This window comes from Rugamonas rubra, assembly GCF_900114705.1.
GTDB lineage: Bacteria > Pseudomonadota > Gammaproteobacteria > Burkholderiales > Burkholderiaceae_D > Rugamonas > Rugamonas rubra.
In genome coordinates, this window is sequence record NZ_FOTW01000014.1 from 156,267 (window position 1) to 205,522 (window position 49,256).

Below are 49,256 nucleotides of genomic sequence, written 5' to 3' on the forward strand. Positions count from 1 at the left end.
AGTGGTGCCCACGGAGGGACTCGAACCCCCACACCTTGCGGCACATGGACCTGAACCATGCGCGTCTACCAATTCCGCCACGTGGGCACTGATGCTGCTCAACAACTTCTGCTATTATAGCGTTTTGGAGAGTTTTGCGCCAGATGAGCTTTCGCTCCTTACTGCACATCAACCCTGTCTTACGCTTCCCGTGTTGACGCTGTTTTTCAACGTTGTCGCTGCGAGAGACCAGAATTATAGAGGAATCGCCGACGTTGTCAAAGCCGTTTTGCATTAATTTTTCAAAACCCCGTCGAGCGACGCGCCGCGTTAGGTAAAGAGCCCCGAATCCAAGTACACTACGGCCTATCACCGTGTCAATATATTGACGGTGGCAGTTTTCAGGCCGGAACTTCCATTTGATCACTGTCAATAATAACTATAGAAATACTTTTGAACCAATCTACCCACACCATTCCCAGCCGGGAGGAAATTCTCGGTATCTTCCGCAGCGCCAAGGCGCCGCTCGACTTGCGCGCCCTCGCCAAGTCCCTCAAAGTAGGCACCGAAGCGCAGACTGTGCTGTCGCGCCGGCTCAACGCGATGGAACGCGACGGCCAGCTGAAATCGGATGACACGGGGCACTTCGTGCTGGCCGAGCAGACCGGTTTCGTGGCCGGCCGCGTCAGCAGCCACCGCGACGGCTTCGGCTTCGTCATTCCCGACGAGCCGGGCGACGACCTGTTCCTGCCGGAAAAAGAGATGCAGAAAGTGCTGCATGGCGACCGCGTGCTGGCCAAGGTGGTCGGCGTCGACCGCCGCGGCCGTCCGGAAGGCACCATCGTCGAGGTGGTCAGCCGCGCCAACACCCACATCATCGGCCGTCTGCTCAACGAGAACGGGGTCTGGGTCGTGGCGCCGGAAGACAAGCGCATCGCCCAGGACATCCTGATCAGCGGCGGTGTCGGCAAGGCCAAGTCGGGCCAGATCGTCAGCGTCGAACTGACCGAGCAGCCGATGCGCTTCAAGCAGCCGGTCGGCAAGATCTCCGAAGTGCTGGGTTCGCTTGACGACCCCGGCATGGAGATCGAGATCGCCGTGCGCAAGTTCAACGTGCCGCACATTTTCTCCGACGCCGCCCTCAAGCAGGCCGCCAAGCTGCCCGACGTGGTGCGCGAGTCCGACCTGGGCGAGCGGGTCGACCTGCGCGACGTGCCGATGGTCACCATCGACGGCGAGGACGCGCGCGACTTCGACGACGCGGTCTACTGCGAGCCGGTCAAGATCGGCCGCAGCAACGCCTTCCGTCTGATCGTCGCCATCGCCGACGTCAGCCACTACGTCAAACCGAACGACGCGCTCGACACCGACGCGCTCGAGCGCAGCACCTCGGTCTACTTCCCGCGCCGGGTCATCCCGATGCTGCCGGAAAAGCTGTCCAACGGCCTGTGCTCGCTGAACCCGGCGGTCGACCGCATGACCCTGGTGTGCGACGCCGTCATCACCGCCAAGGGCGAGATCAAGGCCTACCAGTTCTACCCGGCCGTGATCCACTCGGCGGCGCGCCTGACCTACACCGAAGTGGCCGACATCCTCGGCAACACCAAGGGACCGGAGGCCAAGCGCCGCTCGGCCATCGTGCCGCACCTGCAGAACCTGTACGACGTCTACCAGGCCCTGTTGAAGGCGCGCACCGAACGCGGCGCCATCGACTTCGAGACCACCGAGACCTACATCGTCTGCAACCCGTCGGGCAAGATCGAGAAGATCATCCCGCGCACGCGCAACGACGCCCACCGCCTGATCGAGGAATGCATGCTGACGGCCAACGTCTGCGCCGCCGACCTGTTGATCCGCAACAAGCATCCCGGCACCTACCGCATCCACGCCAGCCCGACCAAGGAAAAGCTGACCCAGGTGCGCACCTTCCTCAAGCAGGTCGGCCTGAACCTGAACGGCGGCGACAAGCCGACGGCGGGCGACTACGCCGAGCTGATGAAGAAGGTCAAGGAGCGCCCGGACGCCGGCCTGCTGCAAACCATGCTGCTGCGCTCGATGCAGCAAGCCGTCTACAGCCCGGACAACATCGGCCACTTCGGCCTGGCCTACGAGGCGTATGCCCACTTCACCAGCCCGATCCGCCGCTATCCCGACCTGCTGACCCACCGCGCCATCAAGGCCATCCTGCTGGGCAAGAAGTACGAGCCCAAGGTGCTGGCCACGAGCGTGCTCAACACCAACGTCTCGAACGCCACGCGCAAGCAGCAGGCCAAGGACAAGGCCGACGGCAAAGAGAAGAAGTCGGCCGACATGACCATCTGGGACGCCCTCGGCGTGCACTGCTCGGCCAACGAGCGGCGCGCCGACGAGGCCTCGCGCGACGTCGAAGCCTGGCTCAAGTGCTACTTCATGCAGGACAAGCTGGGCGAGGAGTTCACCGGCATCATCACCGGCGTGACCACCTTCGGCATCTTCGTGCAGTTGGATAGTCTGTTTGTCGAGGGCCTGGTGCACGTCACCGACCTGGGCGCCGACTACTTCCAGTACGACGACGCCCGCCACGAACTGCGCGGCGAGCGCACCGGCCAGCGCTACCAGCTGACCGACAAGGTCACCGTCCAGGTCACCCGTGTCGACCTGGAAATGCGCAAGATCGACCTGCGCCTGGCCGGCGTGCCGGTGGCGGCACCGAAGGGTCCGCGCGGCAAGGGCGGCGCCGAAGTCGACGAGCCGGTCTCCGGCGGTCGCGGCCGCAACCACAACGGCGGCGGCCGGACCAATGTCAAGCCCGGTCCGAAGACGCAGTCGCGCCACGAAATCAAGACCAGCGAGCCGCAGGCCCAGGCCCAAGCCGCGCCAGCGGCCAAGGCCAAGGCCGCAGGCGGCCGCAAGTCGAATGCCGCGGCGGGTGCCGCGGTAGCACCCCGAGCAGCCAAGCCTGCCTCAAAATCTGGTAAGAAGAAGCGATAAATGAAGAATAAAATGATTTTTGGTTTCCATGCGGTGACTTCGCGTTTGCGTCACGAGGCCTCGTCGGTGGAAGAGATTTTCATCGATGCGACCCGTAGCGACCGCCGCATGCAGGACCTGGTGGCCAACGCCAAGAGCCTGGGCGTGCGCGTCATGCCGGTCGACTCGTCCCGTCTGGACAAGATCGTCGGCACCCGCCGCCACCAGGGCGTGATCGCCTTCGCCTCCGAACTGGCGCTGGCGCGCAACCTCGACGAGCTGCTCGACGCCATCGACGGCCCGCCGCTGCTGCTGGTGCTCGACGGCATCACCGATCCGCACAACCTGGGCGCCTGCCTGCGCGTCGCCGACGGTGTCGGCGCCCACGCCGTGATCGTGCCGAAGGACCGCGCGGTCGGCCTCAACGCCACCGCCGCCAAGGTCGCCAGCGGCGCCGCCGAAACGGTGCCCTACATCACGGTGACCAACCTGGCGCGCACCCTGCGCGACTTGAAGGACCGCGACATCTGGCTGATCGGCACCTCCGACGACGGCGACAAGGGCCTGTACGAAGCCGACTTCACCGGCCCGACCGCGCTGGTCATGGGTTCGGAAGGCGAGGGCATGCGCCGCCTGACCCGCGAGACCTGCGACATGCTGGTCAGCATCCCGATGTTCGGTTCGGTCGAGAGCCTGAACGTCTCGGTCGCCTCCGGCGTTTGCCTGTACGAGGCGCGCCGCCAGCGCATGGCCAAAGAAGGCTAAGCTAGTTCCCGCCGCGCCGCTTCCCGGCCGGCAAGCCGCTGACTTGAATCCACCCCGAGGCGTGAAGCTGGGGTCAGACCCCTCGGGGTCTGACCCCGGTTTGGCATCGGGGTAACAGGTGCAAGGCCAGCGGCTCCCCCTCCCAGCAAACCCCGACCGGATGCGCTACCATCAGCCATCGGCCGCCCCACCAGTGCAAGCCATGTTCCACCACCTGCGCCAAGACATTCAGAGCATCATCGAACGCGATCCCGCCGCCCGCAACGCCTGGGAAGTGCTGACCTGCTACCCCGGCCTGCAGGCCATCGTCATGCACCGCTGGGCGCATTGGTGCTGGCAACACGGCCTGAAGTGGGGCGGCCGCTTCATCAGCTACCTGGCGCGCATCGTCACCGGCATCGAGATCCACCCCGGCGCCAGCATCGGCCGCCGCGTCTTCATCGACCACGGCTTCGGCGTGGTCATCGGCGAGACCGCCGTGGTCGGCGACGACTGCACCATCTACCAGGGCGTGACCCTGGGCGGCACCTCGCTGCACACCGGCGCCAAGCGCCACCCGACCTTGGAGCGCGGCGTCATCGTCGGCGCCGGTGCCCAGGTGCTGGGCAGCTTCACCGTCGGCGAGTTCGCCAAGGTCGGCTCCAACGCCGTGCTGCTCAAGCCGGTCCCGGCCGGCGCCACGGCGGTCGGCAACCCGGCCCACGTGGTGCAGAAGGACGCCGGCACCGGCGCCCAGCTGTTCGCCGCCTACGGCGTCACGCCGAACGGCGACGACCCGCTGTCGAAGGCGCTGCGCGGCCTGATCGACCACGCCGCCACGCAGGAGCGGCAGATCGAGCGCATGCTGGCGGCGATGCGGGCCGCCGGCCTGAGCTGCCAAGGCACTGCCGAATGTGATAAATTTGATTCCGTACAACTCAACAAGCTAGTCGACTAAGGATCTGCGTATGAACATGGAATCGTCGCCCGAGGGCACAGCGGTACTGGACCCGTTTGAAATCCGCGTGCTCGCCGTGCTGGCCGAGAAGGAGGCGACCACGCCGGACAACTATCCGCTGTCGCTCAACGCCATCACCAACGGCTGCAACCAGCTGTCGAGCCGCGACCCGGTGATGTCGCTGTCGGAGGACACCGTGGCCGAGGTGCTGCAGCGGCTGATGCAGCGCAAATACGTCAACGGCATCACCCAGGCCGGCGCCCGCGTCACCAAGTATGAGCACCGCATGCGCATCAAGTGGTCGCTCGAGCAGGACAAGCTGGCCATCCTCAGCACGCTGATGCTGCGCGGCCTGCAGACCGCCGGCGAGATCCGCACCCGCACCGGCCGCCTGCACGAGTTCAAGACGGTGGCCGACGTCGAACTGGGCCTGCAATTCTTGATCGACAAATACCCGCCGCTGGTGGCCCGCCTGGCCCTGGCGCCCGGCACCAAGGAGCCGCGCTACGGCCAGCTGCTCGGTGGCGAGGAGGCCCTGGCGCGCGAGGAGACGGCGGCCGGCTTCGCCGGTTCGGTGTCGGCGCCGCAGCACGGCGGCCGCGTCGGCCAGCTGGAGCACGAGGTGGCGCTGCTGCGCCGCGACGTCGACGAGCTGCGCGAGCAGTTGCAGGCGTTCCGCCAGCAGTTCGAGTAAGCCGGCCGCGCGCGCCGCCTGCCACGGCGGCACGTCGCGCAATAGCCCGGCGCCGGCGGGGCGTTTTGTCGCGGCGGACGGCTCCGACAACACCGCCACTCAGTCGATTAGCAATTCGCTGGCCAGTTCGGCGCCGATATGGCGCCTGAATATCGCCAGCAAGGTGCCGTCGTCATGCATCGCCTGGATCGCCTTGACCAGTCGGCCGGCGATAGGCTCGGGGATGCGCGCGCGCGCGAGGACCAAGCCGTGCGGCACGCTGTTCCGGGGCGACCAGTCCAGCACGCGCACCTTGTCGCTGAGCGCCTCTTGCCGCAACATCGGCACCCAGCTGGTGGGCAAGGCCAGAATGGCCTGCACCCGGCCGATTTTCAGCAGCCGCACCACCGCGCGGAAATCGGCCGCCTCGTGGACCCGGCCTTGCGCGCGCAACTTGTCGATCCAGATGTCGTAATCGCCGCCGTGTCTGAAACTCTTCACCACCGCGACCTTGTACGAGGCCTGTGCCAGGAAGCCCTCCGGCGTGGCGGCCTCGGGCGGCAGGGTTCCCTCCAGCAGCAGATAGTTGCGCGTCTTGAAATAGGGGATGAACTGGGCGAATTTCTCCCGCTCCGGCGTGGCGATGCCGGACACGGACATGTCGAGCTTGCCGCTGGCCAGCTGGCTCCAGATGCGCACGCGCGACTCGAGCGTGGTCTGGAAGCGACAGCCGGTGCGCCTGGCCAGTTCGTCGACCACGTCTTTGTCGATGCCGGTCCAATGCCCGTCCGGCCCACGGTAGTACAAGGCGCCCAGTTCGTAATAGGCCAGCGCGATGTCGCCGCACTCCGCTGGGCCGGCGCGAACGGCGCCGAGGGGGCACAGCAGCAGGCCACAAACCAGCAGGTGTTTGAACATATCGGCTCGACCCCATTTGCTCCACAGTAGCGCAGGGCCGCGCCGAAGTCAACGTGCTCAGGTCTGCCGGTGGAGGGCGTCGCGCAGCACGCGCCGGTGCTGCGCGCGGTGTTGCTTGGTCAGGACGGGACGTCCCAGGCGCTTCCCTATTGGTGGATGGCTTCGGATTCCACAATGAGTTCACCGGCCTCTGGGGCGAGGACGCGCTCGAGCAGGCAGCGCGCGATCGCCTCGGCCGGCACCGGACGGTAGCGCGCCGGCAGCAGGCGGCCGGCCAACCGGGCCAGCAGTATGCCGGCGGCCTCGGCCGGCCGCATGGTGGCGCGGACGGTGTCAATCAGCGCCGGCCGCACGATGACGTAGCGCTCGAAGCCGACCGCGCGCACGCCATCCTCGGCCTCGGCCTTGGTGCGCTGGTAGAAATTGCCCCTTTGGCTGGCGCCCAGCGAGGAGTTGAGGGCGAACGCGCGCGCGCCCGCCGCGCGTGCACGGCGCGCCAGCGCGACCGGCAGCTCGCGGTCGACCGCCGCGAAGGCCGCCTGCGAGCCGGCCGCGCGTATCGTCGTGCCCAGCGCGCAGATGACGGCGTCGGCGGCGAACCAGCCGGCCCGCTCCGGTAGGTCGACGAAGTCCAGCACCGGGTTGTCCAGCCGGGGATGCGGCGCCAGCGGCCTGCGCGTCGGCGCGGCGACGCGGCCCACGCGCGGATCGGCCAGCGCCAGGCGCAGCACATGGGCGCCGACGGCGCCGGTGGCGCCGGCCAGCAGCAGGGTGACGGGCATGCGGCCTCCTTGGTTTTTTACCAGATGATACGCGACTTTGCGCCGCGTCGCGGCGATGTCGGGCGAGTGCGCGGTGGGCGTCATGCCGCGCCCCTTCAACCCCTCGTGCAGGGCCGCGCCGAACAGCAGCACATAGGACTTGCTGGCGCTGTAGGACGCAGCACTAGCAGGCCATCAGCTCGTCGAAGGCGTGCAGGCTGGCCTGCTGGTCGATGGCGCCGATGTGCTCGGTCTGCGACAGCACGATGCGGAAGTGGTCGCACATCGGATAGAACCAACGGTGGTTGTCGGTGTTGATGTAGAACCCCAGCACCTTCTTGTTGTAGGCCGAGGCCAGGTGGATCACCGCCGTGTCCGGCGAAATGACCAGCTCGCACTGTTCGATCAGCGCCGCCAGCTCGAGGATGCTGGACGTGGCGAAGGACAGTTGGACGTTGTCGCGCTGCACGGCGGCGACGATGCCCTCGGCGCGCGCCCGGTCGCCCGGCGGATGGATCACCAGCAGCGCGTGGTCGCGGTATTTGTCGGCCAGCGCGCGGCATAGCGCCACCGCGTCCTCGCTGGCGATGGTGCGGTTGGCCATGCTGCCCTGGTAGTTGAAGCAGACGATGCCCTTGTGGCGCCGCTTCAGCTCGGCGATGAAGTCGCGCGGCCCGGCCGGCAGTTGCTCGACGCCGAACAGCTCGTAGCGCGGGTTGACCTCCTTCAGGTCGAAATTCTTCAGCGCGGAAAAATAGCTCTCCAGGATGTGGCGGTCGCGGTTGCAGTCGACCGTGTAGTCGTACATGCCGAGCTGCTGCGTGCCGGTGCCGTACTTGTTGATGTTGAAGCCGATCAGGTGCTTGGCGCCGAGCAGCTTGAGCCGGGTCAGCCAGGGAATCGAGAAGGCGTTGGTGGTGCTGAAGATGACGTCGTAGCGCTGGCGCCGTATGCCGAGCACGATCTTCAATGTGTCGAGTCCGCTGCCCCAGTCCCAGATCAGAATGTTGCTCACGTGCGGGCAGGCGCGGATCACCGCCTCGTTGACGCTGCTGGCGGCGACGTCGATCTGCAGCGCGGGGTAGGCCGCCTTGAGCTCGCGCAGCAGGGGCGTCGAGACGATCATGTCGCCGATGCGGTCGTTGCGCAGGATGAGCATTTTCTTGATCTTGCTCGGATCGAAGGGAACTTTCCCGGACTTGTCGAACAGGAGATGCAGCAGGTGTTTCTTGAGGAAGGACATAGTGGCGCTCAATGGTGCGGTGGCGGCCGCCGTTTACCGGCCGCGAATAATGCACCATTGTAATGGATCTAGTGGTACTTGCTTAAAAGTAATCCTGCCGACGGCGCCTGGTGGGCGCCGCCGGCCGCTCATTTGAGCAGCGGACGGACGCGTTCGTTGAGCAGCTTCCACTGGGCGTCGAGCAGGGCCTGGTTGGGATCGTGGCCGCCACGCGGCAGCAGCACGAACTCCTTCTGCGGCGCGCGGATGCGGTCGAAGTAGCGCTTCGCCACCCCCGGCGTGGTCAACAAGTCCTCGGCGCCGTGGACGATGAAGACCGGCAGGGCGAAGTCGGCGCCGAGCGCCGGCAGATCGACCTGGGCGAACATGCCGTCGCCGTTGCGGCCGACGAATTGCAGGTAGGAGTAGTCCTCGCCGGCCTCGTCGTCGATCAACTGCTGCGCCGTCAGATAGTCGTCGGCGCGCTTCCACCAGGCCGCCGGTGCCGGGTCGGTGGCCAGTGCCTCGTACTTGCGGTCGATGCGCCGCAGCACGCCGAAGCTGCGCGGATCGCGCCACGGCGGCGCGCCCAGCGCCTCCAGCTTGGCCACGCTGGCGCTGTCGCCGGCGCCGCGCGCCAGGGCCAGCAGGGCCTCCCGGCTGGTGCGCATATTCTCCGTCGAGTTGACCAGCTGCGCCGCGCCGACATAGGCGTGGAACAGCTCGGGCCTGGCCTTGGCCATGCTCACGGCCAGGTAGGAACCCCAGGAGCCGCCCATCAGGATCAGCTTGCGCTGGCCCAGGTGGCCGGTGAGGAAGGCGGCCAACTCCACGCCATCGTCGCGCAGCTGCGCCGCCGTCAAGGGCAGGTCCTCGGCCGGCCGGTTCTTCCCATAGGTTTTGCCGGCGCCGCGCTGGTCCCACTGCACCAGCGTGTAGTCCTTCTGCCAGGCGCCGTAGATGGCGTCGGCGTAGGGGCTGAGCGGATTGCCCGGGCCGCCGTGGACCACCAGGATCACCGGGTTGGCGCAGCTGGCGCCCTTGATGGTGACCCATTGCGCGATGCCGCCGATGGCCACGTAGCCGGCCTCGTTGACGGCCTCGTTGACGCCCTGCGGCGCGGCGCCGCAACGCAAGGGCGGCGTGCGCGCATCCAGCGTGGCCGGCGCGGCGGCCGGCGTTTGCGCGCTGCCGTTGGCGGCCGCCAGCAGCAGCAGCGCGGCGGCGAGGAGGGCGGGGAAGACGGGGAGTGCGCTCATGCTATGCCTTGCGAGAAGTGGCGGACGGTGTGACATTGTGCAGCAGGGGTGGGGCGGGCGCCGGCCTGGTGGCCGGACGCCCGCCGCTATCAGCCCTCCTCGCGGCGGCGGCGCAGCCAGATGGCGCCGGCGATCATCGCCACGCCGGCGGCGACGCCGATCCACACGTTGGCGTGCGCCAGCGTGCCCCAGGATTGGCCGAGGATGTTGCCCAGGTCGGCGCGGTGGCCGTCGGCGGCCAGCAGCAGGACCGGGTCGACATGCTCGACCGCCAGCCAGGAGCCCGGCGCCACGCCCAACAGCATGCGGCTGACCACCTGCTGGATCAACCAGTCGATGTTCCAATCCAGGTGGAAGGCGTGCTTGGCCCACTTGGCCAGCATCATCGCCAGCAAAGGCGCGCCGACCGCCCACAGGAACACCTTGGAGCGCGCCCAGCTCGACACCAGCAGCAGCCAGGCCACCGTCGGCAGCGCCCACAGCGCGTACACCGGTAGCAGGGCCAGCAGTTGCAGCGGCGCCAAATAGAAGGCCGGCGACATCAGCAGCGGGCCGAACAGGTTGAGTCCCTTGAAGGCGGCCGCCGTGCAGATCATCAGCAGCACCGCCAGCGCGGCCAGCGCGCCGACCACGGTCACCACCAGCGGCGCCACGCCGAGCGCCAGCAGCAGCTTGGACAGCACCGTCGTGCGGTCCGACACCGGCAGCGACTTCCAGAACAGCAGGCTGCGGTCGCGCCGCTCGTCGTACAGCGCGCCGAGGCAGTAGAAGAACACCAGGAAGCCGAGCATCAGCAGCACCGGCGCGGCGGTGGCGATGTAGCCGTGCGCCAGCACGTCGAGGATCTTGGCGCGCATCGCCGGCGTGGCGTCGATCATGCCCAGCGTGATCGACTCGCCGTTGATGTCGATGCTGCCGCTGCTGCCGTACAGCAGCACCAGCGCGGTGAAGGCGGTGATCAGCCCGCCGACGATGGCCGGCGCCCACAACAGCATGCCCTTGTGTTCCCACAGTTCGCGCTTGATCAACCATGTCATCGTTTTCATGCGTAGCTTCCTTTCATGGTCGCGACGAACAGGTCGGCGACGCTGGGGGTGCGGGTTTCGCCGAAGACGGCCAGCTGGCTGCGCGCCACGCCGTCGAACAGCATCACGGACTTGCCGAACACGGTGCGCTGGCTGAGCGGCTGCAGCGCGGTGGCGGCGACGGCGTAGGGCGGCTCGACCATCACCTCGGTGAAGCGCTCGCCGATCTCGTCCATCGAGGCCGACAGGGTGATCTTGCCGTCGCGGATGAACAGCAGGTCGGTCAGGATGTGCTCGACCTCCTCGATCTGGTGGGTGGTGATGAGGATGGTCTTGCCCTCGTCGAAATAGTCCTCCAGCAGATTTTGGTAGAACTGCTTGCGGTACAGGATGTCCAGGCCCAGCGTCGGCTCGTCGAGCACCAGCAGGCGGGCGTCGATGGCCATCACCAGCGCCAGGTGCAGCTGCACCACCATGCCCTTGGACATGGCCTTGACCTTCATGTTCGGCGCCAGCTTGGTGTGGGCGATGTAGCGCTCGGCTTTTTCCCGGTCGAAGCGCGGGTGCACGCCGGCGACGAAATCGACCGCGTCCTTGACCTTCAGCCAGCGCGGCAGGATGGCGACGTCGGCGATGAAGCAGACGTCGCGCATCAACTCGTCGCGCTGGGTGCGCGGGTCCAGCCCCAGCACGCTCATCTGGCCGTCGAACTGGGTCAGGCCCAGCATGGCTTTCAGCGTGGTGGTCTTGCCCGAGCCGTTGGGGCCGATCAGCCCGACGATGCGGCCGGGCTGGATCTCGAAGCTGGTCTGGTCGAGCGCCAGCGACTTGCCGTAGCGCTTGCTCAAATTGCTGGCGGAGACGATGGCGTTCATGCCGCACCTCCCGCAGTCGGCAGGCCCGGCTGGCCCGGCTGGGCCGCCTGCAGCAGCTGTTGCAGGTCCAGGCCGAGGCGGCGGATGCGTTCTATCATGGCCGGCCACTCCTCGCGCAGGAAGCGCTCGCGTTCCGTGGCCAGCAGCTTGTCGCCGGCGCCGTCAGTCATATACATACCCAATCCCCTCCGTTTTTCCACTAAATTTTCGTCGACCAGCTCCTGGTAGGCCCGCGATACGGTGATCGGGTTGAGCTGGAAGTCGGCCGCCACCTGGCGCACCGACGGTAGCGCGTCGCCCGGCTTGAGCAAGCCGTCGAGCATCATGCCGATCACCCGCTCCTTGAGCTGGCGGTAGATCGGCGCATTGTCATTCCAGCCCATGGTCATGGTCGCTGCTCCCTGGCTGCTGTGTTGATGATTCGGACATTCATGTATCCCCCTTGGTGATATAACGAAGTGGTGTTGTAGTGAACTATAACACCGATGTTGACAAAATCAAGTGTTTTTTTGGCAGCGTGGGCCGGACGTGCCGGGCCGTCGCGGCGGAAATCGAGTAAACTCTGCGCTCTCCCGCGCCTGGAAAACCAACAAGGAAGCACATGAACGATATCGCCAACTTCACGCTGCGGCGCCGACGCCTCGGCCTGGCCGCGATGGCCGTGGCGGCCAGCACGCTGTTGGCCAGCTGTTCGACCTTGATCGGGCCGCGCCAGGTCGAGCTGCCGCTCGACCGCATGCAGCAGGGGCTGGACAAGCGCTTCCCGCTGCGCCAGCGCGTGCTGGCCGTGTTGGAGGTGGAGCTGAGCCATCCGCGCCTGCGCGTGCTCGATGCCAACGACCGTGTCGCCCTCGAACTCGACGCCAGCGTGGTGCCGCTGCTGGGCCGCCAGTCCTGGCGCGGCAGCATGGCCATCTCCGGCCGGTTGCAGGTGGACCGGGCGCACAACGCCATCTACCTGAGCGACGCGCATGTCGACCGTTTCGCCTTCGACGGCATGGACGAGGGGCGGCAGAACCAGCTGGCCAGCGTCGCCAATCTGCTCAGCGACAAGGTCATCAAGGACATGCCGATCCACCGTTTCCGCCCCGAGGACCTGCGCTACGCCGGCGTGCAGTTCGAATTGACCGGCATCGCCACCAAGCCCGGCGCGCTGGTCGCCACCTTGGCCCCGGCACCCTGAGCCGGCGCCGGAATCTTAAGCCGCGCTTACCATGGCGGCCGCGCGCTTGCCGCGCCGTCGCGCAGCTTCTACAATCGGCCTCATTGACTAGACTATTGGAGTAGGCATGGCGATTTTCGGCATTGGATTGCACGTACTGGTGGCGCTGTTTTTCGCCATCCACGCGATCCGCAACGGACAGCAGCTGTTTTGGCTGCTGATCCTGTTCTCCTTCCCGCTGCTGGGCAGCGTGGTGTACTTCTTCGCCATCTACCTGCCGGGCTCCGGCTGGCAGCACGGCGCGCGCAAGGTGGCCAAGGTGGCCGTCAAGACCTTGGACCCGAGCCGCGAGCTGCGCGAGGCGCGCGCCGCCTTCGACTACACGCCGACCGCGCAAAACCAGATGCGCCTGGCCGCCGCCCAGTTGCAGGCGGGCGACGCCGCCGAGGCAGCCAATACCTACGAGGCGGGCCTGCAGGGGCCGTTCGCCGGCGATCTGGAGATCCGCTTCGGCGCGGCGCGCGCCAACTTCGCCTGCGCCCGCAGCGGCGCGGCGGTGGCCCACCTGCAGCAGATCCGCCAGGCCGACGCCAACTTCCGCGCCGAGCAGGTCTCGCTGCTGCTGGCCCAGGCACTGGCCGGCGCCGGCCGCCAGGCCGAGGCGAAGGCCGAATTCGAGTTCGCCGTGGCGCGCTTCGGCAGCTTCGCCGCGCGCGCCGAGTGCGTGATTTGGGCGGTGGCCAATGGCGAGCAGACGCTGGCCGCGCGGCTGCGCACCGAGCTGCTGCCCACCATCGAGCGCTGGAACCGCCACACGCGCGACATCAACCAGGAGCTGCTGCGCCGCCTCGACGCGGCGTTCGGCCAGATCCGCGGCTGACGCCGCCTCCGCGACTGGTTAGTGCCGCTCGGCGGTGGCGGCGATGGCCTGGTTGAGTTTGTTCATCACCTCGGCCGGCACGTCGCGGCTGCACACCAGGTAGCGCTTCAGGCCTGGCGGCGCGTCGGCGTAGTCGCGCCGCACCGCCGCGTTGAGCTCCGCCGCGTGGGCGCTGGCGTACTTCCAATCCTCGCGGTCGACCAGCATGTAGTCGGCGCGGCCGGCGGCGATCATGCGCATCATGTTGACGGTGGTGACGGTGCGCCGCATGATCTGGTTGGCGCTGCGGGCGATCAGCGCGTCGAGCTCGGGACCGTAGGAGACGCCGTCGACCACGCCCAGCGTCAACTGCGGATCGGCCAGCAGGCTGGCCAGGGTGGCGTGGGTCCGCACCCGGGCCAGCGCCCGCGGCGCGATCAACACGCCTTGCGGCGGATCGGTCATCAGGGGCTGGCTGAATTGCGCCACCGCCTCGCGCTCGGGCAGGCGGTACCAAGCGATTGAGCAGTAGTTCGGCGTGCCGTGTGCGAAGTTGATCCAGATGCGCTTCTGCGGCTCCTGCACGAAACGCGCCGGCACGCCGGCCAGCGCGAAGACCTCCTTGGCGCGCTGCAGCATGAAGCCTTTTGCCACCCCGTGGTCGAGGTAGTAGTAGGGCGGCTTGTCGCGCCAGGCCACCGTCAGCGTCGGTGCCGCCACGGCGCAGGAGGCGCCCAGCAGGCAGGCGGTGGCAAGAGCGGCGGTGTATCTCATCAAAAGGCGATCAGGACGCGGAGCAGGCCGCTATTGCTGACGATTATAGGCAGCGCACGGGGCCTTGTCACGGCGCCGCGCCGCCGCTGTTGCAATCCGGCCCGCCTGGGGTGGGCCACGCCGGCCGGGTGCCTGCTGCCCGGGCGGGCGGTGGGGCGCGTAGCCGAGAGCGCGGCCGACAGCCTAGTCGACGATGGCGCCGTCCAGGTCGTGGCGGCTGACCGCGCCCGTCTCGTCGATGGCGATCCAGCCGCCGCGCGGCGGCGTGGCGTCCGGCTCCCAGTCCGGCAGCACGTAGCGGCGCGTGGCGCCGACCCGGTGCAGCGCGGGGCGGTGCGTGTGGCCGTGGATCATGACGTCGGTGCCGGTCCGCGCGAACACCTCGGCGATCGCCTGCGGCGCCACGTCCATGATCTCGTCGCTCTTGTTGCCCTGGTCCTTGCGGCTGTTCTCGCGCATGCCGGCGATGATTGCCTTGCGCTGCGCCAGCGGCATGGCCAGGAACTGCGCCTGCCAGGCCGGCTGGCGCACCTGGGCGCGGAAGGCCATGTAGTTGACGTCCTCGGTGCACTGGGCGTCGCCGTGCAGCAGCGCGACGCGCAGGCCGCCGATCTCGGCGACGTGGATCTCGGGCAGCAGCGTCAGTCCGGCGGCGGCGGCGAAGGGCGCGCCGACCAGGAAGTCGCGGTTGCCGGCGATCCAATACAGCTTGACGCCGGCCGCGCCGACGCGGCGCAGCGCGGCGACGATGGCCTGGTGGTAGGGCTCGTCGACGTCGTCGTCGCCGGCCCAGTATTCGAACAGGTCGCCGAGCAGATACAGCGCGCGGGCGTGCACCGCCTGCTGCTGCAGAAAGCGGAAGAAGGCCTCGGTGGTGTGCGGGTGCGACGCTTGCAGATGCAGGTCGGAGATGAACAGCGCGGCGACGCGCTTGTCAGGCATTGTCATTCCTGATTCCTTCAACAATACCCGGCCGCTGTGGAAAACGGCGAGCGGATAAAAAAACCGCGCGCCCGCGTTGGCGGGCGCGCGGCCGATTGCTGGTGCCGAATTACGCTGCCAGTTCGATCGATTCGATGACCACGTCTTCCACCGGCACGTCCGAGTGCATGCCGCTGCGGCCGGTCTTGACCTTGCGGATCGCGTCGACCACTTCGGTGCCTTCGGTGACCTTGCCGAACACGGCGTAGCCCCAGCCGTCCTGGCCTGGGTAGTCGAGGAAGCTGTTGTTTTTCACGTTGATGAAGAACTGTGCCGAGGCCGAATGCGGGTCCGAGGTACGCGCCATGGCCAGCGTGTAGGTGTCGTTTTTCAGGCCGTTCTTGGCTTCGTTTTCAACCGTGGTGTCGGCCGATTTCTGTTTCATGCCCGGGGCGAAACCGCCGCCCTGGATCATGAAGTCGCCCATCACGCGGTGGAAGATGGTGTTGGCGTAGTGGCCGGCGTTCATGTACGAGAGGAAGTTCTCAACCGTTTTCGGCGCTTTTTCCGCGTCCAGAACGGCGGTGAACTTGCCCATGTTGGTGGTGATGATAACGGTGGTCATAATAATCCTAGATGTGTTGTTCGATGGTCAAACGCGGGCAGCGCGCGCGGCGCGGCCGCAGCCAAGGCGCTATTTTACAGTTTCGGCTGGATCGGCGTCTTCAAAATCGTCGCCGACTGGATCACCACCGGCGTCACCGGCAGGTTTTGGAACATGCCCTTGTCGTCGACCAGGGTGCCCTTGATCTTGTCGACCACCTCCTGGCCCTTGATGACCTTGCCGAACACCGTGTAGCCGAAGCCGTCGCGGCCCGGGTAGTTGAGCATCTCGTTGTCGGCCACGTTGATGAAGAACTGCGCGGTGGCCGAGTGCGGGTCGCCGGTGCGCGCCATGGCGATGCTGTAGGGCGCGTTGGGCAGGCCGTTCTGTGCCTCGTTCTTGACGGGCGGGCGGGTCGGCTTCTGCTTGAGCTTCTCGTCGAAGCCGCCGCCCTGGATCATGAAACCGTCGATGACGCGGTGGAAGATGGTGCCCTTGTAGTGGCCGCTCTTGACGTACTGCAGGAAGTTGTCGACCGTCTTGGGCGCCTTGGCCTGGTCGAGTTCGAGGACGATCTCGCCCATGCTGGTTTTCAGCGTGACCTGCGGCGTGGCCGTGGCCGCCGGGGCGGCGGCGGCCGCCGCCAGCACGGCGCCGGACAGGGTGGCGCCGGCGAACAGGCTGAAGAATTTGGTCAGAAAGGACAGGCGGCGCGGCGCGGTTTGGTGCATTATTGCTTCCTTGGCGAGGTAGGTGGGGCAGCGGCAAACAAGTGAAGATTCGTTTGCCGTGCAAAAAATCCTAAGCTATATCGGGCCAGTGCGGATTTTATCAATGCTATACTTGTCCGAGAAGTTTCATTCTAACAAAGAAGAACTAGATACCCGAGGGTCTGTCAGTTTCCACGGCGCACACGAACAAGTCCAGGCGCGGCATCCCCAGGGTGTCTGCGCCCGGTCCTCGTATTGCCTGGCTGGCGGCCCGAAAAATACGCAAGAGTCCGATGAGCAACTTAAAGATTTACAACACGCTGGCGCGTGACAAGCAGGTTTTCGTACCGATCGAAGAGGGCAAGGTCCGCATGTATGTGTGCGGCATGACCATCTACGACTATTGCCATATCGGCCACGCCCGCATGATGATGGCCTTCGACGTGGTCTACCGCTGGCTGCAGGCCTCCGGCTACGACGTCACCTATGTGCGCAACATCACCGACATCGACGACAAGATCATCAAGCGCGCGGTGGAGAACGGCGAGTCCATCTCGCAGCTGACCGCCCGCTTCACGCAGTACATGGACGAGGACACCGGCGCGCTGGGCATCCTGGCGCCCACCCACGTGCCGCGCGCCACCGAATACGTGCCGCAGATGCTGGCGCTGATCGACACCCTGGAGCAGCGCGAGCTGGCCTACCAGGGCAGCGACGGCGACGTCAACTACGCCGTGCGCAACTTCGCCAACTACGGCCGCCTGTCCGGCAAGTCGCTCGACGACCTGCGCGCCGGCGAGCGCGTCGACGTCAACACCGGCAAGCGCGACCCGCTCGACTTCGTGCTGTGGAAGTCGTCCAAGGAGTCCGAGCCGGAAGAGGTCAAGTGGGACTCCAAGTGGGGCAAGGGCCGCCCGGGCTGGCACATCGAGTGCTCGGCGATGGCCTGCGCGCTGCTCGGCGAGCAGTTCGACATCCACGGCGGCGGCGCCGACCTGCAGTTCCCGCACCACGAGAACGAGATCGCCCAGTCCGAGGGCGCCTTCGGCCACAGCATGGTCAACTACTGGCTGCACAACGGCTTCGTGCGGGTCGACAACGAGAAGATGTCCAAGTCCCTGGGCAACTTCTTCACCATCCGCGACGTGCTCAAGAAATACGACGCCGAGGTGGTGCGCTTTTTCATTCTGCGCGCCCACTACCGCAGCCCGCTGAACTACTCCGACGCCCACCTCGACGACGCCCGCGTCGCCCTGACCCGCCTGTACACGGCGCTCGACGGCGTCGAGGGCGACGGCCTGCCGCTCGACTGGAACGAGGCGCACGCCGTGCGCTTCGCCGAGGCGATGAACGACGACTTCAACACCCCGGTGGCGTTGGCCGCGCTGTTCGACCTGGTCAGCGAGCTCAATAAATCGAAGTCGCCGGCCGTGGCGCGCCAGCTGAAGGGCCTGGCCGGCGTGATCGGCCTGCTGGCCCGCACGCCGCAGCAGTTCCGCCAGGCCGCCGTCGGCGATGCCGACAGCAGCGCCGACGGCGCCATCGTCGAGGCCATCGCGCGCCGCGCGGCGGCCAAGCAGGCGCGCGACTTCGCCCAGTCCGACGCCATCCGCGCCGAGCTGCTGGCGGCCGGCATCATCCTCGAAGACAAACCCGACGGCAGCACCAACTGGCGCCGCGCATGATGGCCCTCTCCAAGGTAAGCGACGGCGCCGCCGTCCCGCTGGTGGTGGCCGTGCCACCCTACTGGGAACAGGCCAAGATCGAGCTCATGAAGCGGGACCGCATCATGAAGAAGCTGATCCCGCAATTTGGCGACCTGCATTTGGTCGGCCACGGCGACCCGTTTACTACCTTGGCGCGTTCCATCGTCGGCCAGCAGGTGACCACCAAGGCGGCCGACGCCGCCTGGCACAAGCTGCTGCTGGCCTGTCCGAAATGCACGCCGGCGCAGGTGCTCAAGGCCGGCGTCGAGCAGCTCTCGGCCTGCGGCCTGTCCAAGCGCAAGACCGAATACATCATCGACTTGGCCGAGCATTTCAAGGCCAAGCGGGTGCACGCCAACCAGTGGGACCAGATGGACGACGAAGCCGTCATCGCCGAACTGGTGCAAATCCGTGGCATCGGACGCTGGACAGCGGAGATGTTTTTGATATTTAATCTGCTCCGGCCGAACGTGCTGCCGCTCGACGACCCCGGCCTGATCCAGGGCATCAGCGTCAATTACTTCTCCGGCGAGCCGGTTTCGCGCAGTGATGCGCGCGAAGTCTCCGCCAACTGGGAACCCTGGCGCACCGTCGCCACCTGGTACTTATGGCGGAGTCTGGATCCGCTTCCGGTAGAATAACGCAATATTAATCGCCGCCCCGCGTCGCACCGTCCCTAGGGCGGGGCGGGGACGGCTGAGAACAAACACGGAGGTACAATGACTAAAACGACTTTCCTCAATTTTGAGCAACCGATCGCGGAACTCGATTCCAAGATCGAAGAGCTGCGTTTCGTGCAAGACGATTCGGCCGTCGACATCTCCGAGGAGATCGACCGCCTGGCCAAGAAGAGCCAGCAACTGACCAAAGACATCTACGCCAAGCTGACGCCGTGGCAGGTCGCGCAGATCGCGCGCCACCCGCAGCGGCCGTACACGATGGACTACGTCAACGAGATCTTCACCGACTTCCACGAGCTGCACGGCGACCGTAGCTACGCCGACGACCTGTCGGTGGTGGGCGGTCTGGCCCGTTTCAACGGCCAGGCCTGCATGGTCATCGGCCACCAGAAGGGCCGCGACACCAAGGAGCGCGCGCTGCGCAACTTCGGCATGCCGAAGCCGGAGGGCTACCGCAAGGCGATGCGCCTGATGAAGCTGGCCGAAAAATTCGGCATCCCGGTGTTCACCTTCGTCGACACGCCCGGCGCCTTCCCCGGCATCGACGCCGAGGAGCGTGGCCAGTCCGAGGCCATCGGCCACAACCTGTACGTGATGGCCGAACTGAAGGTGCCGCTGATCGCCACCATCATCGGCGAGGGCGGCTCCGGCGGCGCGCTGGCGATCGCCGTGGGCGACGCCGTGCTGATGCTGCAATACTCGACCTATTCGGTGATCTCGCCCGAGGGCTGCGCCTCGATCCTGTGGAAGACTTCGGAGCGCGCCTCCGACGCCGCCGAGGCGCTGGGCCTGACGGCGCACCGCCTGAAGGCGATGGGCCTGATCGACAAGATCGTCAGCGAGCCGCTGGGCGGCGCCCACCGCGACCCGAAACAGATGGCCACGCTGCTCAAACGCGCGCTGGCCGACTCGTTGCGCCAGTTCCACGGCATGAAGACCAAGGACCTGCTGGAAGCGCGCCACGAGAAGCTGATGAGCTACGGCAAGTTCAAGGAAACCACGCCGCAGGAGTAATCCCGCGACAAGAAGATCGAGGCGCCGGCGGCGCCGGCCAAAGCCCTGGACGTTGAAAAGAGGGTCAGACCCTAGGGTCTGACCCTGGTTTCGGCCCGGGACCCAGCCGGCACATCTGCGCCCACCAAAACCGGGAACCGACCGGGGCCATCCGCCTCGCTCCGTTCCCGGTTTTTTTATCGGAGCAGCAATTGAAGAAGCAACAAATCCCCAGCCTGGCGTCCAACTTCGCCGAGGCGCTGGCGGCGGCCGGGCAGGGCGCCGGCGGCCGTCTGGCCATCGCCCTGAGCGGCGGCCTCGACTCCTCGGCCCTGCTGCACCTGGCGCAGGCCTACGCCGGCGCCAACGGCATCGAGCTGTACGCCTTCCACGTCCACCACGGCCTCAGTCCCAACGCCGACGCCTGGCTGGCCCACTGCGAGCAGGCCTGCGCCGCGCTGGGCGTACGCTTCGAGGCGCGCCGCGTCGTGCTGAACGAGCCGCGCAAGAGCGGCACCGAGGCGGCCGCCCGCAAGAGCCGCTACGCCGCGCTGGGCGCGCTGTGCGCGGCGCACGGCGTGACCCTGCTGCTGACCGCCCACCACCAGGACGACCAGGCCGAAACGGTGCTGCTGCAGCTGCTGCGCGGCTCCGGCCCGGCCGGCCTGTCCGGCATGGACGCCGCCAACGCCGCGCCCGAGCTGCTGGCCAATCCGGCGTTGGTGATGGCGCGTCCGCTGCTGTCCGCCTCGCGCAAGCAATTGGCCGAATATGTGGCGGCGCAGCACATCGCCCACATCGACGACGAGTCCAACCACGACCCGCGCTTCGCCCGCAACGCCCTGCGCCACCAGGTGATGCCGGCGCTGGCGGCGGCCTTCCCCGGTTTCCAGGAGCGCTTCGCGCGCAGCGCCCAGCACGCCCAGTCGGCCCAGCGCCTGCTCACCGAGCTGGCCGAACAGGACCTGGCCGCCTGCCTGGACGGCGACTGCCTCGACGTCGCCAAGCTGCGCGCCATGAGCAGCGACCGCGCCTACAACCTGTTGCGCCACTGGTTCGCCACGCGCGGCCTGCGCATGCCCACCACCGCCTGGCTGGCCGAGATGCTGACCCAGCTGGTCGAGGCGCGCTACGACGCCCAATTGCTGGTCACCCACCCCGACTGCCACGTGCGGCGCCACCGCGACCGCCTCTACTTGACGCCCAAGCTGGCCGAGCTGGAGGGCACCCGCGTCGACGAGTCCGACATCAAGGACGGCCAGGCCTTCCGCTGGAACGGCGAGGCCGAGCTGGCCTTCCCGGCCTACGGCGGGGTGTTGTATTTTGATCCGGCCGAGGAGGGGCTGGCGGCCGACTGGCTGCGCGGCCAGGAGCTGGTGATCGACTTCCGCCAGGGCGGCGAACGGCTCAAGCTGGCACAGAACCGCTCGACCCGTGGACTGAAATACCACTATCAAGCTTGCAATATTCCTGCGTGGGAAAGAACCCGTCTCCCCGTGGTGTGGGCCCGCAAACAACTGCTGTTCGCCGCCGGCGTTGGCATGGATTGCCACCACCTGGTGAGCGAGGGCGAAACGCGATACCGCCTGCGCTGGCAGGCTGTCTAGACAATTCCATTCCGCACAAATCGGGTATGAGCATATGCCGAGACTGTATGAGTTTATGACTTTTTTGACTTGTTATTATGCAGTGCAGCATGTAGAGTTAAGGGTTCCTTTTACACCTAATTGAGCGGAATACTCACTGTTATGGCTTTAATCGTGCATAAATACGGCGGTACGTCGATGGGTTCGACGGATCGCATCAAGAACGTTGCGCAGCGTGTCGCCAAGTGGCATGACGCGGGACATCAAATTGTCGTGGTGCCGTCGGCCATGTCGGGCGAGACCAACCGCCTGATCGGTCTGGCCAAGCAGATCCAGGAACACCCGGACCCGCGCGAGCTCGACATGATCGCCTCGACCGGCGAGCAGGTCTCGGTCGGCCTGCTGTCGATGGCCCTGCTGGCGATCGGCAAACAAGCGGTGTCCTACGCCGGCTGGCAAGTCGCGATTAAAACCGATTCCGCCTTCACCAAGGCGCGCATCCAGTCGATCGACGACGAGAAGGTGCGGCGCGACCTCGACGCCGGCAAGATCGTCATCATCACCGGCTTCCAGGGCGTCGACGAGAACGGCAACATCTCGACCCTGGGCCGGGGCGGTTCCGACACCTCCGCCGTGGCGATCGCCGCCGCGATGAAGGCCGCCGAATGCCTGATCTTCACCGACGTCGACGGCGTCTACACCACCGACCCGCGCGTGGTCTCCGAGGCGCGCCGCCTGAAGGCCATCACCTTCGAGGAGATGCTGGAGCTGGCCTCGCTGGGCTCGAAAGTGCTGCAAACCCGCTCGGTGGAATTCGCCGGCAACTACCGCGTGCCGACCCGCGTCCTGTCGTCGCTGACCGACCCGATGCTCGATCTGGAGATCGAAGCCAACTCGGGCACCCTGATTTCGTTTGAGGAAGATAAACACATGGAACAAGCAGTCATCTCCGGTATCGCGTTCAACCGCGACGAGGCCAAAATCACCGTACTGGGCGTGCCAGACCGTCCGGGCGTGGCCTACCACATCCTCGGCCCGGTGGCCGAGGCCAACATCGAAGTCGACATGATCATCCAGAACCAGTCGGTCGACGGCAAGACCGACTTCACCTTCACCGTGTCGCGCAACGACTACGCGCAGGCGATGGACGTGTTGAACGGCACCAAGGCCGAACTGGGCGCCGCCAGCATCACCGGCGACGCCAAGGTATCGAAGCTGTCGGTGGTCGGCGTGGGCATGCGCAGCCACGTCGGCGTCGCCTCGCAGATGTTCCGCACCCTGTCGGAAGAGGGCATCAACATCATGATGATCTCGACCTCGGAAATCAAAATTTCCGTGCTGATCGACGAGAAATACATGGAGTTGGCCGTGCGCGCGCTGCACAAGGCTTTCGAGCTGGAAAAAGCGTAAAGAAGAGCGTAAAAAGTTTCAAAAAAGCCGTCCGGTTCCTTGACCAATCCGCATCCGGTCTATACTATGACGGTCGTCTGCTGCAGCGATTTATTGCAAGGTAGACATAGTTGAGTGATCAGCTAGGAGACGTGGCCGAGTGGCCGAAGGCACATCCCTGCTAAGGATGCATACGGCTTATACCTGTATCGTGGGTTCGAATCCCACCGTCTCCGCCAGTATTTCTAAAAACCCGCTTCGGCGGGTTTTTTCATGTGCGCCCAGCATGGGCGCACTCTTGTGGGTGAAAGTCCCGCCGCGAGCTGACCACAGCGAGCGAAGTGAAGCGCAACTGCGGAAGGGCGACCGACCGTGGAGAGGAAGCGTGGAGCGAAACTGCGAGCCGATGTACAAGAACCGGATAGAAGGCGCTGCCGAGCAGGGCGAGCGGGCATGAAACCGCGAAGCTCTTGTGGTCAAAGCGAAGCGGCGTAAATCCGGCGGTTGTGCGGTGAAGGAGTGCGTTCTTACCTGGGGAGATCTCGCCTCATGCCTGAAAGGGCGACGGGGCAGCTCGGAGCGAGAAGTCAGCAGAGGCCGTAGTAGCCGCATTCCGGGCGAAGGGCCGAACGAGAAGGAGCGTCAAACGCCTTGTCGATGAGTCATGTATTGCATCAGATGCCCGCGCCAGCGGGGCGGGTCGCGGTAGGGCGGGGTGAAGCCTCGTCCCAAGCATCCAGCGATGAAACACGATTCCCGCGACAAACAGCGAGGGGCGCAGGGCAAGACTTGCTGACGCAAGCACTTGCGAGAGAGAACATGCAACGCGCGTGGAAACGCGTGAAAGCAAACAAAGGTGCGGCAGGCGTGGACGGCATGGACATCGCCGAAACTGGCCGCTATCTGGTGACAGCGTTACCGAACATCAGACACCAATTGATGGCAGGCACGTATCGGCCCAGTCCGGTGCGTCGCGTCGGCATCCCCAAGCCAGACGGCAGCGAACGCGAGTTGGGCATCCCCACCGTGACCGACCGCTTGATTCAACAGGCGCTGTTGCAAGTGCTGCAACCGCTGATCGATCCTACCTTTAGTGAGCACAGCCATGGGTTTCGGCCCGGTCGCCGTGCACGAGACGCCGTCCTGGCAGCACATCAACATGTACAGGACGGTTACCGCGTAGTGGTGGATGTCGATCTGTCCAAGTTCTTTGATCGAATCAACCATGACATCTTGATCGACCGCCTGCAGAGACGCGTGAACGACGCCGGAGTTATCCGACTGGTGCGCGCCTACCTGAATGCGGGAATCATGGACAGCGGTGTGGTCAGCGAGCGTCTGGAAGGGACGCCGCAGGGCGGACCGCTATCGCCGCTCTTGGCCAATGTGCTTCTAGACGAGGTGGACCGCGAGCTTGAGCGACGGGGTCATCGTTTCGTCCGCTACGCTGACGACTGCAATGTATATGTGCGCAGTCAGAAGGCTGGTGAACGCGTGATGGCCCAGCTCAGGCGCCTATACGACAAATTGCACCTGAAGATCAACGAATCGAAAAGTGCAGTGGCGAGCGCATTCGGCCGCAAGTTTCTGGGATACGCCATATGGGCTGATCCGAAAGGAGAGGTCAGGCGCGTCGTGTCGGAAAAGGCGCTAGCGACGTTCAAGCAGCGGATCAGGCAGATTACCCGCCGATCTGGAGGACGCAGCATCGGTGAGGTGATAGAACGGCTACGCAGCTATGTGCTCGGGTGGAAAGCATATTTCCAATTGGCGCAAACCTTCCGCCGGTGGAGATCACTGGACGAATGGATGCGTCGTCGGATGCGTGTACTTCACCTAAAACACTGGCGACGCGGAACGACGATGTACCGGGAATTGCTGAAACTTGGAGCGAAACCCAACGTAGCGCGATCGGTGGCTGCACTCAGTCGTCGATGGTGGCACAACAGCATGAGCGCGCTGCATCACGTCCTATCGATTGCCTATTTCGACGCCCTTGGCATGCCTCGACTCACATAACCTCAACTTCTCGAACCGCCCGGTGCGGACCCGCATGCCGGGTGGTGTGGCAGGGGAGCGGCCAGCTTGGCCGTCCCCTATGCCGATTTATGCCTTGCGGAGGCGAATGGTGCCCCTGCGGGCACCATGGGTGGGAGGCGAAGACAAGCGCGTGCACGCGCTTGGGCGGCCTGCGGCGTGTAGGCGAATCCCACCGTCTCCGCCAGTATTTTAAAAACCCGCCTCGGCGGATTTTTTTCATTCCTGCGCCGCTTTACCGCTACGCATCGGCCGCCGGTGCTGCGTCCGCCCCGGGCTTTTTCGCTTCCGGCGTCGGCGCGGCCCGATCGGCCGAGGTCGCTTCGTTGATCGTCTCCAGCAGCAGGTCGGCGTCGATCGGTTTGGTCAGGTAGCGGAAGAAGCCGGCCGCCAGGCCGTGCTTGACGTCGCTGTGCATGGCGTTGGCGGTCAGGGCGATCACCGGGATGTGCGCCGTCCGCTCGTCGGCGCCCAAGATCTTTTTGGCCTCCTTGCCGCTCATGCCGGGCAGGTTGATGTCCATCAGGACCACTTGCGGTTGTCGACTCAGCGCCAGCGCGATGCCGTCGCGGGCATTGGTCGCCGACAGCAACTCGAGGTCGGTGCGAAAGCCGACGATCTGCTCGACCAGGCTCAGGCTGGCCGGGTTGTCTTCAATGTACAGTATCGTCGTCGGCCCGCCGCGCCTTGAGCCCAACGGGACCAGCACCGGCTTGGCGACGACGTTCGACCCGGCGGCGCCCGCTTCCTGTCCCGCAATGTCCAGTTCGATCCAAAACACGCAGCCGGTGCCCTGGGTGCTGGTGACGCCCAGGGTGCCGCCCATCAGCTCGACCAGGCGCTTGGTCACCACCAGGCCGATGCCGGTGCCTTCCTCGGTGCCGGCCTCCTGTCCCAGGCGGTTGAACGGCTGGAACAGCGCGTCGAGCTGTTCCGGGCTGAGGCCTTCGCCGGTGTCCTGCACCGAAATGCGCAAGCGGCCGGCGCCGCCGCGCGCGACGCTGAGCACCACGGCGCCCCCCTTGCGGTTGTACTTGATGGCGTTCGACAGCAGGTTCAGGATGATCTGCTTGAGCCGGGTATGGTCGGCGCGCACCGTCACAGCCGTGGCTTCCGGGTACAGCATGCGGATGCCGCGCCGCTCGGCCTGCTCCTTGACCATGTTCGCCACGTCGGCCAGCAACAGCGTCAAGCGCACCGGTTCCAGCGACAGGCTCATGTTGCCCGATTCGATCTTGGCCAGGTCCAGGATCTCGTCGATCAGGGCCAGCAGATGCCGGCCGGCCGAGACGATGTTGTGCACGAAACCGCGTTTCTGCTCGACGGTCGAGGGCAGCGCCTCGTTGGCCAGCAGCTGCGAGAAGCCGAGGATGGCGTTGAGCGGCGTGCGCAGCTCGTGCGACATGCTGGTGAGGAAACGGTCCTTGGCCTGGTTGGCCCGTTCCAGTTCGTACTGGCGCCGCTCGAGCTCGAGCTTTTGCTCGTTGAGGGCGCTCTCGATCCGCTTGCGGTCGGTGATGTCGCGGATGGCCGACGAGACCAGCACGCCGTCCTCGGTTTCCAATGGCGACAGGCTGATTTCGACGGGAAACTCGGAGCCGTCGCGGCGCAGGCCGTACAGTTCCAGGCCGGCGCCCATCGCGCGCGGCCGCGGCTGGTCGAAGAAGCCGCCGCGGAACTGCGGGTGCTTGGCGTGGAAGCGGGCCGGAATCAACACCTCGATTTTTTTGCCCAACAGTTCGGCGCGCGGATGGCCGAACAGCATCTCGGTCTGCGAGTTGATCAGCACGATCTCGCCGCTCTGGTTGACGATCACGATCGCGTCGGGCGCCGACTCGAGCAGGCCGCGGAACTTCTGTTCGGCCTTCTTGCGTTCGCCGACATCGCGGATCGCGCTGATGACGAAGGCGCCGGCCTCGGTCTGGATCGGCGACAGGCTGATCTCGACCGGGAACTCGGCGCGGTCCTTGCGCCGGCCGTGCAGTTCCAGGCCGGCCCCCATGGTGCGGGTGCGCGGCTGGTCGAAATAGCGCGAGCGGTGGCCGACATGGGCGTGCTGGTAGCGCTCCGGCAGCAGCAGTTCGATGCGTTTGCCGTCCAGTTCGCGCGGCGCGTAACCGAACAGATGTTCGGCCTGGGCGTTGGCCAGCACGATGGTGCCGGTGGGATTGGTCACGATGATGCTGTCGGGCGTAGATTCGAACACGTTGCGGAACTTCACGTCCATCAATTGCGCGTCGCGCGCCGCCTTGCGCTGCGTCACATCCTTGGTGTTGGAGACGATATGCGTCATGCGGCCGTCGGCGTCGAGGATGGCCGTGCTCGCCCCGTCGACATAGATCAATCCGCCGTCACTCCTTCGGCGCAGCATTTCATAGTCGCAGGTGCCGCTTTCAGCCAGCTGGTGGTCGATTTTATTGTCTTCCTCGGCCTGGCCGGGGAGGGCGATCAAGCTGCGCACATCGCAACCGAGGGCGGCGTCGCTGCTGTAGCCGAAGATGCGTTCCGCCCCCTTGGTCCAGCGCGCCACGATGTGGTCCGGCGTGGTCACGATCACGCCTCCCGGAGCATTGTTCAGGACAAGTTGATCGAGGTCTGTTTCCATGCCATTCCCTCTTGGGAAACCGGTGTTGCGATTGCTCGCGAGGGGAGCTAACCCTAGAAGGACGAATTTAGGCTTCGGTGGCGTACCTGTCAATGTTGTTGTATCGTGTGATAGCCACTCGGCGGGGCGGATTCGAGCGGCCGCTTCGGTGCTTTTTCAATTTCCGCAGTGAATGCTGTCTGCTTTCTTGACCAATTCCCATCCGGCCTATATGATTGCGCTCGTCTGCTACCGTGCTGTTTGGCGAGGTGGACATAGTTGAGTGATCAGCTAGGAGACGTGGCCGAGTGGCCGAAGGCACATCCCTGCTAAGGATGCATACGGCTTATACCTGTATCGTGGGTTCGAATCCCACCGTCTCCGCCAGTATTTCTAAAAACCCGCCTCGGCGGGTTTTTTCACTTCTGCTTTGCGGAGACGAATGATGCCCCTGCGGGCATCATGGGTGGGAGACGAAGACAAGCGCGTGCACGCGCTTGGGCGGCCTGCGGCATGTAGGCGAATCCCACCGTCTCCGCCAGTATTTCTAAAAACCCGCCTCGGCGGGTTTTTTCACTTCTGCTGATTCAATGTCGCGCCACCGCCAAGCTGCCGGCTAGCCGCCGCGACAGCTTGCGCAGCGCGGCGGCGAAGCGATGGCAGGCGGCCGCCGATTAAAGATATATTTAATTTGAATCTTATTGCCGATAGGATTAAAATCATCCTGTCCAGGCAAGTGTGGCGGCCGCGTGAATGCCGGCCCTGCGCAGCTGCCTGAGTTTTTCGGAGCGGCAAGGCCATGGCCAAGATATTCCCCATCCACCCCAAGAATCCCGAGCGCATCTGCTGGGGCTGCGACAAGTATTGTCCGGTCGGTTCCCTCGCCTGCGGCAACGGCTCGGACCGGACGCAACATCCGGTCGAGCTGTTTGGCGACGACTGGGCCGAGTGGGGCTTGGACGGCGTCAGCGGGCCGGTCAAGCCGAAGGACGGCTAAGGCCGTTCGGCGCCGCTTTGGCGGGCGCCGCCGGGGGCGTTGTTTGGGGCGCGATGACGGCGGGTGCCGGTGCTGGTGCCGCTGCGCCGGCTTTCTCTGCAATATGGCGTAGCATGAAGGTCGGGACGGATAGCGACAGGGTCAAGCCGGCCAAGACGGCGCCCATCGTCCATTTCAAGGTCTCGTTGTGGGCACGCTGGAAGGCGACTTCCAATTGCGCAAATCTGGCATTGAATTCCTCCCGAATCAATTTCAATTCAAGTTGCATGGTACGCTCGAAAGAATCAAGACGTACCACCACGTGATCAATACGCGCATTCACCTCGGCAAAGCGGCCATTCACCTCGGCAAAGCGCCCGTTCACCTCGGCAAAGCCCCCGTTCACCTCGGCAAAGCGCGCATTCACCTCGGCGCGAAACGCCTTGATCTCGCCGGAGACCGAGGCCGAAACAGCCTGCGACTTGGCGTCGATGTAGTCTTTGTCGGGTGAGGTGCTCATTCGTCCATCGTCGGCCTGCCGGCGCCGCTTGTCAAGCTCCGTTCGCGCTGTCTTTGTGAGCGCTTAAACGGGCCACGCCCGTGGCGATTCGACAAGATAGTTACGTCGCACCGCCTTCATCGAATATAATTCTTCACAGTTGTGCCGGGCTTTGCGCTGCGGCACGGCGGCAGAAATTGACAATCACCAAAAGGCTGTGGCTTATGAGTTCCTGGTGTTACGCGGCGCGCTCGACAAGCGCCGGGCGTTCCGCCCCGCAGGTAGGCGAAGGGCGGACGCGATGATGTGGGCAGTGAAGCGCGGCCATCCGGCCTTCCTGTTGGGTTTGCTGTTGACGGCCGCCGCGCCGGGCGCGGTGCTCGCCGCCGAGCGCGCCGCCAGCGTCGTGCTGGAGGAGCTCACCAGCAGCGAACTGCGCGGCCGCATCGACCACGGCGCCACCACCATTTTGGTGCCGATCGGCGGCGTCGAGCAGAGCGGCCCCTACATCGCGCTGGGCAAGCACAACGCGCGCGCCGGCTTGCTGGCCAAACTGATCGCCCAGAAGCTCGGCAACACCCTGGTCGCGCCGGTGGTGTCCTACGTGCCCGAGGGCAGCATCAACCCGCCGGCCGGCCACATGCGCTTCGCCGGCACCATTTCGATCCCCGACGCCACCTTCGAGTCGCTGCTCGAGGCGACCGCCGCCAGCTTGCGCCAGCACGGTTTCCGCGACATCGTCTTCATCGGCGACCACGGCGGCTACCAGCAGAACGAGGCGCGCGTCGCCGCCAAGCTGAACCGCGCCTGGGGCAAGGCCGGCGAGGCCCGCGTCTACGCGCTGCTGGACTACTACGAGATCACCCAGACCGCCTACGTCGCCGACCTGAAGAAGCGCGGCTACAGCGCCGCCGAGATCGGCCTGCACGCCGGCTTGGCCGACGCCGCGCTGACCCTGGCCACCGACCCCTCGCTGGTGCGCAGCGAGGCCATGGCGCGCGGCGCCAAGCCGACCCCGCAGGACGGCGTGCGCGGCGACGCCACGCGCGCCACGGCCGAACTGGGCCAGCTCGGCGTGCAGCGCATCGTCGACACCTCGGTCGCGGCGATCCGCAAACTGCAGGAGCGCGCCCGCTAACACCATGCCGCCACCACGAGTTGAGGCCGAAGGATGCAGGCGCCGGTTTATCCGCCGACTGTAGTCCCGAATTCAGTCCCCGAATTCAGTCCCCGAATTTAGTCCCCGAATTTAGTCCCCATTAACCGACCGGACCACCACACCATATGAACCTGAAACCACGCCGTACCACGCTCGCAGTCACCATCGCCCTGGCCGTCGCCGGTCTGGGCATCGCCGGCTACGTCGTCGGCGCCGCGCCGGCCGCGCCGGCCGCACCGGCCGCCGCCGCCGCGCCGGCCTACTCGGCGCTGCCCGGCATGCCGCCGCTGGCCGACATCAACAACGTCTACGGCAGCACCGGCCCGGCCAACATGAGCGCCGCCGTCAAGGGCCACCTGGCGCGCGTCTACGTGCCCAACCTGCGCTCCAACGACGTCTACGTGATCGACCAGGAGACCCTGAAGGTGGTCGACAAGTTCAAGGTCGGCCTCGGCCCGCAGCACGTGGTGCCGGGCTGGGACCTGCGCACGCTGTGGGCGGCCAACAACGCCGAGCGCACCGACAAGGGCAGCCTGACGCCGATCGATCCGCTGACCGGCAAGCCGGGCAAGTCGGTGCCGGTCGACGATCCCTACAATATGTACTTCACGCCGGACGGCAAGTCGGCCATTGTGGTCGCCGAGGCGCGCCACCGCCTCGACTTCCGCCACCCGCAGACGATGGCGATGCAGTACTCGATCGACACGCCGGGCTGCGCCGGCATCAACCACGCCGACTTCTCCAACGACGGCCGCTTCGCCGTGTTCACCTGCGAGTTCGACGGCACCATCGCCAAGATCGACCTGGTCGAACGCAAGGTGACCGGCTATCTGAAGTTGAAAATGCCGGCCACCCGCTTCGCCGAGTCGGTGCCGGTGGGCGGCCCGCCGGGCGAGGTGTGCAGCTCGAAGAAGGGCATGCCGCAGGACATACGCATCTCGCCCGACGGTAAAAAATTCTACATCGCCGACATGGACGCCGACGGCGTCCACGTGGTCGACGGCGTCGCCTTCAAGGAGATCGGCTTCATCGCCACCGGCGTCGGCGCGCACGGCATCTACCCCAGCCGCGACGGCAAGAAGTTCTACGTCGCCAACCGCGGCACCCACCGCATCCACGGCAAGCGGCGCGGCAAGGGCAGCGTCAGCGTGATCGACTTCGCCACCGACAAGGTGGTCGGCAGCTGGGTCATCCCCGGCGGCGGCAGCCCGGACATGGGCAACGTCAGCGCCGACGGCAAATACCTGTGGCTGTCCGGCCGCTTCGACGACGTGGTCTACCGCATCGACACCACCGGCGGCAAGGTCGACCAGATCCGCGTCGGCCAGGAGCCGCACGGCCTGACCGTCTGGCCGCAACCGGGCCGCTATTCGCTGGGCCACACCGGCAACCTGCGCTAAGGCGCCCATCGGCGGGCCGGCCGGCCCGCCGATTCATCCCCATCTTCAGATCAGGCGGGGTTGATGCGCGTTTTGCGCATAAACCCCTGTGCATGGCGTCCAAGACACGCACAATGAGCGCCCGATGCGCCCTACAATTTCGTATCCCCAGTCGGCTGGGCCGGCCCCGTATTGCGGTGGCCCGTGGCGCGCCGGACTGGCCCCCCACACCACACCGGGAATACGTCATGACTGAATTGTTAGCAAATCCTATGGGCCTGATGGGCTTCGAGTTCATCGAATTCGCCTCGCCCACGCCGAACACGCTGGAGCCGGTCTTTGAGGCCATGGGCTTCACCAAGGTGGCGCGCCACCGCTCCAAGGACGTCACCCTGTACCGCCAGGGCGGCATCAACTTCATCATCAACAACGAACCCGGCAGCGCCGCCGCCTACTTCGCCGCCGAGCACGGCCCGTCGGCCTGCGGTATCGCCTTCCGCGTCAAGAACGCGCAGCAGGCCTACCGCCGCGCGCTCGAACTGGGCGCCCAGGCAATGGACATGCCGGTCGGCCCGATGGAGCTGCGCCTGCCGGCCATCAAGGGCATCGGCGGCGCGCCGCTGTACCTGATCGACCGCTTCGAGGAGGGCAAGTCGATCTATGACATCGACTTCGAGTACCTCGACGGCGTCGACCAGCATCCAAAGGGCGTCGGCCTGACCGTCATCGACCACCTGACCCACAACGTCTACCGTGGCCGCATGGCCTACTGGGCGGCCTTCTACGAGAAGCTGTTCAACTTCCGCGAGCTGCGCTACTTCGACATCAAGGGCGAGTACACCGGCCTGACCTCGAAGGCGATGAGCGCGCCGGACGGCATGATCCGCATTCCGCTCAACGAGGAGTCGTCCAAGGGCGCCGGCCAGATCGAGGAGTTCCTGATGCAGTTCAACGGCGAGGGCGTGCAGCACATCGCGCTGTTCACCGACAACCTGATCGCCACGCTGGACCAGTTGAAGGAGGCCGGCGTACCGTTGATGACCGCGCCGCCGGCCACCTACTACGACATGCTGGAGGGCCGCCTGCCGAACCACGGCGAGCCTGTCGCCGAACTGAAGGCGCGTGGTATCCTGTTGGATGGCACCAGCGACGAGAACGGCCGCCGCCTGCTGCTGCAGATCTTCTCGAAAACCTTGCTCGGCCCGGTGTTCTTCGAGTTCATCCAGCGCAAGGGCGACGAGGGCTTCGGCGAGGGCAATTTCAAGGCCCTGTTCGAGTCCATCGAGCGCGACCAGATCGAGCGCGGCGTTCTCAAAGCGGACTGAGCCAATCCGCCAGACCCAGCACAAGAAGGAGCAACATGTTTAAAGAAGTTGAAGCCTACCCGGGCGACCCGATCCTGACCCTGAACGAGCAGTTCGGCGCCGACCCGCGTGCCAACAAGATCAACCTGAGCATCGGCGTCTACCTCGACGCGGCCGGCAAGATGCCGGCGATGCGCGCCGTGCTGCAGGCCGAGACGGCGCTGGCCGCCGTGCTGGGCACCCGTCCCTACCTGCCGATGGAAGGCAACGCCGCCTACCGCAGCGCGGTGCGCGCGTTGATCTTCGGCGCCGAGCACCGCGCAGTCAGCGAGTCGCGCGTGGCCACCGCGCAGACCCTGGGCGGCTCCGGCGCGCTCAAGGTGGGCGCCGATTTCATCGCCCACTACTTCCCGAAAGCCAAAGTGTGGGTCAGCGATCCGACCTGGGACAACCACTACAGCATCTTCGGCGGCGCCGGCCTGACGGTTGGCAAGTACCGCTACTACGACGCGGCCACCGGCCACGTCGACTTCCCCGGCATGCTGGCGGCGCTGGAGCAACTGCCGGCCGGCGACGTGGTGCTGCTGCACGCCTGCTGCCACAACCCGACCGGCGCCGACTTGAACCAGGCGCAGTGGCGCGAACTGGCGGGCCTGATCCGTCGTCGCGGCCTGCTGCCGTTCTTCGACATCGCCTACCAGGGCTTCGGTGAAGGCCCGGACGCCGACGCCTTCGCCATCCGCCACTTCGCCGAGGAGGGCATCGCCCTGTTCGTCGCCAGCTCGTTCTCGAAGAACTTCTCGCTGTACGGCGAGCGTTGCGGCTCGCTCAGCGTGGTCTGCGACGACAGCACGCAAGCCACCAACGTGCTGGGCCAGCTGAAGGCGACCATCCGCCGCAACTACTCCAGCCCGCCGATCCACGGCGCCCGCATCATCGCCCGCGTGCTCGACGACGCCGGCCTGCGCGCCGAATGGCTGGCCGAGTTAGAAGGCATGCGCCTGCGCGTCAAGGCCATGCGCACCGGCTTGTACGACGCGCTGAGCGCGCGTTGCCCGGGGCTGGACTTCAGCTACCTGAACAAGCAGACCGGCATGTTCAGCTACACCGACCTGACGGCGGCCGAAGCCGACGTGCTGCGCCAGGAGTTCGGTCTGTACGTGCTCAGCTCCGGCCGCATCTGCCTGGCCGCGCTGACCGAGGGCAGCATCGCGCCGGCGGCCGACGCCATCGCCCAGGTGCTCAAGCGCCGTTGATTTTTTCGGTGGCTAGATAGCAGCAGCGGCGCCTTGTGCGCCGCTGTTTTTTTATGCGCTGAACTGCACGCGCTGCTTGCTCAGCTTGGGCTGGGCCAGGTGGTCGAGCGGCAGGATGGTGACCTGCTTGACCTTCTTCAGCGAGATGTTCGACTTGACGTTGGTGACGCCGGGGATGCGCAGTAGGCCGTCCATCATGAACTTCGAGAACGAGTTCAGGTCGTGCGAAATGACGCGCACGATGTAGTCGGCCTCGCCGGTCACCGAGAAGCACTCCAGCACCTCGGGCAGGTCGGCCACCGCCTGCTCGAACACCTCGCCGCGCGTTTCGCCGTGGCGGTCCAGAGTCACCTGGACGAAGGCCATCACGTCCAGCCCCACCACCAGCGGATCGAGCACGGCGGCGTAGTGGTCGATCACGCCGGCTTCCTCCAGCCGCTGCACGCGGCGGCCCACCTGCGAGGTCGACAAGTGGATGCGCTCGCCGAGCGTGCTGTTGGTCAGCTGGCCATCGCGCTGCAGCTCGTTGAGGATGGCGAGGTCGTGGCGGTCTACGGTAATGGTGGTCATCCGAATGCTCTAGTGAGTTGATTGGCGGCGCACGCCTTGTGCGTCATCTGGGCGGGATTGTGCATCGTTGCGCCCAGCATTGCAATAATGATGTGCGAAATCCGACTATCCCGCGTGTTTTGCTCGCATGCGCGAAGCTTCATTATTGACCTCTAGTCAAATATTTTTTGGTTGGAAGCCTATTTTTCACAAGGACGAATCCGGGCATAGTGTGCCCATCCAATTGAAAGGGCACACCAACATGAGCAACTCCATCCCCACCATCGGCCTCGGCACCTTCCGTCTGCAGGGCCAAATCGTCATCGACTCGGTGCGCGACGGCCTGGCCGCCGGCTACCGCCACATCGACACCGCGCAAATCTACGAGAACGAGGCCGAGGTCGGCCAGGCCATCGCCGCCAGCGGCGTGGCACGCGGCGAACTGTTCGTCACCACCAAGATCTGGATCGACAATCTGGCGGCCGACAAGCTGATTCCCAGCCTGAAGGAAAGCCTGCGCAAGCTGCGCCTGGAGCAGCTCGACCTGACGCTGATCCACTGGCCCTCGCCGAACGGCGCCGTGCCGGTGGCCGAATACATGGCGGCGCTGGCCGAGGCCAAGGCGGCCGGGCTGACCCGGTTGATCGGCGTGTCCAACTTCACCAACGCGCTGCTGCGCCAGGCGATAGACGTGGTCGGCGCGGCCGAAATCGCCACCCAGCAGGTCGAGATCCATCCCTTCCTGCAGAACCGTGCGGTGGTCGACTTCGCCCGCAGCCAGGCGATCGCCATCACCGCCTACATGCCGCTGGCCTACGGCAAGGTGACGCAGGACCCGGTGCTGGCAGCGATCGCCGCGCGGCACGGCGTCAGCGCCGCGCAGATCGCGTTGGCGTGGTCGCTGCAGCAGGGCTTCGTGGTGATTCCGTCGTCGACCAAGCCGGCCAACCTGGCCAGCAATCTGGCGGTGCGCCACATTGCGTTGTCCGCCGACGAGATGGCGCAGATCGCCGCGCTCGAGCGCAACGAGCGCCTGGCCAATCCGGCCGGCTTGGCGCCGCAGTGGGACGCGGCGGCCTAGTCGCCGGGGCAGGGCGGGCGCAGCGCGAACGCCTTGCCCTGTAGCAGAGCCAGCGCCGCCTTGATGTGCGCGCCGGCGTCCCATTGCGGCACCGGCGCGATCAGGCCCAGCGCCATCCGCCGCAGCGGCTCGGCGATGGCCATGCCGAGCGGCAGTTCGCTGACCACCGCCGTGTCGGCGACATCGACCAGGCCGCGCTGGCGCTGGCGCTCCATCCAGTCGCGCAGCAGGGCCGTGCCGCGCTCGACGCCGTTGCGCTGGTGGACCGCCAGCATCTTCTCGCGGCCGGGGAAGCTGCTGGTCAGCAGGCGGAACAGGCCGACCGCGTCGGCCGACAGCACGTTGCGCGCCACCGCCCCCAACATCGCTTCGGCATGTCGGCGCGCGATCCGCTGACCGAGGTGCCCGACCATCTGGGCCTGAGCCTGATGCGGCACTGCTACACCGAGTTCACCTACCTGAGCCGCTTCCTGCCGTCGATGTACTACGGCGAGCACGCCAACGACGAGGCAGCGCCGCTGCCCTGGTAGCGCGACGACGGCGGGTCGGTCGCTTGGCGCGGCTGGGGCGCGCGGATGATGAGCGGCAAGCCGGCCGTGCCAGTACGGCGACTGGCGCGGCACGCTCGCCCCTCAGGTGTTCGCCAACAGATGGGCTGCGGCCCATTTTCCGCTGAACGCCGCCCCCTCCGTGGTCGGCGCACTCATGTAGTCCCCCGCCAGCAGCACCCTTTGGTCGGGCTTCAGCGCCGCGCGGTAGGCGGCGATGGCGCGCGCCCGTCCCACCGCCGAGCAGGGCTCGGCCTCGCGCCAGCGGCAGAAGTGGGCGAAGGCGGTGTTCTTGCGCACGCCGGGAAAGTAGCGTTCCAGCTCGGGGAACACCTCGTTCAGCACGGCCGCGTCGCCCTGGTCGAGCAGGCGCGCGCCGGCCTGGCCGTCGAGCATGACGTTGAGCAGCTCGCCCTGCGGCACCAGGCTGGACGACTTGCGCGACTCGATGCCGACCGCCGCGACCACCTTGCGTTCGCGGCGTGGGATCAGCAGGCCGTAGATGTCGTCCGGCACGGCGCTGCCACGGATGCCGCCGGGCAGGGCGATGCCGATGTTGATGGTCGAACTGTAGCGCGTCGCCAGCAGCGTCCGGGTCAGCACGCAGTCGGGGTGGTACAGCGCGGCGGCGGCCGAGGCGGTGGTGGCGAGGATCACGTGGTCGGCGCACAGTTCGCCGTGCGGTGTGTCGACGCGCACCCCGCTGGCGTCGTGCGACAGGCCCAGCGCCGGTGTCGCCAGGCGCACGTCCAGCCGGGCCGCCAGCGCCTCGCCCAGGCTGCCCATGCCGCCCTCCAGCGCCGCCGTTTTAAGGCGGCGCGCACCATAGCTCCAGGTCAGCAGCGCCAGCGCGCGCGAGGCCGCCTCGGGCGACTGGAAGAAGAAGCCCGCCAGCATCGGCTCGAAGATATGCTCGAGCGCGTCGGCGCCGAAGCGCTCGCTGGCCCAGGTGGCCGTGCCCTGGTCGTCCCACTGCTGCCAGGCGGCGTAGTCGTTGAGCGGCAGGTGGGCGCAGCGGCGCGCGTCGAGGGCGCCGGCCAGGCCCAGGCGCAGCAGCGCGCCCCAGCCCAACAGGCCGCTGCTGGCCACGCTCCACGGTTTTTCCGGGCTGACCCGGCGCACCTTGCCGGCGCGCGCCGTGCCGCCCCATTGGGCGCAGGTGCTCAGCTGGCCGGCCATGCCCATGCGTGCGATCAGCGCCTGGATCTCGACGTAGCCGGTGGAGAGGAACTGCGCGCCCCGGTCGATGCGATAGCCATCGCGCAGGTCGGTGCTCATGCGGCCGCCAACCCGCCCGGCCGCCTCCAGCAGCGTGACCTGGCAGCCGTGGCGGCTCAGGTGGTGGGCGGCGCTCAGGCCGGCGATGCCGGCGCCGATGACGATGACTGATCGTTGCAAATTTTCCCTCGTTCGCAAAAGGTGGTTCCGTGCCGCAGGCCACACCGCGTGGCAACAGGAGTCTATCCCGCCAAAGTGAATTTCATCTAAAGCCGGCACCGGCTGGCCGCCGGCTCCTGCCGGTGCGGCGCAGGTTTGCCGAAAAGACAATGTTCTGCTAGAGTCTGGCGGATGCGGACTGTTGGGACGCCAAACTATGATGAAGGAGCGGCTGCGCAAGCCGTCGAACCGGGATGTTATGCAGATTCGAGAAGTGACTGTTGCCGACGCCGAGGCGATCGCGGGCCTGTTGGCCTCGCTCGGCTATCCCGGCTGCGAGGAATTCATTGCGGCGCAAATCGCCGCGCAAATCGTCCATCCCGACGCGCGGCTGTTGGTGGCCGCCGGCGGCGACGGGGTGGCCGGATTCATCTCGCTGCATTTCGTGCCGCAGATCGCGCTGGCGGGGGATTTTTGCCGCATCAGCTATTTCTGTGTGGCCGAGGATAAACGCGGCCAGGGCATCGGCGAGGCGCTCGAGCGGGCGGCGGCAGCGTTGGCGGAGGAGCGCGGCTGCGACCGGATCGAGGTGCATTGCCATTCGCGCCGTTCGGGCGCGCATCGGTTTTACCAACGGCAGGGCTTCGTCGAGTCGCCGAAGTACTTTGCCAAGGCGGTGGGCTGAATCGCCGGCGTTGCGTTGGCTAGGTAGTCCAAACAGGGGAGGTGGGCAGATGGGATGGAAAGCGTTTGCGGTGTTCGCCACGGCCGTGCCGGGCTACTTCGGCACGCGGCCGCGCCACGAGACGCAGCGCGCCGAGCAGCTGCGCCTGCGCCTCGGCCTGTCCGGCTATGAATACGTCGGGCCGGCCACGCTGGACGCCGCGCTGTATCCGCGCAAGGGGGCGCTGTACATCGGCGCCTACCCGGACGGCGCGATCGTCTGCGAGACCCAGCTGGCCTGCCAGCTGTTCGAGGCCGCGTCGCGCCGCAGGATCGGCGGCGGCGACGCGCCGTTCGCTGAATTCAAGCCGGCCTTGCTGGGACTGTATCCGGACGGCGAGGTGCTGGCCCTGGTGCTGCACAGCGTGGTCAACCTGTGGGGCTACAGCCTGTACGCGGCCGGCAAGCTGCGGCGCAGCGCCGCCGGCGCCAGCGACGACGGCATCATCGCCAACGAGGGCGAGCCCCTGGCGGAGGAGCGGCGCGTGCTCGACGCCTGCGCCATCGAGGAGGTCGACGAGGAGGTCGGCGGCGAGGAGCTGGTGTTCGACGTGTCGGCGCGCATGTTCGGTCAACGTCTCGATGCGTTCGAGGAGTTCCATCTCGAGCTGAGCGAATACAGGAGGGCGCCGGGGTCGATTGCGTCCTTCTTCAAGAAAATGTTAGGCAAACAGAATGGCTGAGCAGGACGACAGCCGCCCCTGCGGCACTTGAATACGAGGTCAACGATGAACAATTTGGTCGCGAACGGACTTTGCATCCGCCCCCTGGTTCTGGCCGACGCCGGCGCGCTGGCGCAGGCCGCCGTCGAGTCGCTCGACACCCTGGGCCTGTGGATGCCCTGGTGCGACGAGCGCTTCGGCCTGGCCGAGGCCGAGCAGTGGGTACAGGTCTGCGTTGCCGAGTTGGCGGCGCGGACGGCCTACAGCATGGGCATCTTCGCCGAGGACGACGGCGCGTATATCGGCAGCATCGGCATCAACCACATCAACCGCCAGCATAATTTCGCCAATCTGGGATTCTGGGTCCGGGCGGCGTGGCAGAACCAGGGCGTGGCCCGGCGCGCGGTGCCGATGATGGCCGACTTCGGGCTGGACGTGCTGGGGCTGGACCGCATCGAAATCGTCATTGCCGAGCACAACCTCGCCAGCCGCCGCGTGGCGGAGGCGGTCGGCGCGCGCTTCGAGGGCATCCTCGCCAAGCGGGTGGCGCTGCGCGGCGCGCCGACGGCCGCCGCGATGTATTCGCTCACGCGCGATTCGGGCGAGATCATCACCATGCCCACCTCGACGACGCCTTAGCTGGCGTCGATCCGCATCAGCGCCAGGGTGCCTATCGCGCGCCCGTCCCTCAGGTCGGCACCAGGAAGTCCCAGTTTTGCACGGCGATTTTGTGGACGCTCATTTCATCCGACGTCAGGAAATACTGGGCGACCTGCTCCAAGGTGGCGCCGTGCGCCATCTGGTCGGTCCAGAACGCCAGGCCGTCGGCGTCGCTGTGGCGGCTGAAGATGCCCTGGTACAGCAACTCGATGTCGTGCGCGCTGGCGCCGTTGAACTGTGTCGCATGCAGGTTGCGCGATTCCACCGAGCTGATGAACTCCAGCGCGATCTTGCCCAGGCTGGCACCGTTCTTTGCCGCGCTGCCCCAGAAGTCCATGCCCTGGTAGTCGGCCTGGCGGCCCAGCACGTTCTGGTACAGGCCGGCGATCGTGCCCAGTTGCGCGCTGTTCTCAACCGCCGTGGTGAGGTCGGAGAATGCCAGGTACTCCGCGTTGATCACCAGCGCGTGCTGCGTCGGCTGCGCCTTGGCGGTGACCAGCAGATAGCCCTCGTGGGCTTCCACGTCGTAGCTGGAGCTGGCGCCGTTGAAGGAGGCGGTGTCGCTGCCCTGGCCGCCGTGCAGGATGGTGCTGCCCGCCGGCGCGGCGGCGGGCAAGGCCTGGCGCGCGCCACCGGCCTGGGCCTGCGGCGAGGTGAACAGCAGCGTGTCGCCGCCGCCGCCCGAGAAGACGGCGCCGCCGGCGCCGGACGATACGGTGAAATGCTGGTTGGCGGCATCGCCGGTCAGGATCTGGCCGAGGGTGTTGCCGGTCACGTTGACCGCGCCGATGACGGCGGCGAAGTCGACCGCGTTGAGCACCAATTGGCTGCCAACGGGTAGATTGCTGGCGTCGATGACCAAGGCGGTGTGCTGGTTGGCGCTGCTGGTGCCGGTTAGCGTCAGCGCGCCGCTGGGCGCGCTGGCGCCGCTGGTCGGCACGATGGTCTCGACCAGCAGTGGCACGCTGGCGGCCAGCTGGTTCAGGAAGGTCACGCCGTTGCCGGTCAGGTGGCCCTGGTCGCTGGCCGGGTGGTCCGGCGTGGCCGCCAGGATGGATTGGATCAGGTGCTCGACCGAGTCGCCGGCCGGTTGGCTGGCGCCGCCGCTGGCGCTCAGGCCGAAGCCCTGCGTGACCTGCGCCAGCAGCAGGTTGTTGGCGCCGGAGGTGACCAGCGGAATATCGGCGACGCCGGCGCTGCCGCTGGAGTCGCTGCGCGTGTCCGTGACGATGGGAATCGTGGTCTGCGTGCCGCTGCCGCCGCCCGGCAGGGCGACCGGCTGCTGCGTGACGGCCACGCCGTCGACCGTGGTGGTCGGCGGCGTGGTGGCCGGCGGCGACACGATCGTCAGGGCCAGCGACGCGCCGGCCGGCGAGCTGTTGCCGGCCAGGTCGGTCTGCTTGGCCGTCAGCGTGTGCGCGCCGAGCGACAGCGCGCTGCTGGCGATGCTCCAGTTGCCGGCGCCGTCGGCGGTGGCGGTGCCCAGCAGCGTGGTGCCGTCGGTGTCGTACAGCTTGACGGTGGCGTTGGCGGCGGCCGTGCCGGTGACGGTCGGCGCGGCGACGTTGGTGCTGTTGTCGCCCAGGGTGCCGCTGTCGCTGGCGCTGGCCAGCAGCGGCGCGCCCGGCGCCTCCGGCGCCGCCGTGTCGATGGTCAGCGCCAGCGCGGCGCTGGCGGCCGAGACGTTGCCGGCCGGGTCGGTCTGCTTGACGCTCAGCGTGTGGCTGCCGTCGGACAGCGTGCTCGAAACGATGCTCCAGACGCCGGCGCCGTTGGCCGTGGCCGTGCCCAGCACGGTGGTGCCGTCGCTGTCGTACAGCGTGACGGTGGCGTTGGCCTCGGCCGTGCCGTTGATGGTCGGCGTGGCGTGGTTGGTGACGCCGTCGCCCAGCGTGCCGCTGTCGCTGGCGCTGGCCAGCGCCGGCGCGGCCGGCGCGGCGGCGCCGGTGTCGATGCTGACGGCCAGGCCGCCGCTGGCGGTCGAGACGTTGCCGGCGGCGTCGGTCTGCTTGGCGCTCAGCGTGTGGCTGCCGGCCGACAGCGTGCTGCTGGTGATGCTCCAGTTGCCGGAACCGTCGGCGGTGGTGGTGCCCAGCAGCGTGGTGCCGTCGGTGTCGTACAGCTTGACGGTGGCATTGGCCTCGGCGGTGCCGGTGAACTCCGGCGTGGTGTTGCTGGTGATGGCGTCGCTGCTGGAGCCGCCGCTGTCGGTGCCGGCGGTCATCGCCGGGGTGGACGGCGCGGCGGCCGCCGTGTGGTCCAGCGTGAAGGTCTGGCCCGCCGCGTAGCCGCCGACGATGTCGACCGACGAGCCGTTCTGGATGCCGGTGGCGCTACCGTTCAGGTCCAGCCGCAGGGTGCCGTCGCCGCTGATGGCGTTGACGGTGACGGTGTAGGTGGTGCCGCTGACGGCGACGACCGAGGCGATGCTGCCGGCCGCGCTGCCGCTGGCGGTGAGCGTGAAGTCGGCGCTGTCGACGCCGGTCACCGTTTGGCTGAAGGTGACCGTGTAGACGACCGAGGTGGCGGCGGTGGGCACGCTGGCCGAGGCGGCGGCGGCGCGCACGATGCTGTCGACACCGGGCGCGTCGACCACGGTGACGGTGAAGATCTGGAAGGCGTCGTTGCCGGCCGCGTCGGTGGCCTTCATGTAGATGTGGTAGGTGCCGGCGGCGAGGCTCTGCGCCGCCACCAAGGAGTCGCCGTCGACGGTGAACTTGGCGTTGTCGGCGTCGATGCTGCCGTTGCCGACGGCGAAGCCGTATTGCACGGCGGTGATGTCGGTGGACGACAGCGTGGCCACGGTGGCGCCGTTGGTGGCGGCCGACATCAGCACCGAGCTGGTGCTCAGCGCCATGCCGACCGGTCCGATCGTGTCGAGCGTGTAGGCGAAGCCGGCGGAGGCGCTCGAGACGTTGCCGGCCGGGTCGGTCTGCGCGGCCGTCAGCGTGTGCGCGCCGCCGACCAGCGACGAGCTGGTGATGCTCCAGTTGCCGGAGCCGTCGGCGGTGGTGCTGCCCAACAGCGTGGTGCCGTCGGTGTCGTACAGGCGCACGGCGGCGTTGGCCTCGGCCAGGCCGGTCACGGTCGGCGTGCCGTCGTTGGTGATGCCGTCGCCCAGCGTGCCGCTGTCGCTGCCGGCGGCCAGGGCCAGCGCGGTGGGCGCGGCGGCCGAGGTGTCGATGCTCAGCGTCAGTCCGCCGCTCAGCGCCGAGGTGATGGCGCCGCTGTCGGTTTGCGTCACCTTCAGCGTGTGGCTGCCCGAGGTCAACGCGGTGCTGGTGATGCTCCAGTTGCCGGAGCCGTCGGCGGTGGTGGTGCCCAGCAGCGTGGTGCCGTCGGTGTCGTACAGCTTGACGGTGTTGCCGGCGCCGGCCGTGCCGGTCAGCATCGGCGTGGTGTCGTTGGTGATGCCGTCGCCCAGCGTGCCGCTGTCGCTGCCGCTGTCGACGGCCGGGATCGGCGGCGCGGCCGGGCCGGGCCGCCCGCCGAACACGATGGTGCTGGAACTGAAGGTGGCCGCGTCGGTGCCGTCCGTGCCCTGGACCGCGCTGACGTCGTTGCCGCCGGTCGGGTCCTGGTAGGAGAACTCGATGATGTCGCCGGCGGTGAGCGCGTTGGCGCTGAAGGTCAGGACGACGGTCTTGGCGGCGCTGTCCACCGTGACGCCGGTCACGCTGGTGCCGGTGCCGTTGATCTGCATGTTGAACGCGCTGGTCGGCGGCGGATTGGCGGCGTCGAGCGCCACATCGAAATACATCGTGAAAAACTGCTCGCTGACGTAGCCGTCCGAGCTTGAATAGGTTGGTTGTGGCATTTGTGTCTCCCGAGTGGCATGGCGAACGCCGGCCTGTGGTGGGACGAGTATATGGCATTGCCATGCGGAAATGGATGCATTTCTCGGCAGTGTAGATTGCGCGCAACAGGCCTGTTCTTCCGCTGTTTGCAAGCTTGTTGGTCTTGCATTCTGGCGCTCAACAGCAGGTGGGATATGGCTTGCAGGTCGCGATCCTGTAGATGGGGGCGGCGACCATTTCGTGTTTACTTGCTGCTTTGCCGATCCAGTATTTGCATCACCGCGGCGACGATAGCGGCCGGCTCGCCGTGCCGCATTTCGGCCAGCGGCAAGTCGCCGAAAGGCTTGCGCGCTGCGCGCAGCTGGCTTGCGCTGGTCTCCAAGTTGTCCAGCTCGGATGCACGGGCGCGCCAATAGGACGGCGTGGCCACTTGCGCCGCCTGCGCCGCCGCCAGCGCGGTGCCGATGTCGCCATTGATGGCGGTGGCGGGGTAGGCGCAGGCGGCGTCGCTGTTGCCCTGTTCCGCCGCAGCCAGGCAGGCCAGCGCCGCATCCAACTTGGCGACGCGGTCCACCGGCAGCGCGTCCTCGTGCATGGGCTCGACCAGCACCAGGCCGCCGACGGCGCCGCGCGAGCGCAGCGCGAAGTGCTGCGCCACCATGGCGCCGTAGCCCGCACCGACCAGCACGAAGGGCGCGTCCATGCGCGCGTTTTTGAGCAGGAAGTGCAAGTCCTTGCTGGCGTTGGCGACCGTCGACGCCCGCGTGATCGGATCGCTGGAACCCAGGCCGGCGCGGTCGTAGACGCAGGCGCGCGTACGCTTGGCCACTTCCGGCAGCACCGCCGACCAGTCCCAAGCGGCGCGGCCGCCGTCGGCTTCGAACAGCACCGTGGGGCTGCCCTTGCCGCTGCAGTACAGATTGAGTTTGCGGCCGCCGACGTCGACCTTGACCTGGGGGCCGGCCAGGGCGTTCTGGCCGACCGGCGGCGCCGCGCCGGCGCTGGCGTGCGCCAGCAGGAAGGTGGCGGCGACAGTGGCCGAGAGAGCGAAATTGTTCATGGCGTTGGGTGTGGGGATGGTGAAAATGGCGCCCTGGTGGAGCACCTATTGATATGCGGCTTGGCGATGGCTGGCCGGTGCGGTGTTGATGCGGTGGCGTCGACAGCCGCTGTCCGATCGGGCGCTTGACGGCGCTCGGCAGCGCCTTGATCGAGGCAGCGACGATATTACTATCGAAGGCCGTGCCGAACAAGGTCGAGGCGTGCGGCCAAGCGCTCCGTCGAGCCGCCTCGGTTGTTACTTGGTTGATGCTAAATAATCAAAATTATCCTAATATACTGCTTCGCAGGGCGCACCCCGGCCCCTGCCAACGTTGATGCAAAGGCTAGCAATGCTCAAGACCAAAATCGGCAAGACCTTGCTCGGTTTCGCCGTCTGCACGCCGCTGTTGGCTGATGCCGCAGGCGCGGGACTCTCCAGCGCCGTCGCGTTCGCCAAACCACACCAACGCGTCGACATCGGCGGCCGCAAGATCAATCTGTACTGCAGCGGCGCCGGCGCCACCACGGTCATATTCGACGGCCCTTCGGGCGATGGCGGATGGGCTTGGTTCAAGGTGCAGCCCGAGGTGGCCAAGCATGCGCGCTCCTGCATCTATGACCGCGCCGGCTTCGGTTTCAGCGATCCGGCGCCGCGCCCGAACACGTCGGGGAACGCGGTCGAGGATTTGCACAAAGCATTGTCGGTGGCCGGCATTAAACCGCCATATCTGTTGGTCGGCAATTCGCTGGGGGGCAGCAATGTGCAGGTGTTCGCCTATCGCTATCCCGAGGAGGTGAAGGGTCTGGTGTTGGTCGAGCCGCAAAGCGAAGACGAAACCATGCGCACCAACAAGGCCTCGGGCGGACAGATCGAGAAGATCTACGCCATGATCAAGGACCACGATCAACAGTGTTTGGACGCCGCGAGCAAATGCTTCAAGGCCGGCAGCGAGGCGGCGGCCAGCTGCGTCGGCGACCCAACAGTACGTTCGCAGTTGGGCGTTTCAATTGCGATAAATTAATAGGAAATTCAATGCGTTTCACATGGTTAAGTTTATTGTTGTTAAGTAGCTCGGCGCCACTGGCAGCCAGCGCCGCTGATGTTTTGCCAGATTACCTGATCGGCACATGGGGCACCGGTTCATCTCTGTACGATGGTGCGAGTCAGCAAGCTGAAATATATCTTCTTGCGGATGGATTTGGCATGATGGCGGGATCAACCGCAGCTGCCCGACGTATGGATGGCATAGACGATGGGAAGCCTGGTCCGCGCGCAATTATTGGGTTTCCAGTCCAGGCCACTTTGGACAGAAATTCCTTGTCAGTTCGCAGACTCTTACCCAAGGAACAGCAAGGATCAAAAAAAGATGGTATGGGAATTTCCTGCCAGTATGAATCGGAAGGGCCGAAGTTGGCTTGTGCGGGACCAGATGGCGTATCCATGATGATGACTCGGCGTAGCGAATCGGTGGCGAAAGAAATTGTTCTGAATATTGCTGAAATTCGGACGTCATTTCAATGAGAAATGTTATTTGAACGCTGACTATAGCCGAATTGCGAAGTTGGAAGAACTGTCGTTGATACCGCTGCCTAAGCCCTCTGGATGACGTTTACTCGTTACGGCCAGAAATTAGGTTCGCATTGATCCACGATGCCACGTCGGTAACCGGCAGGGCGCGATGGCTATTGAACGTGCCACTCTTATCCCAAGCAACCCCCCGTCCCTGAGCAAAGGCTGCACGATACTTGCGCATCATATTGTGCGGGTCGCGGGCCAACTCGCCCAGCAAAAACTCCTCGCTCCACTCCGAACGGCTGAAGGGGTGGCCAAGTGCCGCTTGCAGCTTGTCGGCGACCTCCCCATACGTCACGGTGTCGCCTGCTAGATACACGATCTCGTTCCGGATACGGGGTTGAGCGAACACGATCTCGGCAGTCAGCGCGCCGATATCATCCGGAGTCGTCAGCGTCACAGCGGTGTCGAGGCTGCCAAGGGCGTGAACTGCGTTTTCTTTAAGATCGACGACACCGAATTCCGGCTCAAACAGGTAGCTCATGAACATGCCGGTCGAGATGATGACCCACTCAGTCTGATGCTGGCCACGCAGCAACTCGCGCACGTCCAACTGGGCGTCGAAGATGTCCTGCGGACTGCCGCGACCGATCAAGTCAAAATCGACGCCGAACTGCCATGGGAAGTACCTCGGGATTCGCGCCAGCAGGGCAGCCCGCGCCAACTTCATTGGCGTGTCGATGCCCGCCGCATAGCCCGCGCAACCGATGACTGTGTCATATTGCCCGAATACTGCGACGAGCTCATCGATGGAGCTCTTCACAAGATCGCCTATTACGATCTCGATCCCAAGACCTCGGATCTCGGCGATATCATGTTGCTTGCCTGGCGAACTGGACACAACGGCGCTTGCGCGAAGCAGCACGCTGATCTTCACACCGTCGATGTCCTTCGCGCGTTGCGCAAGACTGCGCAGCACCGGTAGGCCGAGTTCCCCGGCACCGAGCACGAGAATATTGTGAGACATAGCGTCAGGATCTGCTTGGTTCATCGTTAGCGGCACCAGCAGTTGGCGGTCTTGATCGGACATTGTCGATTTCTCCTGTAGGTTTGATACCTGCACTCTAGCGAGTGCAGCGACGCAGAAAAAGTAGCCCTGGAGGTTTTCACCATGCAGAAAATGCGAACAATGTTGGGTTATAGTGCCGTTTTCTCTATCGCTATCAGGACAACACATGGATCGCGTACAAGCAATGCAGGTATTTCTTCGCGTGGTCGACAGCAGGAGTTTTGTACGCGCAGCAGAGACCCTGGGCTTACCGGCGTCATCAGTCACAGGCATCATCAAAAGGCTCGAAAAACATTTGCAGATACGCCTGCTGAACCGTTCCACCAGAACCCTTAGCTTGACGCCGGAAGGCGAGCGGTACTTCTACCGCTGCCGCGAGATACTCGACCTGATTGACGACACGGAATCCAGCCTACACGGCTCTGCAGAGCGTCCGCAAGGGCGGCTGCGTGTGGATATGCCGGGTGGCATAGCAAATGCCTTGATCCTGCCACAGTTGGAGCATTTTCAGCGGCGCTACCCCGATATCTACCTAATGATCGGCGTAAATGATCGTCAAGTGGACTTGATCCAGGAAGGCGTCGATTGCGTCATCCGCACCGGCAGCCTCCAGGACTCAACGCTCGTCGCGCGCCGTTTGGGGGAGTTGCGTTGGGTCACCTGCGCGGCGCCGTCCTATTTGGAAGAAAAGGGTATTCCCAAGGGGCTGGAGGATTTGCCACTACACAGGGCGGTCCACTACTTTTCCAGCACGACGCGGCGGGGAAGTGAGCTGCATTTTGCCGAGGATGGAGAGAGCGTCACTGTTCCGGTTCCTGGCACGGTGGCAGTTAACGAGACTGGGCTGTACATCAAGCTGGGCCTCGACGGACGCGGTCTGATGCAGTTGGCTGAGATTCTGGTGGCGGACCAATTGCGGGCCGGAGAATTGGTCGAGGTACTGGCCGACAGGCGGCCGGCACCTGTGCCGGTATCACTGCTTTACCCCCACCACCGCTTTCTCTCTCCGACGATGCGGGCGTTCGCCGATTGGACGGCCGAGCTGTTCAGCAATGTCGGCTACGCGGCGCTTCTGCATGAACGTGACAAATCGTGAACTTTGCACGCAAGCAAGATGTTATCCTGATTATGGCGGCGGCATTCGGCCAGCAGCAGACGCTCAAAACAACTACACATTAAACATTAAACATTAAACATTAAACATTAAACATTAAACCACAACCGCATATGGACTACGACCCACTTTCCGAAGTTATCGATGAACCACTTTTTATAGATAGTTCGATTCTTGAAGAGTTGATAGCATTTCGAGGTGCTGAAAAACTTGACAATCTACCAGGCATTAATACGACCGCCGAAAAGGCCAGATTGTCGAACGTACTGAACGGCCTTTTGGACCGCTTGCTCTGCGATATCGAGGCGCACCCCAGCAAGTTGTGGGTGTTGACTGAATTTCAAAAGGCGCTGGTACTGCTAGAAGGAGAGGATACTGAAGGGCGTGAGCATTTCGGTATGGAGATGGAAAATATTATGGACATCTTGGGTATCGATAGCTCGGATGGCTTGCTTACCGCCTACCTGGGTGGGATATAGAGAAGTCTTTGGTCATCAACCGGCCAAAACCTGTCATTCTGGATCTATAAATTGATTCACAACGCTATCGTCAGGAGATGCAATGCAATATGTGGAGTTGGTCGCAGTCATAGCGGTGCTTCAATTTCTTCTTTTCGGTGCAATGACGGGGCGCGCTCGCAGCCAGTCCGGTCTTAAGGCACCGGCGGTCACAGGTCACGAGGGCTTTGAACGCATGTATCGAGTCCAAATGAACACATTGGAACTCCTCATTGCCTTTCTGCCCGCGCTATTTCTAGCCGCTCAATATTGGCCTACCACTTGGGCTGCCGGATTGGGTATCGTCTATGTGATTGGCCGACATTTGTACTGGCGCGCCTATGTCCGCGACCCGTCAAAACGGGCAATTGGTTTCATGATGTCATTGCTTCCCACAATTGCTCTCCTTGTCTTGGCGCTTGTGGGAATCATCTTGTCGCTGACGGGCATCAAAGCTTAGTCCGGCAACTGACACATGTCCGCCAAAACCGGCGTTGTTGCATAAATCCTGCAGCAACCAGGGCTGACGTTTACGCGCAACAACTGGTGCCGCAGGGCTGTTAACTTTGGACGAACTCCCGTAGATTCTGGTCTTTTGCCTGAAACGATGCGCAAGGACGAACAACAGCGGCAGGAACCCAAGGGGCAGTACCGGGTAAAAAACTGGCCGGCCTACAACGCCGG

General features: G+C 65.5%; 46 protein-coding genes and 3 tRNA genes. 29 read left to right on the plus strand and 20 right to left on the minus strand.

The window, feature by feature from the left end; all coding sequences use genetic code 11:
* Positions 1-2: 2 nt before the first annotated feature.
* Positions 3-87, minus strand: a tRNA-Leu gene (locus tag BM252_RS15845).
* Positions 88-432: 345 nt separating this feature from the next.
* On the opposite strand from BM252_RS15845, the gene rnr reads away from it, so the two are divergent.
* The 4 genes from rnr to BM252_RS15865 all read left to right on the plus strand — a co-directional run bounded on the left by rnr (position 433) and on the right by BM252_RS15865 (position 5,324).
* The gene (rnr, locus tag BM252_RS15850) at positions 433-2,949 is read left to right on the plus strand and encodes a ribonuclease R (RefSeq protein WP_093388639.1); all 2,517 of its coding nucleotides are present in this window, start codon (positions 433-435) and stop codon (positions 2,947-2,949) included.
* Positions 2,950-3,693 (plus strand): 23S rRNA (guanosine(2251)-2'-O)-methyltransferase RlmB, encoded by a 744-nt coding sequence (rlmB, locus tag BM252_RS15855; protein ID WP_093388640.1) that lies wholly within the window; start codon positions 2,950-2,952, stop codon positions 3,691-3,693.
* Between the two features lie 202 nt (positions 3,694-3,895).
* A complete protein-coding gene (cysE, locus tag BM252_RS15860; protein WP_093388641.1) occupies positions 3,896-4,630 on the plus strand; it encodes a serine O-acetyltransferase in 735 nt (244 codons plus the stop codon).
* Between the two features lie 16 nt (positions 4,631-4,646).
* Entirely contained in the window at positions 4,647-5,324 is a 678-nt protein-coding gene (locus BM252_RS15865; protein ID WP_093388688.1) for a YceH family protein, read from the plus strand.
* Positions 5,325-5,423: 99 nt separating this feature from the next.
* On the opposite strand, the gene BM252_RS15870 is transcribed toward BM252_RS15865, so the two are convergent.
* From BM252_RS15870 to BM252_RS15900, 7 genes are all read right to left on the minus strand, one after another.
* Entirely contained in the window at positions 5,424-6,221 is a 798-nt protein-coding gene (locus tag BM252_RS15870) for a substrate-binding periplasmic protein (RefSeq protein ID WP_093388642.1), read from the minus strand.
* A 146-nt stretch (positions 6,222-6,367) separates the two neighbouring features.
* Positions 6,368-7,003: an NAD(P)H-binding protein gene (locus BM252_RS15875; protein WP_093388689.1), complete on the minus strand. Its 636-nt coding sequence runs from the start codon at positions 7,001-7,003 to the stop codon at positions 6,368-6,370.
* Between the two features lie 163 nt (positions 7,004-7,166).
* On the minus strand, positions 7,167-8,225 hold the full coding sequence (locus BM252_RS15880) for a glycosyltransferase family 9 protein (protein WP_093388643.1): 1,059 nt from the start codon (positions 8,223-8,225) through the stop codon (positions 7,167-7,169).
* Between the two features lie 128 nt (positions 8,226-8,353).
* Positions 8,354-9,463: an alpha/beta fold hydrolase gene (locus BM252_RS15885; protein ID WP_093388644.1), complete on the minus strand. Its 1,110-nt coding sequence runs from the start codon at positions 9,461-9,463 to the stop codon at positions 8,354-8,356.
* 89 nt (positions 9,464-9,552) lie between these two features.
* Positions 9,553-10,509, minus strand: coding sequence for a hypothetical protein (locus BM252_RS15890; protein ID WP_093388645.1), 957 nt, complete (start codon positions 10,507-10,509; stop codon positions 9,553-9,555).
* Entirely contained in the window at positions 10,506-11,363 is an 858-nt protein-coding gene (locus tag BM252_RS15895) for an ABC transporter ATP-binding protein (RefSeq protein ID WP_093388646.1), read from the minus strand. The genes BM252_RS15890 and BM252_RS15895 overlap by 4 nt, the downstream gene beginning before the upstream one ends.
* On the minus strand, positions 11,360-11,752 hold the full coding sequence (locus BM252_RS15900; RefSeq protein ID WP_093388647.1) for a GntR family transcriptional regulator: 393 nt from the start codon (positions 11,750-11,752) through the stop codon (positions 11,360-11,362). The genes BM252_RS15895 and BM252_RS15900 overlap by 4 nt, the downstream gene beginning before the upstream one ends.
* 212 nt (positions 11,753-11,964) lie before the next feature.
* Between BM252_RS15900 and BM252_RS15905 the strand changes: the two genes are divergently transcribed.
* Entirely contained in the window at positions 11,965-12,546 is a 582-nt protein-coding gene (locus BM252_RS15905) for a DUF1439 domain-containing protein (RefSeq protein WP_245774282.1), read from the plus strand.
* A gap of 106 nt (positions 12,547-12,652) precedes the next feature.
* Positions 12,653-13,405: a hypothetical protein gene (locus tag BM252_RS15910; protein ID WP_093388648.1), complete on the plus strand. Its 753-nt coding sequence runs from the start codon at positions 12,653-12,655 to the stop codon at positions 13,403-13,405.
* 18 nt (positions 13,406-13,423) lie between these two features.
* On the opposite strand, the gene BM252_RS15915 is transcribed toward BM252_RS15910, so the two are convergent.
* The 4 genes from BM252_RS15915 to BM252_RS15930 all read right to left on the minus strand — a co-directional run bounded on the left by BM252_RS15915 (position 13,424) and on the right by BM252_RS15930 (position 16,414).
* Complete coding sequence (locus tag BM252_RS15915; RefSeq protein ID WP_093388649.1) at positions 13,424-14,158, minus strand: substrate-binding periplasmic protein; 735 nt, start codon at positions 14,156-14,158, stop codon at positions 13,424-13,426.
* 183 nt (positions 14,159-14,341) lie between these two features.
* Positions 14,342-15,100 carry a UDP-2,3-diacylglucosamine diphosphatase gene (locus BM252_RS15920; RefSeq protein WP_093388650.1) on the minus strand — a complete coding sequence of 253 codons (759 nt, stop codon included), beginning with the start codon at positions 15,098-15,100 and terminating at the stop codon, positions 14,342-14,344.
* 109 nt (positions 15,101-15,209) lie between these two features.
* Positions 15,210-15,704, minus strand: coding sequence for a peptidylprolyl isomerase (locus tag BM252_RS15925; protein WP_093388651.1), 495 nt, complete (start codon positions 15,702-15,704; stop codon positions 15,210-15,212).
* 74 nt (positions 15,705-15,778) lie between these two features.
* Complete coding sequence (locus tag BM252_RS15930; protein ID WP_093388652.1) at positions 15,779-16,414, minus strand: peptidylprolyl isomerase; 636 nt, start codon at positions 16,412-16,414, stop codon at positions 15,779-15,781.
* 272 nt (positions 16,415-16,686) lie between these two features.
* Between BM252_RS15930 and cysS the strand changes: the two genes are divergently transcribed.
* The 7 genes from cysS (at position 16,687) to ltrA (ending at position 24,766) form a co-directional block, all read left to right on the plus strand.
* Positions 16,687-18,078 carry a cysteine--tRNA ligase gene (cysS, locus tag BM252_RS15935; RefSeq protein WP_093388653.1) on the plus strand — a complete coding sequence of 464 codons (1,392 nt, stop codon included), beginning with the start codon at positions 16,687-16,689 and terminating at the stop codon, positions 18,076-18,078.
* Positions 18,078-18,740, plus strand: coding sequence for a DNA-3-methyladenine glycosylase family protein (locus BM252_RS15940; protein ID WP_093388691.1), 663 nt, complete (start codon positions 18,078-18,080; stop codon positions 18,738-18,740). Before cysS ends, BM252_RS15940 begins: the two co-directional genes overlap by 1 nt.
* A gap of 78 nt (positions 18,741-18,818) precedes the next feature.
* Entirely contained in the window at positions 18,819-19,793 is a 975-nt protein-coding gene (locus BM252_RS15945; RefSeq protein ID WP_093388654.1) for an acetyl-CoA carboxylase carboxyltransferase subunit alpha, read from the plus strand.
* A gap of 191 nt (positions 19,794-19,984) precedes the next feature.
* Positions 19,985-21,379, plus strand: a complete 1,395-nt coding sequence (gene tilS, locus BM252_RS15950) for a tRNA lysidine(34) synthetase TilS (RefSeq protein ID WP_093388655.1) — start codon at positions 19,985-19,987, stop codon at positions 21,377-21,379.
* A gap of 141 nt (positions 21,380-21,520) precedes the next feature.
* Positions 21,521-22,768: an aspartate kinase gene (locus BM252_RS15955; protein ID WP_093388656.1), complete on the plus strand. Its 1,248-nt coding sequence runs from the start codon at positions 21,521-21,523 to the stop codon at positions 22,766-22,768.
* 125 nt (positions 22,769-22,893) lie between these two features.
* Positions 22,894-22,986: transfer RNA gene (locus BM252_RS15960), tRNA-Ser, on the plus strand.
* 418 nt (positions 22,987-23,404) lie between these two features.
* A complete protein-coding gene (gene ltrA, locus BM252_RS15970; protein ID WP_425442325.1) occupies positions 23,405-24,766 on the plus strand; it encodes a group II intron reverse transcriptase/maturase in 1,362 nt (453 codons plus the stop codon).
* 259 nt (positions 24,767-25,025) lie between these two features.
* On the opposite strand, the gene BM252_RS15975 is transcribed toward ltrA, so the two are convergent.
* Positions 25,026-27,389, minus strand: a complete 2,364-nt coding sequence (locus tag BM252_RS15975; RefSeq protein WP_093388658.1) for a PAS domain S-box protein — start codon at positions 27,387-27,389, stop codon at positions 25,026-25,028.
* 273 nt (positions 27,390-27,662) lie between these two features.
* Between BM252_RS15975 and BM252_RS15980 the strand changes: the two genes are divergently transcribed.
* Together BM252_RS15980 and BM252_RS15985 are read left to right on the plus strand one after the other, a co-directional pair.
* A tRNA-Ser gene (locus BM252_RS15980) sits at positions 27,663-27,755 on the plus strand.
* A gap of 412 nt (positions 27,756-28,167) precedes the next feature.
* Positions 28,168-28,365 carry a DUF3079 domain-containing protein gene (locus tag BM252_RS15985; RefSeq protein ID WP_093388659.1) on the plus strand — a complete coding sequence of 66 codons (198 nt, stop codon included), beginning with the start codon at positions 28,168-28,170 and terminating at the stop codon, positions 28,363-28,365.
* On the opposite strand, the gene BM252_RS15990 is transcribed toward BM252_RS15985, so the two are convergent.
* A complete protein-coding gene (locus BM252_RS15990) occupies positions 28,346-28,864 on the minus strand; it encodes a hypothetical protein (RefSeq protein ID WP_093388660.1) in 519 nt (172 codons plus the stop codon). The genes BM252_RS15985 and BM252_RS15990 overlap by 20 nt on opposite strands.
* A gap of 280 nt (positions 28,865-29,144) precedes the next feature.
* On the opposite strand from BM252_RS15990, the gene BM252_RS15995 reads away from it, so the two are divergent.
* The 4 genes from BM252_RS15995 to BM252_RS16010 all read left to right on the plus strand — a co-directional run bounded on the left by BM252_RS15995 (position 29,145) and on the right by BM252_RS16010 (position 33,941).
* Entirely contained in the window at positions 29,145-29,981 is an 837-nt protein-coding gene (locus tag BM252_RS15995; RefSeq protein WP_093388661.1) for a creatininase family protein, read from the plus strand.
* A 146-nt stretch (positions 29,982-30,127) separates the two neighbouring features.
* Entirely contained in the window at positions 30,128-31,402 is a 1,275-nt protein-coding gene (locus BM252_RS16000) for a YncE family protein (protein WP_093388662.1), read from the plus strand.
* Between the two features lie 227 nt (positions 31,403-31,629).
* The gene (gene hppD, locus BM252_RS16005) at positions 31,630-32,706 is read left to right on the plus strand and encodes a 4-hydroxyphenylpyruvate dioxygenase (protein ID WP_093388663.1); all 1,077 of its coding nucleotides are present in this window, start codon (positions 31,630-31,632) and stop codon (positions 32,704-32,706) included.
* 35 nt (positions 32,707-32,741) lie between these two features.
* The gene (locus BM252_RS16010) at positions 32,742-33,941 is read left to right on the plus strand and encodes an amino acid aminotransferase (RefSeq protein ID WP_093388664.1); all 1,200 of its coding nucleotides are present in this window, start codon (positions 32,742-32,744) and stop codon (positions 33,939-33,941) included.
* A gap of 51 nt (positions 33,942-33,992) precedes the next feature.
* Here BM252_RS16010 and BM252_RS16015 read toward each other — a convergent pair whose 3' ends face one another.
* The gene (locus tag BM252_RS16015) at positions 33,993-34,511 is read right to left on the minus strand and encodes an Lrp/AsnC family transcriptional regulator (protein WP_093388665.1); all 519 of its coding nucleotides are present in this window, start codon (positions 34,509-34,511) and stop codon (positions 33,993-33,995) included.
* A gap of 241 nt (positions 34,512-34,752) precedes the next feature.
* Between BM252_RS16015 and dkgB the strand changes: the two genes are divergently transcribed.
* The gene (gene dkgB / locus BM252_RS16020) at positions 34,753-35,571 is read left to right on the plus strand and encodes a 2,5-didehydrogluconate reductase DkgB (protein ID WP_093388666.1); all 819 of its coding nucleotides are present in this window, start codon (positions 34,753-34,755) and stop codon (positions 35,569-35,571) included.
* Here dkgB and BM252_RS16025 read toward each other — a convergent pair.
* Positions 35,568-35,936, minus strand: coding sequence for a TetR/AcrR family transcriptional regulator C-terminal domain-containing protein (locus tag BM252_RS16025; RefSeq protein ID WP_093388667.1), 369 nt, complete (start codon positions 35,934-35,936; stop codon positions 35,568-35,570). The genes dkgB and BM252_RS16025 overlap by 4 nt on opposite strands.
* A gap of 9 nt (positions 35,937-35,945) precedes the next feature.
* Here BM252_RS16025 and BM252_RS16030 point away from each other — a divergent pair, with 9 nt between their 5' ends.
* Positions 35,946-36,101 carry a DAPG hydrolase family protein gene (locus BM252_RS16030; protein ID WP_245774283.1) on the plus strand — a complete coding sequence of 52 codons (156 nt, stop codon included), beginning with the start codon at positions 35,946-35,948 and terminating at the stop codon, positions 36,099-36,101.
* Between the two features lie 102 nt (positions 36,102-36,203).
* Here BM252_RS16030 and BM252_RS16035 read toward each other — a convergent pair whose 3' ends face one another.
* Positions 36,204-37,517, minus strand: coding sequence for a protoporphyrinogen/coproporphyrinogen oxidase (locus BM252_RS16035; RefSeq protein WP_217429918.1), 1,314 nt, complete (start codon positions 37,515-37,517; stop codon positions 36,204-36,206).
* Between the two features lie 196 nt (positions 37,518-37,713).
* Between BM252_RS16035 and BM252_RS16040 the strand changes: the two genes are divergently transcribed.
* From BM252_RS16040 to BM252_RS16050, 3 genes are read left to right on the plus strand one after another with little or no spacing between them, the layout of a single operon-like run.
* Positions 37,714-38,181 carry a GNAT family N-acetyltransferase gene (locus BM252_RS16040; protein ID WP_245774284.1) on the plus strand — a complete coding sequence of 156 codons (468 nt, stop codon included), beginning with the start codon at positions 37,714-37,716 and terminating at the stop codon, positions 38,179-38,181.
* Between the two features lie 49 nt (positions 38,182-38,230).
* Positions 38,231-38,902, plus strand: coding sequence for a DUF6928 family protein (locus BM252_RS16045; protein ID WP_139236527.1), 672 nt, complete (start codon positions 38,231-38,233; stop codon positions 38,900-38,902).
* A gap of 45 nt (positions 38,903-38,947) precedes the next feature.
* A complete protein-coding gene (locus tag BM252_RS16050; RefSeq protein ID WP_093388671.1) occupies positions 38,948-39,520 on the plus strand; it encodes a GNAT family N-acetyltransferase in 573 nt (190 codons plus the stop codon).
* 49 nt (positions 39,521-39,569) lie between these two features.
* On the opposite strand, the gene BM252_RS30185 is transcribed toward BM252_RS16050, so the two are convergent.
* Complete coding sequence (locus BM252_RS30185) at positions 39,570-43,358, minus strand: Ig-like domain-containing protein (protein WP_139236529.1); 3,789 nt, start codon at positions 43,356-43,358, stop codon at positions 39,570-39,572.
* 224 nt (positions 43,359-43,582) lie between these two features.
* Positions 43,583-44,398: an alpha/beta fold hydrolase gene (locus tag BM252_RS16075; RefSeq protein ID WP_093388692.1), complete on the minus strand. Its 816-nt coding sequence runs from the start codon at positions 44,396-44,398 to the stop codon at positions 43,583-43,585.
* A gap of 331 nt (positions 44,399-44,729) precedes the next feature.
* On the opposite strand from BM252_RS16075, the gene BM252_RS16080 reads away from it, so the two are divergent.
* Both BM252_RS16080 and BM252_RS30190 read left to right on the plus strand, forming a co-directional pair.
* The gene (locus BM252_RS16080; protein ID WP_174900552.1) at positions 44,730-45,401 is read left to right on the plus strand and encodes an alpha/beta fold hydrolase; all 672 of its coding nucleotides are present in this window, start codon (positions 44,730-44,732) and stop codon (positions 45,399-45,401) included.
* A gap of 11 nt (positions 45,402-45,412) precedes the next feature.
* Positions 45,413-45,901 carry a hypothetical protein gene (locus BM252_RS30190; RefSeq protein ID WP_139236531.1) on the plus strand — a complete coding sequence of 163 codons (489 nt, stop codon included), beginning with the start codon at positions 45,413-45,415 and terminating at the stop codon, positions 45,899-45,901.
* Positions 45,902-45,989: 88 nt separating this feature from the next.
* Here BM252_RS30190 and BM252_RS16085 read toward each other — a convergent pair whose 3' ends face one another.
* Positions 45,990-46,943 carry an aromatic alcohol reductase gene (locus tag BM252_RS16085; RefSeq protein ID WP_093388693.1) on the minus strand — a complete coding sequence of 318 codons (954 nt, stop codon included), beginning with the start codon at positions 46,941-46,943 and terminating at the stop codon, positions 45,990-45,992.
* Between the two features lie 184 nt (positions 46,944-47,127).
* On the opposite strand from BM252_RS16085, the gene BM252_RS16090 reads away from it, so the two are divergent.
* The 3 genes from BM252_RS16090 to BM252_RS16100 all read left to right on the plus strand — a co-directional run bounded on the left by BM252_RS16090 (position 47,128) and on the right by BM252_RS16100 (position 49,032).
* Positions 47,128-48,057, plus strand: a complete 930-nt coding sequence (locus BM252_RS16090; protein ID WP_093388673.1) for a LysR family transcriptional regulator — start codon at positions 47,128-47,130, stop codon at positions 48,055-48,057.
* A 131-nt stretch (positions 48,058-48,188) separates the two neighbouring features.
* Positions 48,189-48,554 carry a DUF4844 domain-containing protein gene (locus tag BM252_RS16095; protein ID WP_093388674.1) on the plus strand — a complete coding sequence of 122 codons (366 nt, stop codon included), beginning with the start codon at positions 48,189-48,191 and terminating at the stop codon, positions 48,552-48,554.
* Between the two features lie 82 nt (positions 48,555-48,636).
* Positions 48,637-49,032 (plus strand): MAPEG family protein, encoded by a 396-nt coding sequence (locus BM252_RS16100; RefSeq protein ID WP_093388675.1) that lies wholly within the window; start codon positions 48,637-48,639, stop codon positions 49,030-49,032.
* Positions 49,033-49,256 lie beyond the last annotated feature (224 nt).

Excerpts from the sequence above, each read along its gene's own strand:
- rlmB (WP_093388640.1), top strand. The coding sequence starts at position 2,950 with ATGAAGAATAAAATGATTTTTGGTTTCCATGCGGTGACTTCGCGTTTG.
- cysE (WP_093388641.1), top strand. The coding sequence starts at position 3,896 with ATGTTCCACCACCTGCGCCAAGACATTCAGAGCATCATCGAACGCGAT.
- BM252_RS15865 (WP_093388688.1), top strand. The coding sequence starts at position 4,647 with ATGGAATCGTCGCCCGAGGGCACAGCGGTACTGGACCCGTTTGAAATC.
- BM252_RS15870 (WP_093388642.1), bottom strand. The coding sequence starts at position 6,221 with ATGTTCAAACACCTGCTGGTTTGTGGCCTGCTGCTGTGCCCCCTCGGC.
- BM252_RS15875 (WP_093388689.1), bottom strand. The coding sequence starts at position 7,003 with ATGCCCGTCACCCTGCTGCTGGCCGGCGCCACCGGCGCCGTCGGCGCC.
- BM252_RS15880 (WP_093388643.1), bottom strand. The coding sequence starts at position 8,225 with ATGTCCTTCCTCAAGAAACACCTGCTGCATCTCCTGTTCGACAAGTCC.
- BM252_RS15885 (WP_093388644.1), bottom strand. The coding sequence starts at position 9,463 with ATGAGCGCACTCCCCGTCTTCCCCGCCCTCCTCGCCGCCGCGCTGCTG.
- BM252_RS15890 (WP_093388645.1), bottom strand. The coding sequence starts at position 10,509 with ATGAAAACGATGACATGGTTGATCAAGCGCGAACTGTGGGAACACAAG.
- BM252_RS15895 (WP_093388646.1), bottom strand. The coding sequence starts at position 11,363 with ATGAACGCCATCGTCTCCGCCAGCAATTTGAGCAAGCGCTACGGCAAG.
- BM252_RS15900 (WP_093388647.1), bottom strand. The coding sequence starts at position 11,752 with ATGACCATGGGCTGGAATGACAATGCGCCGATCTACCGCCAGCTCAAG.
- BM252_RS15905 (WP_245774282.1), top strand. The coding sequence starts at position 11,965 with ATGAACGATATCGCCAACTTCACGCTGCGGCGCCGACGCCTCGGCCTG.
- BM252_RS15910 (WP_093388648.1), top strand. The coding sequence starts at position 12,653 with ATGGCGATTTTCGGCATTGGATTGCACGTACTGGTGGCGCTGTTTTTC.
- BM252_RS15915 (WP_093388649.1), bottom strand. The coding sequence starts at position 14,158 with ATGAGATACACCGCCGCTCTTGCCACCGCCTGCCTGCTGGGCGCCTCC.
- BM252_RS15920 (WP_093388650.1), bottom strand. The coding sequence starts at position 15,100 with ATGCCTGACAAGCGCGTCGCCGCGCTGTTCATCTCCGACCTGCATCTG.
- BM252_RS15925 (WP_093388651.1), bottom strand. The coding sequence starts at position 15,704 with ATGACCACCGTTATCATCACCACCAACATGGGCAAGTTCACCGCCGTT.
- BM252_RS15930 (WP_093388652.1), bottom strand. The coding sequence starts at position 16,414 with ATGCACCAAACCGCGCCGCGCCGCCTGTCCTTTCTGACCAAATTCTTC.
- cysS (WP_093388653.1), top strand. The coding sequence starts at position 16,687 with ATGAGCAACTTAAAGATTTACAACACGCTGGCGCGTGACAAGCAGGTT.
- BM252_RS15940 (WP_093388691.1), top strand. The coding sequence starts at position 18,078 with ATGGCCCTCTCCAAGGTAAGCGACGGCGCCGCCGTCCCGCTGGTGGTG.
- BM252_RS15945 (WP_093388654.1), top strand. The coding sequence starts at position 18,819 with ATGACTAAAACGACTTTCCTCAATTTTGAGCAACCGATCGCGGAACTC.
- BM252_RS15955 (WP_093388656.1), top strand. The coding sequence starts at position 21,521 with ATGGCTTTAATCGTGCATAAATACGGCGGTACGTCGATGGGTTCGACG.
- ltrA (WP_425442325.1), top strand. The coding sequence starts at position 23,405 with ATGAGTCATGTATTGCATCAGATGCCCGCGCCAGCGGGGCGGGTCGCG.
- BM252_RS15975 (WP_093388658.1), bottom strand. The coding sequence starts at position 27,389 with ATGGAAACAGACCTCGATCAACTTGTCCTGAACAATGCTCCGGGAGGC.
- BM252_RS15985 (WP_093388659.1), top strand. The coding sequence starts at position 28,168 with ATGGCCAAGATATTCCCCATCCACCCCAAGAATCCCGAGCGCATCTGC.
- BM252_RS15990 (WP_093388660.1), bottom strand. The coding sequence starts at position 28,864 with ATGAGCACCTCACCCGACAAAGACTACATCGACGCCAAGTCGCAGGCT.
- BM252_RS15995 (WP_093388661.1), top strand. The coding sequence starts at position 29,145 with ATGATGTGGGCAGTGAAGCGCGGCCATCCGGCCTTCCTGTTGGGTTTG.
- BM252_RS16000 (WP_093388662.1), top strand. The coding sequence starts at position 30,128 with ATGAACCTGAAACCACGCCGTACCACGCTCGCAGTCACCATCGCCCTG.
- hppD (WP_093388663.1), top strand. The coding sequence starts at position 31,630 with ATGACTGAATTGTTAGCAAATCCTATGGGCCTGATGGGCTTCGAGTTC.
- BM252_RS16010 (WP_093388664.1), top strand. The coding sequence starts at position 32,742 with ATGTTTAAAGAAGTTGAAGCCTACCCGGGCGACCCGATCCTGACCCTG.
- BM252_RS16015 (WP_093388665.1), bottom strand. The coding sequence starts at position 34,511 with ATGACCACCATTACCGTAGACCGCCACGACCTCGCCATCCTCAACGAG.
- dkgB (WP_093388666.1), top strand. The coding sequence starts at position 34,753 with ATGAGCAACTCCATCCCCACCATCGGCCTCGGCACCTTCCGTCTGCAG.
- BM252_RS16025 (WP_093388667.1), bottom strand. The coding sequence starts at position 35,936 with ATGTTGGGGGCGGTGGCGCGCAACGTGCTGTCGGCCGACGCGGTCGGC.
- BM252_RS16030 (WP_245774283.1), top strand. The coding sequence starts at position 35,946 with ATGTCGGCGCGCGATCCGCTGACCGAGGTGCCCGACCATCTGGGCCTG.
- BM252_RS16040 (WP_245774284.1), top strand. The coding sequence starts at position 37,714 with ATGATGAAGGAGCGGCTGCGCAAGCCGTCGAACCGGGATGTTATGCAG.
- BM252_RS16045 (WP_139236527.1), top strand. The coding sequence starts at position 38,231 with ATGGGATGGAAAGCGTTTGCGGTGTTCGCCACGGCCGTGCCGGGCTAC.
- BM252_RS16050 (WP_093388671.1), top strand. The coding sequence starts at position 38,948 with ATGAACAATTTGGTCGCGAACGGACTTTGCATCCGCCCCCTGGTTCTG.
- BM252_RS30185 (WP_139236529.1), bottom strand. The coding sequence starts at position 43,358 with ATGCCACAACCAACCTATTCAAGCTCGGACGGCTACGTCAGCGAGCAG.
- BM252_RS16075 (WP_093388692.1), bottom strand. The coding sequence starts at position 44,398 with ATGAACAATTTCGCTCTCTCGGCCACTGTCGCCGCCACCTTCCTGCTG.
- BM252_RS16080 (WP_174900552.1), top strand. The coding sequence starts at position 44,730 with ATGCTCAAGACCAAAATCGGCAAGACCTTGCTCGGTTTCGCCGTCTGC.
- BM252_RS30190 (WP_139236531.1), top strand. The coding sequence starts at position 45,413 with ATGCGTTTCACATGGTTAAGTTTATTGTTGTTAAGTAGCTCGGCGCCA.
- BM252_RS16085 (WP_093388693.1), bottom strand. The coding sequence starts at position 46,943 with ATGAACCAAGCAGATCCTGACGCTATGTCTCACAATATTCTCGTGCTC.
- BM252_RS16090 (WP_093388673.1), top strand. The coding sequence starts at position 47,128 with ATGGATCGCGTACAAGCAATGCAGGTATTTCTTCGCGTGGTCGACAGC.
- BM252_RS16095 (WP_093388674.1), top strand. The coding sequence starts at position 48,189 with ATGGACTACGACCCACTTTCCGAAGTTATCGATGAACCACTTTTTATA.
- BM252_RS16100 (WP_093388675.1), top strand. The coding sequence starts at position 48,637 with ATGCAATATGTGGAGTTGGTCGCAGTCATAGCGGTGCTTCAATTTCTT.